This window comes from Bradyrhizobium sp. Y36 (assembly GCF_002531575.1).
In the GTDB taxonomy this organism is placed as follows: Bacteria; Pseudomonadota; Alphaproteobacteria; order Rhizobiales; family Xanthobacteraceae; genus Bradyrhizobium.
This window is the reverse complement of record NZ_NWTI01000027.1, coordinates 1-54,666: the sequence shown is the minus strand read 5'-3', so window position 1 is coordinate 54,666 and position 54,666 is coordinate 1. Positions and strand designations below refer to the sequence as shown.

General features: G+C 65.7%; 56 protein-coding genes and 1 pseudogene (1 of these 57 only partly in view). 31 read left to right on the top strand and 26 right to left on the bottom strand.

Translation table 11 applies throughout. The features are described from left to right. The 4 genes from CO669_RS31540 to CO669_RS31525 all read left to right on the top strand — a co-directional run. Nucleotides 1-772, top strand: the 3' portion of a protein-coding gene (locus CO669_RS31540) for a branched-chain amino acid ABC transporter permease (protein WP_097665989.1). 92 nt of this gene lie to the left of the window's left edge; 772 of the gene's 864 nt are visible here — the last part of the coding sequence; its start codon lies off the left edge, out of view; it ends in the stop codon at nucleotides 770-772. Between the two features lies 1 nt (nucleotide 773). Next, entirely contained in the window at nucleotides 774-1,742 is a 969-nt protein-coding gene (locus CO669_RS31535; protein WP_097665987.1) for a branched-chain amino acid ABC transporter permease, read from the top strand. Nucleotides 1,743-1,898: 156 nt separating this feature from the next. Then, nucleotides 1,899-2,543, top strand: a complete 645-nt coding sequence (locus CO669_RS31530) for a DUF47 domain-containing protein (protein ID WP_097665985.1) — start codon at nucleotides 1,899-1,901, stop codon at nucleotides 2,541-2,543. Between the two features lie 12 nt (nucleotides 2,544-2,555). Further along, nucleotides 2,556-3,563 carry an inorganic phosphate transporter gene (locus tag CO669_RS31525; RefSeq protein ID WP_097665983.1) on the top strand — a complete coding sequence of 336 codons (1,008 nt, stop codon included), beginning with the start codon at nucleotides 2,556-2,558 and terminating at the stop codon, nucleotides 3,561-3,563. Here the strand turns inward: CO669_RS31525 and sugE are convergent. Further along, complete coding sequence (gene sugE / locus CO669_RS31520) at nucleotides 3,556-3,870, bottom strand: quaternary ammonium compound efflux SMR transporter SugE (protein ID WP_097665981.1); 315 nt, start codon at nucleotides 3,868-3,870, stop codon at nucleotides 3,556-3,558. The two genes, CO669_RS31525 and sugE, sit on opposite strands and share 8 nt — an antisense overlap. A 157-nt stretch (nucleotides 3,871-4,027) precedes the next feature. Between sugE and CO669_RS31515 the strand changes: the two genes are divergently transcribed. The 8 genes from CO669_RS31515 (at nucleotide 4,028) to CO669_RS31480 (ending at nucleotide 13,007) form a co-directional block, all read left to right on the top strand. Then, the gene (locus tag CO669_RS31515; RefSeq protein ID WP_097665979.1) at nucleotides 4,028-5,650 is read left to right on the top strand and encodes a peptide chain release factor 3; all 1,623 of its coding nucleotides are present in this window, start codon (nucleotides 4,028-4,030) and stop codon (nucleotides 5,648-5,650) included. A 235-nt stretch (nucleotides 5,651-5,885) separates the two neighbouring features. Next, on the top strand, nucleotides 5,886-6,458 hold the full coding sequence (locus CO669_RS31510; protein ID WP_198964360.1) for a UCP034077 family protein: 573 nt from the start codon (nucleotides 5,886-5,888) through the stop codon (nucleotides 6,456-6,458). Between the two features lie 190 nt (nucleotides 6,459-6,648). Then, nucleotides 6,649-7,233 carry an NnrU family protein gene (locus tag CO669_RS31505; RefSeq protein ID WP_097665975.1) on the top strand — a complete coding sequence of 195 codons (585 nt, stop codon included), beginning with the start codon at nucleotides 6,649-6,651 and terminating at the stop codon, nucleotides 7,231-7,233. Nucleotides 7,234-7,306: 73 nt separating this feature from the next. Continuing rightward, complete coding sequence (locus tag CO669_RS31500) at nucleotides 7,307-8,899, top strand: class I adenylate-forming enzyme family protein (protein WP_097665973.1); 1,593 nt, start codon at nucleotides 7,307-7,309, stop codon at nucleotides 8,897-8,899. A gap of 165 nt (nucleotides 8,900-9,064) precedes the next feature. Continuing rightward, entirely contained in the window at nucleotides 9,065-9,724 is a 660-nt protein-coding gene (locus CO669_RS31495) for a tetratricopeptide repeat protein (RefSeq protein ID WP_097665971.1), read from the top strand. Nucleotides 9,725-9,769: 45 nt separating this feature from the next. After that, nucleotides 9,770-10,321, top strand: a complete 552-nt coding sequence (locus CO669_RS31490; protein WP_097665969.1) for a hypothetical protein — start codon at nucleotides 9,770-9,772, stop codon at nucleotides 10,319-10,321. Nucleotides 10,322-10,371: 50 nt separating this feature from the next. Continuing rightward, nucleotides 10,372-11,757, top strand: a complete 1,386-nt coding sequence (gene der, locus CO669_RS31485; protein WP_097665967.1) for a ribosome biogenesis GTPase Der — start codon at nucleotides 10,372-10,374, stop codon at nucleotides 11,755-11,757. Then, nucleotides 11,754-13,007 (top strand): TCR/Tet family MFS transporter, encoded by a 1,254-nt coding sequence (locus CO669_RS31480; RefSeq protein ID WP_097665965.1) that lies wholly within the window; start codon nucleotides 11,754-11,756, stop codon nucleotides 13,005-13,007. The genes der and CO669_RS31480 overlap by 4 nt, the downstream gene beginning before the upstream one ends. Nucleotides 13,008-13,162: 155 nt before the next feature. Here the strand turns inward: CO669_RS31480 and CO669_RS31475 are convergent, their stop codons facing one another. The 6 genes from CO669_RS31475 to radA all read right to left on the bottom strand — a co-directional run bounded on the left by CO669_RS31475 (nucleotide 13,163) and on the right by radA (nucleotide 20,488). Further along, complete coding sequence (locus CO669_RS31475) at nucleotides 13,163-14,389, bottom strand: ABC transporter substrate-binding protein (RefSeq protein ID WP_097665963.1); 1,227 nt, start codon at nucleotides 14,387-14,389, stop codon at nucleotides 13,163-13,165. A gap of 167 nt (nucleotides 14,390-14,556) precedes the next feature. Beyond that, entirely contained in the window at nucleotides 14,557-15,705 is a 1,149-nt protein-coding gene (locus CO669_RS31470; protein ID WP_097665961.1) for an NHL repeat-containing protein, read from the bottom strand. A 90-nt stretch (nucleotides 15,706-15,795) separates the two neighbouring features. Beyond that, nucleotides 15,796-16,536 carry an SDR family NAD(P)-dependent oxidoreductase gene (locus CO669_RS31465; protein WP_097665960.1) on the bottom strand — a complete coding sequence of 247 codons (741 nt, stop codon included), beginning with the start codon at nucleotides 16,534-16,536 and terminating at the stop codon, nucleotides 15,796-15,798. A gap of 157 nt (nucleotides 16,537-16,693) precedes the next feature. Beyond that, on the bottom strand, nucleotides 16,694-18,217 hold the full coding sequence (purF, locus tag CO669_RS31460; RefSeq protein ID WP_097665958.1) for an amidophosphoribosyltransferase: 1,524 nt from the start codon (nucleotides 18,215-18,217) through the stop codon (nucleotides 16,694-16,696). A gap of 27 nt (nucleotides 18,218-18,244) precedes the next feature. Further along, a complete protein-coding gene (locus CO669_RS31455) occupies nucleotides 18,245-18,874 on the bottom strand; it encodes a CvpA family protein (protein WP_097665957.1) in 630 nt (209 codons plus the stop codon). Between the two features lie 168 nt (nucleotides 18,875-19,042). Further along, the gene (gene radA, locus CO669_RS31450) at nucleotides 19,043-20,488 is read right to left on the bottom strand and encodes a DNA repair protein RadA (protein ID WP_097665955.1); all 1,446 of its coding nucleotides are present in this window, start codon (nucleotides 20,486-20,488) and stop codon (nucleotides 19,043-19,045) included. A gap of 192 nt (nucleotides 20,489-20,680) precedes the next feature. On the opposite strand from radA, the gene CO669_RS31445 reads away from it, so the two are divergent. Continuing rightward, nucleotides 20,681-21,829 carry an ABC transporter substrate-binding protein gene (locus CO669_RS31445; RefSeq protein ID WP_097665953.1) on the top strand — a complete coding sequence of 383 codons (1,149 nt, stop codon included), beginning with the start codon at nucleotides 20,681-20,683 and terminating at the stop codon, nucleotides 21,827-21,829. Between the two features lie 17 nt (nucleotides 21,830-21,846). Further along, the gene (locus tag CO669_RS31440) at nucleotides 21,847-23,898 is read left to right on the top strand and encodes a putative bifunctional diguanylate cyclase/phosphodiesterase (protein ID WP_245444601.1); all 2,052 of its coding nucleotides are present in this window, start codon (nucleotides 21,847-21,849) and stop codon (nucleotides 23,896-23,898) included. Between the two features lie 10 nt (nucleotides 23,899-23,908). Here the strand turns inward: CO669_RS31440 and CO669_RS31435 are convergent, their stop codons facing one another. The 8 genes from CO669_RS31435 to CO669_RS31400 form a co-directional block, all read right to left on the bottom strand. Next, entirely contained in the window at nucleotides 23,909-24,634 is a 726-nt protein-coding gene (locus CO669_RS31435) for a sulfite exporter TauE/SafE family protein (protein ID WP_097665949.1), read from the bottom strand. 142 nt (nucleotides 24,635-24,776) lie between these two features. Further along, nucleotides 24,777-25,223 carry a ribose 5-phosphate isomerase B gene (gene rpiB / locus CO669_RS31430; protein ID WP_097665947.1) on the bottom strand — a complete coding sequence of 149 codons (447 nt, stop codon included), beginning with the start codon at nucleotides 25,221-25,223 and terminating at the stop codon, nucleotides 24,777-24,779. 68 nt (nucleotides 25,224-25,291) lie between these two features. Continuing rightward, nucleotides 25,292-26,086 carry a transporter substrate-binding domain-containing protein gene (locus tag CO669_RS31425; protein WP_097665945.1) on the bottom strand — a complete coding sequence of 265 codons (795 nt, stop codon included), beginning with the start codon at nucleotides 26,084-26,086 and terminating at the stop codon, nucleotides 25,292-25,294. Between the two features lie 20 nt (nucleotides 26,087-26,106). Next, the gene (locus CO669_RS31420) at nucleotides 26,107-26,865 is read right to left on the bottom strand and encodes an amino acid ABC transporter ATP-binding protein (RefSeq protein WP_097665943.1); all 759 of its coding nucleotides are present in this window, start codon (nucleotides 26,863-26,865) and stop codon (nucleotides 26,107-26,109) included. A 1-nt stretch (nucleotide 26,866) separates the two neighbouring features. Next, nucleotides 26,867-27,535 carry an amino acid ABC transporter permease gene (locus tag CO669_RS31415; protein ID WP_198964359.1) on the bottom strand — a complete coding sequence of 223 codons (669 nt, stop codon included), beginning with the start codon at nucleotides 27,533-27,535 and terminating at the stop codon, nucleotides 26,867-26,869. Between the two features lie 7 nt (nucleotides 27,536-27,542). Further along, nucleotides 27,543-28,226: an amino acid ABC transporter permease gene (locus CO669_RS31410; RefSeq protein ID WP_097665939.1), complete on the bottom strand. Its 684-nt coding sequence runs from the start codon at nucleotides 28,224-28,226 to the stop codon at nucleotides 27,543-27,545. A 10-nt stretch (nucleotides 28,227-28,236) separates the two neighbouring features. Continuing rightward, complete coding sequence (locus tag CO669_RS31405) at nucleotides 28,237-29,136, bottom strand: NAD(P)-dependent oxidoreductase (protein WP_097665937.1); 900 nt, start codon at nucleotides 29,134-29,136, stop codon at nucleotides 28,237-28,239. Nucleotides 29,137-29,190: 54 nt separating this feature from the next. After that, nucleotides 29,191-29,931: a FadR/GntR family transcriptional regulator gene (locus tag CO669_RS31400; protein WP_097665935.1), complete on the bottom strand. Its 741-nt coding sequence runs from the start codon at nucleotides 29,929-29,931 to the stop codon at nucleotides 29,191-29,193. A 178-nt stretch (nucleotides 29,932-30,109) separates the two neighbouring features. Here CO669_RS31400 and CO669_RS31395 point away from each other — a divergent pair, with 178 nt between their 5' ends. The 3 genes from CO669_RS31395 (at nucleotide 30,110) to CO669_RS31385 (ending at nucleotide 31,782) form a co-directional block, all read left to right on the top strand. Continuing rightward, complete coding sequence (locus CO669_RS31395) at nucleotides 30,110-30,427, top strand: hypothetical protein (protein WP_097665933.1); 318 nt, start codon at nucleotides 30,110-30,112, stop codon at nucleotides 30,425-30,427. Nucleotides 30,428-30,501: 74 nt separating this feature from the next. Continuing rightward, nucleotides 30,502-30,870: a GFA family protein gene (locus tag CO669_RS31390; protein ID WP_097665931.1), complete on the top strand. Its 369-nt coding sequence runs from the start codon at nucleotides 30,502-30,504 to the stop codon at nucleotides 30,868-30,870. A 96-nt stretch (nucleotides 30,871-30,966) separates the two neighbouring features. Continuing rightward, a complete protein-coding gene (locus CO669_RS31385) occupies nucleotides 30,967-31,782 on the top strand; it encodes an SGNH/GDSL hydrolase family protein (protein ID WP_097665929.1) in 816 nt (271 codons plus the stop codon). A 94-nt stretch (nucleotides 31,783-31,876) separates the two neighbouring features. On the opposite strand, the gene CO669_RS31380 is transcribed toward CO669_RS31385, so the two are convergent. Further along, nucleotides 31,877-32,647 (bottom strand): exodeoxyribonuclease III, encoded by a 771-nt coding sequence (locus tag CO669_RS31380; protein ID WP_097665927.1) that lies wholly within the window; start codon nucleotides 32,645-32,647, stop codon nucleotides 31,877-31,879. 40 nt (nucleotides 32,648-32,687) lie between these two features. Here CO669_RS31380 and CO669_RS31375 point away from each other — a divergent pair, with 40 nt between their 5' ends. Continuing rightward, nucleotides 32,688-32,909, top strand: coding sequence for a cysteine rich repeat-containing protein (locus CO669_RS31375; RefSeq protein ID WP_097665925.1), 222 nt, complete (start codon nucleotides 32,688-32,690; stop codon nucleotides 32,907-32,909). Between the two features lie 142 nt (nucleotides 32,910-33,051). Here the strand turns inward: CO669_RS31375 and alr are convergent, their stop codons facing one another. Beyond that, nucleotides 33,052-34,329: an alanine racemase gene (alr, locus tag CO669_RS31370; RefSeq protein WP_198964367.1), complete on the bottom strand. Its 1,278-nt coding sequence runs from the start codon at nucleotides 34,327-34,329 to the stop codon at nucleotides 33,052-33,054. Between the two features lie 46 nt (nucleotides 34,330-34,375). Next, nucleotides 34,376-35,884 (bottom strand): replicative DNA helicase, encoded by a 1,509-nt coding sequence (locus tag CO669_RS31365; RefSeq protein WP_097665921.1) that lies wholly within the window; start codon nucleotides 35,882-35,884, stop codon nucleotides 34,376-34,378. 550 nt (nucleotides 35,885-36,434) lie between these two features. Here CO669_RS31365 and CO669_RS31360 point away from each other — a divergent pair. Next, on the top strand, nucleotides 36,435-36,641 hold the full coding sequence (locus CO669_RS31360) for a transcriptional regulator (RefSeq protein WP_097665919.1): 207 nt from the start codon (nucleotides 36,435-36,437) through the stop codon (nucleotides 36,639-36,641). On the opposite strand, the pseudogene CO669_RS31355 reads toward CO669_RS31360, so the two are convergent. Continuing rightward, a pseudogene (locus CO669_RS31355) lies at nucleotides 36,638-37,018 on the bottom strand (class I SAM-dependent methyltransferase); the annotation flags it as partial. The gene CO669_RS31360 and the pseudogene CO669_RS31355 sit on opposite strands and share 4 nt — an antisense overlap. 464 nt (nucleotides 37,019-37,482) lie before the next feature. Between CO669_RS31355 and CO669_RS31350 the strand changes: the two are divergent. From CO669_RS31350 to CO669_RS31340, 3 genes are all read left to right on the top strand, one after another. Then, nucleotides 37,483-38,421: a hypothetical protein gene (locus CO669_RS31350; RefSeq protein WP_198964358.1), complete on the top strand. Its 939-nt coding sequence runs from the start codon at nucleotides 37,483-37,485 to the stop codon at nucleotides 38,419-38,421. Between the two features lie 109 nt (nucleotides 38,422-38,530). Next, nucleotides 38,531-39,127: a TetR/AcrR family transcriptional regulator gene (locus tag CO669_RS31345; RefSeq protein ID WP_097665915.1), complete on the top strand. Its 597-nt coding sequence runs from the start codon at nucleotides 38,531-38,533 to the stop codon at nucleotides 39,125-39,127. Between the two features lie 11 nt (nucleotides 39,128-39,138). Then, nucleotides 39,139-39,606, top strand: a complete 468-nt coding sequence (locus CO669_RS31340; protein ID WP_097665913.1) for a PaaI family thioesterase — start codon at nucleotides 39,139-39,141, stop codon at nucleotides 39,604-39,606. Nucleotides 39,607-39,664: 58 nt separating this feature from the next. On the opposite strand, the gene rplI is transcribed toward CO669_RS31340, so the two are convergent. The 4 genes from rplI to rpsF all read right to left on the bottom strand — a co-directional run bounded on the left by rplI (nucleotide 39,665) and on the right by rpsF (nucleotide 42,119). Next, the gene (gene rplI / locus CO669_RS31335; protein ID WP_097665911.1) at nucleotides 39,665-40,264 is read right to left on the bottom strand and encodes a 50S ribosomal protein L9; all 600 of its coding nucleotides are present in this window, start codon (nucleotides 40,262-40,264) and stop codon (nucleotides 39,665-39,667) included. Between the two features lie 49 nt (nucleotides 40,265-40,313). Beyond that, on the bottom strand, nucleotides 40,314-41,279 hold the full coding sequence (locus tag CO669_RS31330) for a hypothetical protein (RefSeq protein WP_097665909.1): 966 nt from the start codon (nucleotides 41,277-41,279) through the stop codon (nucleotides 40,314-40,316). Between the two features lie 127 nt (nucleotides 41,280-41,406). Next, nucleotides 41,407-41,646: a 30S ribosomal protein S18 gene (rpsR, locus tag CO669_RS31325; protein ID WP_007592020.1), complete on the bottom strand. Its 240-nt coding sequence runs from the start codon at nucleotides 41,644-41,646 to the stop codon at nucleotides 41,407-41,409. Between the two features lie 5 nt (nucleotides 41,647-41,651). Further along, the gene (gene rpsF, locus CO669_RS31320) at nucleotides 41,652-42,119 is read right to left on the bottom strand and encodes a 30S ribosomal protein S6 (protein ID WP_097665907.1); all 468 of its coding nucleotides are present in this window, start codon (nucleotides 42,117-42,119) and stop codon (nucleotides 41,652-41,654) included. A gap of 342 nt (nucleotides 42,120-42,461) precedes the next feature. Here rpsF and CO669_RS31315 point away from each other — a divergent pair, with 342 nt between their 5' ends. The 9 genes from CO669_RS31315 to gmk all read left to right on the top strand — a co-directional run bounded on the left by CO669_RS31315 (nucleotide 42,462) and on the right by gmk (nucleotide 51,076). Then, a complete protein-coding gene (locus tag CO669_RS31315; RefSeq protein ID WP_097665905.1) occupies nucleotides 42,462-43,154 on the top strand; it encodes a TetR/AcrR family transcriptional regulator C-terminal domain-containing protein in 693 nt (230 codons plus the stop codon). A gap of 3 nt (nucleotides 43,155-43,157) precedes the next feature. Beyond that, nucleotides 43,158-44,183, top strand: a complete 1,026-nt coding sequence (locus CO669_RS31310) for a fatty acid desaturase family protein (protein WP_097665903.1) — start codon at nucleotides 43,158-43,160, stop codon at nucleotides 44,181-44,183. Between the two features lie 188 nt (nucleotides 44,184-44,371). Further along, nucleotides 44,372-45,331: an ACP S-malonyltransferase gene (gene fabD, locus CO669_RS31305; RefSeq protein ID WP_097665901.1), complete on the top strand. Its 960-nt coding sequence runs from the start codon at nucleotides 44,372-44,374 to the stop codon at nucleotides 45,329-45,331. 11 nt (nucleotides 45,332-45,342) lie between these two features. Then, on the top strand, nucleotides 45,343-46,080 hold the full coding sequence (gene fabG / locus CO669_RS31300; protein WP_097665899.1) for a 3-oxoacyl-[acyl-carrier-protein] reductase: 738 nt from the start codon (nucleotides 45,343-45,345) through the stop codon (nucleotides 46,078-46,080). Nucleotides 46,081-46,395: 315 nt separating this feature from the next. After that, entirely contained in the window at nucleotides 46,396-46,635 is a 240-nt protein-coding gene (locus tag CO669_RS31295; protein ID WP_008130699.1) for an acyl carrier protein, read from the top strand. A gap of 108 nt (nucleotides 46,636-46,743) precedes the next feature. Continuing rightward, nucleotides 46,744-48,009, top strand: a complete 1,266-nt coding sequence (gene fabF, locus CO669_RS31290; RefSeq protein ID WP_097665897.1) for a beta-ketoacyl-ACP synthase II — start codon at nucleotides 46,744-46,746, stop codon at nucleotides 48,007-48,009. Nucleotides 48,010-48,134: 125 nt separating this feature from the next. Beyond that, nucleotides 48,135-49,409: an endolytic transglycosylase MltG gene (gene mltG / locus CO669_RS31285; RefSeq protein WP_097665896.1), complete on the top strand. Its 1,275-nt coding sequence runs from the start codon at nucleotides 48,135-48,137 to the stop codon at nucleotides 49,407-49,409. Nucleotides 49,410-49,525: 116 nt separating this feature from the next. Further along, complete coding sequence (locus CO669_RS31280; RefSeq protein ID WP_097665894.1) at nucleotides 49,526-50,413, top strand: YicC/YloC family endoribonuclease; 888 nt, start codon at nucleotides 49,526-49,528, stop codon at nucleotides 50,411-50,413. A gap of 3 nt (nucleotides 50,414-50,416) precedes the next feature. Further along, nucleotides 50,417-51,076 (top strand): guanylate kinase, encoded by a 660-nt coding sequence (gene gmk / locus CO669_RS31275; RefSeq protein ID WP_097665892.1) that lies wholly within the window; start codon nucleotides 50,417-50,419, stop codon nucleotides 51,074-51,076. Here the strand turns inward: gmk and CO669_RS31270 are convergent. The 3 genes from CO669_RS31270 to CO669_RS31260 form a co-directional block, all read right to left on the bottom strand. Next, on the bottom strand, nucleotides 51,009-52,220 hold the full coding sequence (locus tag CO669_RS31270) for a hypothetical protein (protein ID WP_198964357.1): 1,212 nt from the start codon (nucleotides 52,218-52,220) through the stop codon (nucleotides 51,009-51,011). The two genes, gmk and CO669_RS31270, sit on opposite strands and share 68 nt — an antisense overlap. Before the next feature lie 146 nt (nucleotides 52,221-52,366). Further along, a complete protein-coding gene (locus tag CO669_RS31265) occupies nucleotides 52,367-52,882 on the bottom strand; it encodes a hypothetical protein (protein ID WP_097665888.1) in 516 nt (171 codons plus the stop codon). 24 nt (nucleotides 52,883-52,906) lie between these two features. After that, nucleotides 52,907-54,241 carry a caspase family protein gene (locus tag CO669_RS31260; protein WP_097665886.1) on the bottom strand — a complete coding sequence of 445 codons (1,335 nt, stop codon included), beginning with the start codon at nucleotides 54,239-54,241 and terminating at the stop codon, nucleotides 52,907-52,909. Nucleotides 54,242-54,666: the final 425 nt, after the last annotated feature.

Genomic DNA, 54,666 nt, shown 5'->3' with positions numbered 1-54,666 from the left:
GCTCAACATCATCAATTTCGCCCATGGCGCGCTCTACATGATGGGCGCCTTCGTCGCCTATTTCCTCCTGAACCTTGGCGGCATCAACTACTGGTGGGCGCTGCTGTTTGCGCCCATTATCGTCGGCATCTTCGGCATGATCCTCGAGCGGACCATGCTGCAATGGCTGACTGGGCTGGATCACCTCTACGGCCTGCTCCTGACCTTCGGCATCGCGCTGATCGTGCAGGGCGTGTTCCAGAACTATTTCGGCTCCTCCGGCCTGCCTTACGCGATTCCGGACCAGCTCAAGGGCGGCATGAATCTCGGCTTCATGTTCCTGCCGATCTATCGCGGCTGGGTCGTCGTGTTCTCGCTGGTCGTGTGTCTGGCGACCTGGTTCCTGATCGAGAAGACGCAGCTCGGCGCCTACCTGCGCGCCGCCACCGAAAACCCGACGCTGGTGCGCGCCTTCGGTATCAACGTGCCGCGCATGATCACGCTCACCTATGGCCTCGGCGTCGGCCTTGCCGCGCTGGCCGGCGTGCTTTCGGCGCCGATCAACCAGGTCCGGCCCCTGATGGGCGCCGACCTCATCATCGTCGTGTTCGCGGTGGTCGTGATCGGCGGCATGGGTTCGATCATGGGCTCCATCATCACCGGCTTCGCGCTCGGTGTGATCGAGGGCCTGACCAAGTATTTCTACCCTGAGGCCTCCAACACCGTCGTGTTCGTGCTGATGGTGCTGGTGCTCTTGGTGAAGCCAACGGGACTGACGGGAAGGGCGGCCTGATATGACAACCCTGACGGACGATACGCTGCCGGCAACCCCGCGGGCGATGCGCGACGAGATGATCGTTTTCGTGGTGATGGCGCTGCTGCTGGCCTCGGTGCCATTCACGGGCGTCTACCCGTTCTTCGTGATGCAGGCGCTGTGCTTCGCGCTGCTCGCCTGCGCCTTCAACCTCTTGATCGGCTATGGCGGCCTGCTGTCGTTCGGTCACGCGATGTTCTTGGGAACCGCCGGCTATTGCAGCGCGCATGCGCTGAAGGTGTGGGCGCTGCCGCCAGAGCTCGGCATCCTCGTCGGCATCGCCGCAGCGTTCGTGCTCTCGATCATCACCGGCTACATCTCGATCCGTCGCCAGGGCATCTATTTCTCGATGATCACGCTGGCGCTGTCGCAGCTGCTGTACTTCATCTACCTCCAGGCTCCGTTCACCCACGGTGAGGACGGCATCCAGGGCATCCCGCAGGGACACATGTTCGGCGTGTTCGATCTGTCCAAGCCGACGGTGCTCTACTACGTCGTGCTGGTCGGGTTCCTCGCCGGCTTCCTCTTGATCTTCCGCATCATCAACTCGCCGTTCGGCGAGGTGCTGAAGGCGATCCGTGAGAACGAGCCGCGCGCGATTTCGCTCGGCTATCGGACCGACCAGTACAAGTTCCTGGCGTTCGTCCTGTCCGGCACGCTGGCCGGTTTTGCCGGTGCGCTGAAGGTGTTCGTGGCGCAAAACGCCTCGCTCACCGACGTGCATTGGTCGATGTCCGGTGAAGTCGTGCTGATGACGCTGGTCGGCGGCCTCGGCACCATCTTCGGGCCCGTCGTCGGCGCCTTCGTGATCATCGCCATGCAGCAATACCTCGCCGGCTTCGGCCAGTGGGTGACGGTGATCCAGGGCTCGATCTTCGTGATCTGCGTGCTCACCTTCCGACGCGGCGTCATCGGCGAAATCGCCCATTACTTCCGGCGATCGCTATAAGTAATTGATGTCGCTGCTTTTTTGACGGAACGACAATCCGGTGGATGATCCGGCTCCGCGGGCGTGAGATGTCACGCACGCGGATCGAAAATGGTCTATGACAGTTTCATGACGGCCCATTCGGGCCGGGCCATTTCCAACCGGTAGCCACTCCCCATGATGCGATGGTTTCGCGCGTTCCTGCCCAAGGAAGAACGGTTCTTCGACCTGTTCGACCGCCATGCCCAGACGGTGATTCAGGGCTCGATCGCGCTGCAGGGCATGCTGAACGGGGGCGAGGAGACGCCGGTCTATTGCCAGCGCGTCAACCAGTTCGAGAACGACGCTGACAACATCACCCGTGAAGTGCTGACGGCGGTGCGCCGCACCTTCATCACCCCGTTCGACCGTGGCGATATCAAGAACCTCATCACGTCGATGGACGACGCCATCGACCAGATGCAGCAGACGGCCAAGGCCGTGATGCTGTTCGAGGTCCGCAGCTTCGAGCCGCCGATGCGTGAGATCGGCGGACTTCTGATCGAATGCGCCAATCTGGTCGGCCGTGCGCTGCCGCTGATGCAGTCGATCGGCCCCAACGTGGCCATGCTGACCGCCATCACGGAAGAGCTCGGCAAGCTGGAGGGCCGCGTCGACGATCTCCATGACATCGGGCTGAAGGAGCTGTTTCTCAAGCATCGCGATGGTAGCGCGATGGACTTCATCGTCGGCGTCGAGATCTACGACCACCTCGAGAAGGTGGCCGATCGCTTCGACGACGTCGCGAACGAGATCAACAGTATCGTCATCGAACAGGTTTAGGGCGGGGTTGCCGTGGATGCCGCGTTGGGTCTTCCCGTCCTGGTCGGCTTGATCGCCGTCGCGCTGCTGTTCGACTTCCTGAACGGCCTGCACGACGCCGCCAATTCGATCGCGACCATCGTCTCGACCCGGGTGCTGCGGCCGCAATTCGCGGTGTTCTGGGCTGCGTTCTTCAATTTCGTCGCCTTCATGGTGTTCGGGCTGCACGTCGCCCAGACCATCGGCACCGGCATCATCGATCCCGCGATCGTCGATGCCCAGGTGATTTTCGCGGCGCTGGTCGGCGCCATCGTCTGGAACCTCGTGACCTGGGCGCTGGGCATCCCGTCCTCGTCGTCGCATGCGCTGATCGGCGGCCTCGTCGGCGGCGGCATGGCAAAGGCCGGGATCTCCGCGGCGGTATGGGGCGGATTGACCAAGACGGTGCTGGCGATCGTGCTGTCGCCGCTGGTCGGCTTTTTGCTCGCAATGATGCTGGTGGCGATCGTGTCATGGGCCTCGGTGCGCTCGACGCCGTTTGCGGTCGATCGCGCCTTTCGCATCCTGCAATTTGCCTCCGCCTCGCTTTATTCGCTCGGCCATGGCGGCAACGACGCGCAGAAGACCATGGGTATCATCGCGGTGCTGCTGTATTCACAGGGCCATCTCGGCAGCGACTTTTCGGTGCCGTTCTGGGTGGTGCTGTCCTGTCAGGCGGCGATGGCGCTGGGCACGCTGATGGGCGGCTGGCGCATCGTCCGCACCATGGGCCTGCGCATCACGAAATTGACGCCGATGCAGGGCTTTTGCGCCGAGACCGGCGGCGCCGCGACCTTGTTCATGGCGACCTATCTCGGGGTTCCCGTCTCGACCACGCACACCATTACCGGCGCAATCGTCGGCGTCGGCGCCGCCCGCCGCGTCTCGGCGGTGCGCTGGAACGTGGCCAGCTCGATCGTCTATGCCTGGGTGATCACGATCCCGGCCTCGGCCATCGTCGCGGCGCTGACCTGGTGGGCGGTCCAGCTCTTCGTCAGGTAACGAGCTTCAGCCCGACGATCCCGGCGACGATCAGGCCGATGCTGGCAAGACGGAGGGCCGTGGCCGGCTCGCCGAACAGGATGATGCCCAGCGTCGCGGTACCGACCGCGCCGATGCCGGTCCAGACCGCATAGGCGGTTCCCACGGGCAGCGATTTGAGGGCAAGGCCGAGCAGGATGACGCTGCCGGCCATGGCCGCGAGCGTGACGACGGAGGGAACGAGCCGCGAGAAGCCCTCGGTATATTTCAGGCCGATGGCCCAGGTGATTTCGAGGAGGCCGGCGACGAACAGGATGCTCCAGGCCATGACGACCCTCCGTTCAAGGCAGGGTCGTCCCCGCGGTGTTATGCTGGTGAGCAGGAAGGGCGTCCTCCCTCCCGCGCCATATGGGGCTGGCCGGAGGGCTCCGCAATCACCAGATCAGGCTTGATCAGGCCCATTTTCCCTGCCAAACGCTCCGGCCATGTCCGACATCGCCACCACCACTGCCGAATCGCCGGCCCGTTCCCCGCTTGCCGCCGAAGTGGCGCGGCGGCGGACCTTTGCGATCATCTCCCATCCTGACGCCGGCAAGACCACCCTGACCGAGAAGCTGCTGCTGTTCGGCGGCGCCATCAATCTCGCCGGCCAGGTCAAGGCCAAGGGCGAGCGGCGCAACACGCGCTCGGACTGGATGAAGATCGAGCGCGAGCGCGGCATCTCGGTCGTGACCTCGGTGATGACCTTCGAGTTCGAAGGCCTCGTGTTCAACCTGTTGGACACGCCGGGCCACGAGGACTTTTCGGAAGACACCTATCGCACCCTCACGGCGGTCGATTCCGCCGTGATGGTGATCGACGCCGCCAAGGGCATCGAGGCGCGCACCCGAAAGCTGTTCGAGGTGTGCCGTCTTCGGGACATCCCGATCATCACCTTCATCAACAAGATGGACCGCGAGAGCCGCGACGTGTTCGAGCTGCTCGACGAGATCGAGAAGACGCTGGCGCTCGACACCACGCCGATGACCTGGCCGGTCGGCCGCGGCCGCGACTTCCTCGGCACCTATGACGTCGTCAATGGCGGCGTGCGCCTGCTCGAAGGCGGCGGCGCCAAGACGGGCGCGGCGCAGCAGATCGCGATCGAGGAGCTGACGAAGCTCAATGCCAATCTCGACGTCTCCGCGGTGAAGGACGAGCTCGAGCTCGTCACCGAGGCTTCAAAGCCGTTCGAGCTCGAGGCGTTCCGCGAGGGCCATCTGACGCCGGTCTATTTCGGCAGCGCGCTGCGCAACTTCGGCGTCGGCGATTTGCTGGAAGGTCTCGGCAAGTTCGCGCCCGAGCCGCGCGCGCAGGACAGCGACCAGCGCAAGGTCGAGGCGACCGATCCACGCATGAGCGCCTTCGTGTTCAAGATCCAGGCCAACATGGATCCGAACCACCGCGACCGCATCGCATTTGCGCGCCTCTGCTCGGGCAAGCTCAGCCGCGGCATGAAGGCCAAGCTGGTGCGCACCGGCAAGAGCATGCCGCTGTCGAGCCCGCAATTCTTCTTCGCCCAGGACCGCTCGGTCGCGGACGAAGCCTTCGCCGGCGACGTCGTCGGCATTCCCAATCACGGCACGCTGCGCATCGGCGACACCTTGACCGAGGGTGAGGATTTCAACTTCGTGGGCGTGCCGAGCTTTGCGCCGGAAATCGTTCGCCGCGTCCGTCTCACCGACGCGATGAAGGCGAAAAAGCTGAAGGAAGCGCTGCAGCAGATGTCGGAAGAGGGCGTGGTGCAGGTGTTCCGTCCACGCGACGGCGCCCCGGCGCTGGTCGGCGTGGTCGGCGCGCTGCAGCTCGACGTTCTGAAGGCGCGGCTGGAGGCGGAATATTCGCTGCCGGTCGAGTTCGAGGTCAGCGAGTTCCAGCTGGCGCGCTGGGTCTCCTCGGAGGACCGCAAGAAGCTCGACACCTTCATCGCCGCCAACACCTCCAGCATCGCCGACGACGTCGACGGTGATCCCGTCTATCTCGCCAGGAACGAGTTCTATCTCGGCTACACCAAGGAGCGCGCCGAGGGCATCGAGTTCACCAACGTCAAGGACGTCAAGAAGAAGGGGTAGGCGGGCGCTGCTCTGCGCTCGTAGCCACACCACTGCTGTCATGCCCCGGCTCGACCGGGGCATCCAGTACGCCGCGCTCCATCGGCATGCTCACTGCCGTCTCTGGAATACTAGGTCGTCCGGTCAAGCCGGACGACGACAATGTGCCCGAAACGCAAGCACGTGAACGGCGATAACCTTGACGTTGTCGGAGACAATGCCACCTTCAAATCGTGTGATCTTGCGAGTTCACTCCATGTGGCGCGGCATTCTCGTTCTTCTGGCGATCTCGACGACCACGGCCGACGCGCGGCCGCGGCAGATCAATCCGATCCCGTTCGCGCACGAGCCTTGCAGCGTGCTCGATGGCCGGCCTTGCACGCCGTCCTATTGCAGCCCGCTCGAACCCGGCCCCTGCATTCCCGAGATCGATTATCCCATCGGCCAGAACCTCCAGCTCACCATCCAGAGCATTCCATCCGAGGCCGATCGCGCCAAATACCTGAAGCCTGATCACGATCTCGACACCATCGGCGATCTCTTTGCGGAATTGCGCGGCTGCTGGTCGCCGCCATCGGACAATGCGCGCGCCGGCATGCAGATGTCGGTGCGCTTCAGCTTCAACAGGGATGGTGGCCTGGTCGGCCCGCCGCGTCTGACATATGCAACCGCAGGCGTTCCCGCGGAAACCCGAACCACTTACCTCAACGCCATCAATTCATCGCTGAAGGCCTGCCTGCCGCTGAAATTCACCAGCGGGCTCGGCGGAGCGCTGGCAGGACGCCCGATCGCGATCCGCTATGTCGATAATCGCGAGCTGGGAAAATAGCTCCAGCTCCCCATCCTGAGGAGCGCGTTTGCGCGGGTCGCGAGGATGAATGGCCCTGCTGCTGCAACGGCCGGGCCTGCATGGCTCGAGACGGCGCTTCGCGCCTCCTCACCATGAGGGGTGAGAGTTGCGACCGCCGGGCAATCGATGATACGCCATTGGCGGGGGCTGCTTTTGCGGGGAGGATGTCGTGGGTCTGCTGGTCATGATCCTGGGGCTGGTGCTGTTCTTTGCCACCCATGTTTTCACAACGAAACGAGACGCGCGCGCGCAGGCGATCGCGAAGCTGGGCGAGGGGACTTACAAGATCCTCTACGCGCTGGTCTCGTTCGCGGGGCTCGCGCTGATCATCTGGGGCTTTGCGCACTATCGTGCGACGGGGTGGATCGACGTCTGGTATCCGCCGAAAGCGATGAAGCACATCACGGTCGCCTTGATGCTGCCCGCGGTGATCATGGTGGTCGCTTCCTATTTGCGCGGCCGCATCTACGCAACGCTGAAGCATCCGATGCTGGCCGGTATCAAGCTGTGGGCGGCGGCGCATCTTTTGGCCAACGGCGATCTCGGCTCCATCATCCTGTTCGGCTCGTTCCTGGGCTGGGCGGTGTATGACCGCATTTCGCTGAAGCATCGCACCGACCCCGGCGGCCCGCCGATTCCGGTCGGTGGCGTCAGCAACGACCTGATCGCCGTCGCAGTCGGCATCGTCGCCTATCTCGCGCTGGCGTTCGCGTTCCATCCGGTCGTGATTGGCGTTCCCGTGATCGGCGTCTAGCCGGTCGGCACAAGACGTGATCGGGATCTACGTGCGCGGAAGGTGACGAGACTACAAGCCGAGGGCATTTCAGATGGACTGGTCGCAATCTCAGATCCCGCCGATGCGGCTCGAGGCGCGGTTCGGCGATCGAATGGTGCCGGCCTTTTGCGACCGGCCGGCGAGCCTGTGGGCGATGATCGCGGACGCCTGCGTCGGCAATGGCGACGGCGAGGCTTTGATCGCGGGCCATGTCCGGTTGAGCTGGCGGCAGGCCGGGGAGCAGGCAAGGCGGATCGCCTCGGGCTTTCGCAAGCTGGGCTTGCAGCGCGGCGATCGCGTCGCGATCCTGCTCGGCAACCGCATCGAATTTCCGCTGCTGCTGTTTGCCGCCGCGCATGAAGGGCTGGTCACGGTGCTGCTCAGCACGCGCCAGCAGAAGCCGGAGATCGCCTATGTGCTCGCCGATTGCGGCGCCAAGATCCTGATCCACGAGGCATCGCTGGCTGAGCGGCTGCCCGATGCGCAGGACGTGCCCGATCTGATCCACCGTATCGCCGTCGACGACGATCCGGTCCGCTCGCGCGTCGCCGCGCTCGCCGACCACGCCCCGGCGCAGGCGCCGGTCGAGGTCAGCGAGGAGGACACCGCGATGATCCTCTACACCTCGGGCACCACGGGCAAGCCGAAGGGCGCCATGCTGGCCCATTGCAACATCGTCCATTCCTCGATGGTGTTCGTGTCCTGCCTGCAATTGACGCAAGCGGATCGCTCGATCGCCGCGGTGCCGCTCGGCCACGTCACCGGCGTCGTTGCCAACATCACGACCATGATTCGCAGCGGCGGCGCGCTGATCATCATGCCGGAGTTCAAGGCGGCCGATTATCTCAAGCTCGCCGCGCGCGAGCGCGTCACCTACACGGTGATGGTGCCGGCGATGTACAATCTCTGCCTGCTCCAGCCGGATTTCGACGGCTACGATCTGTCGAGCTGGCGCATCGGCGGCTTTGGCGGCGCGCCGATGCCGGTCGCCACCATCGAGAAGCTCAAGGCGAAGATTCCGGGTCTGAAGCTGATGAACTGCTATGGCGCGACCGAGACGACGTCACCCTCGACGATCATGCCGGGCGAGCTGACCGAGAGCCATATCGACAGCGTCGGACTGCCGTGCCCCGGCGCGTGCATCGTTGCGATGGATCGCGATGGCCGCGAGCTGCCGCGCGGCGAGATCGGCGAGCTCTGGATCCAGAGCGCCTCCGTCATCAAGGGCTATTGGAACAACCCGAAGGCCACAGCCGAGAGCTTTACCGCGGGCTTCTGGCACTCGGGCGACCTCGGCTCGGTCGATGCGGACGGGTTCGTCCGCGTGTTCGACCGGCAGAAGGACATGATCAATCGCGGCGGCCTGAAGATCTATTCGGCCGAAGTCGAATCCGTGCTGGCCGGCCATCCCGCCGTGGTCGAGAGCGCGATCATCGCCAAGGCCTGCCCGGTGCTGGGCGAACGCGTCCACGCCGTAGTGGTGACGCGCCAGCCGGTCGCCGGCGAGGCGCTGCGGGCCTGGTGCGCGGAGCGGCTGTCCGACTACAAGGTTCCCGAGACCATGGCGATCACCGCAGACCCGCTGCCGCGTAACGCCAACGGCAAGGTGCTGAAACGGCAATTGCGGGAGCTCCTGGGCGCTTGAGCCGGGCAGGGCATCCGGGCTCTCCCGGGTGGTTAACGCCTTGATTGGGCTCGCTTTGCCTTGCCAGCGCCATATCGTTAGGGTACCTCGCCGCGACGTGGGGGACGGGATTCCTGACGCGGACGCTTCGGCGCGCGCACCCGGACGGGCATGGGATTAGCATAAGTGTCTGAATTATTTGACGAAGTCGACGAGGAAGTACGTCGCGAGCAGCTCAAGAAGCTGTGGGACAAGTATTCGATCTACTTCATCGCCCTGATGGTGCTGATCGTGGCCGCTGTCGGTGGCTGGCGCGGTTACCAATATCTGGAGGCCAAGAAGGCCGCCGAGGCCGGTGCCGTGTTCGAGAAGGCCGCCGAGCTGTCCGAGCAGGGCAAGCACGCCGAGGCGGAAGCTGCCTTCACCGAGCTCGCCGCCAAGGCGCCTTCGGGCTATCGCACCCTGGCGCGGCTGCGCGCCGCGGCCGAGGCTGCACCCCGCGACGCCAAGGCTGCCGCGAAAATGTATGACGACATCGCTGCCGACCGCGGCGTGGGCGGTGAGTGGCAGGATCTGGCGAAGATCCGCGCCGCCGGCCTGCTGCTCGACAGCGCGCCTTATGCCGACATGCAGCAGCGGCTGGAGCCCTCTGCAGCGCCCAAGTCCAACTCCACCTTCCGCCACAGCGCCCGCGAGATGCTGGCGCTGTCGGCCTGGCGCAACAACGACACGACCGCGGCCCGCAAATGGCTCGACGCGATCGCCGAGGACGGCGAAACACCGCCCGGCCTGCGTTCGCGCGCCGAGGCGCTCCAGGCCCTGCTTCCGCCCGTCGCCAAGAGCTGAGCTAGAACAGCTGACGACGGTTCTCTGACGTAAACGAGACACACGATGCGCCGCACGCCACGCTTGATCGCAGCCGCTGTCCTGATCGCCTTCACGGGCGTCCTGGGCGGCTGCTCCAGCTTCGATCCAAGCGACATGCTCGACTTCCTCGACACCAAGAAGAAGCTGCCGGGCGACCGCAAGCCGGTGTTCCCGGAGGGGGTGCCGGGCCTCGAGCAGGGCGTCCCGAAGGAGATGTACAAGGGCGCGCAGCAGCAGCAGCCCGATCCGAACGCACCTGCTGTCGCGGCTTTGCCCGCCGAGCCGCCGCCCGAGGCCAAGCCGGCGAAGGGAGCCAAGGCGAAGCACACAAGGCAGCCGGCCGCTGCAGCCGTCGCGCCGGCTGAAGCGCCCGCCGGCGAAGTCGACGGCGAGGCCCAGCCGGAGGCGGCGCCGCCCACGGCCGCTCCGCCGCCCAAGCACAAGATCGTCCGCAAGCGCACCACCGCGCCGCCGCCGGATCAGCCGGTCCAGCAGGCGCAACCGACCCAGACCACGCAGCAGCAGACGCAGGGCGGCTTCCCGGCGCCGCTGCCGAGCGGCAGCTTCTCGCGCTAATAATTTCACCTGCATTGACAGGCGCAGCCCCGGCAGCGCACGAATGACCGATGTCCTTCACGATTGCCATTATCGGCCGGCCCAATGTCGGCAAATCGACGCTGTTCAACCGCCTGGTCGGACAGAAGCTCGCGCTTGTCGACGACCTGCCGGGCGTCACCCGCGACCGCCGCGAGGGTGAGGCGAGGCTCGGCGATCTCGAGTTCACCATCATCGATACCGCGGGCCTCGACGAGGGCGCCAAGGGCTCGCTGACCGCGCGCATGCAGGAGCAGACCGAGGCCGCGATCGCGCACGCCGACGCGCTGTTCTTCGTCATCGATGCCCGCGTTGGCCTCACGCCCACCGACCGCGCTTTTGCCGATTTCGCCCGCAAGGCCAACAAGCCGGTGCTGCTGGTCGCCAACAAGAGCGAGGGCAAGCACGGCGATGCCGGCGCGATGGAATCATTCGCGCTTGGCCTCGGCGATCCCATCCAGATCTCCGCCGAGCATGGCGAGGGCATGGGCGAGCTCTACGATGCGCTCGCCAAGCTGATGCCGGAGCCCGTCGACGAGGATGAGGACCATGACGAGGGCGTGCCGCTCACGGAGGAGGAGGCCGCGACGCGCCCGATCCGTGTTGCCATCGTCGGCCGGCCCAACGCCGGCAAGTCGACGCTGATCAACCATCTGCTCGGCGAGGAGCGCCTGCTCACGAGCCCGGAAGCGGGCACCACGCGCGATTCCATCGCGGTCGAGATCAACTGGAAGGGGCGCGATTTCCGCGTTTTCGACACTGCCGGTCTCCGCCGGCGCTCGCGCATCGAGGAGAAGCTGGAGAAGCTCTCGGTTGCGGACGCGCTGCGCGCGGTGCGCTTCGCCGAGGTCGTCGTGCTGATGATGGACTCGCAGAACCGCTTCGAGGAGCAGGATCTGCGCATCGCCGATCTGATCGAGCGCGAGGGCCGGGCGGTCGTGCTGGCCGTCAACAAATGGGACCTGATGGAGACCAAGGGCGGCGGTGCCATCTCGGGCCTCCGCCGCGACGCCGATCACTGGCTGCCGCAGGTCAAGGGCGTGCCGATCGTCGCCGTCTCCGGCCTGATGGGCGAGGGCATCGACCGCCTGATGCAGGCGATCCAGGATGCCTACGCGGTCTGGAACAGGCGCGTGCCGACCTCGGCGCTCAATCGCTGGTTCGAGCAGGCGGTCCAGGCCAATCCGCCGCCCGCGGTGTCGGGCCGCCGGCTGAAGCTGAACTACATCACGCAGAACAAGGCGCGGCCGCCGAGCTTCGTGCTGTTCTGCTCGCGCGCCGACGCGGTGCCGCAATCCTATTTGCGCTACCTCACCAATTCCATGCGCGAGACCTTCGAGCTGCCGGGCACGCCGGTGCGCATTACCCTGCGCGAGAAGGCCAATCCCTTCGCGCACAAGCGCAAGCGCCCGTCGTGAACGAGGGCGCCGGCGAGGCGACGGCGCAAGGTGCTGTGCCGGCGCGGCGCGGCGCGGTCGCCTTCATCTTCGTCACCATCCTCTTGGACATGCTCGCGCTCGGCGTGATCATGCCGATCCTGCCGAAGCTGATCGAGGGCTTCGTCGACAACGACACCGCGCATGCGGCCCGCATTTTCGGCCTGTTCGGCACCGCCTGGGCCTTGATGCAGTTCGTGTTCTCGCCGCTGTTAGGGGCGCTGTCGGATCGTTTCGGGCGGCGGCCGGTGGTGCTGCTGTCGAATTTCGGGCTCGCGGCCGACTACGTGCTGATGGCGCTGGCGCCGTCCCTGGTGTGGCTGTTCGTCGGCCGCGTCATTTCCGGCATTACCTCGGCGAGCATCTCGACGGCCTTTGCCTATATCGCCGACATCACGCCGCCGGAGCGGCGCGCGGCGGTGTTCGGCCGGATTGGAGCTGCGTTCGGCGCCGGCTTCATCCTGGGGCCAGCACTGGGCGGCCTGCTCGGCGATATCGATCCGCGCCTGCCGTTCTGGGCGTCGGCGGCCCTCAGCTTCGCCAACGCGCTCTACGGGCTGTTCGTCCTGCCGGAATCTCTCGCGCCCGACAAGCGCTCGCCGTTCCGCTGGAGGAGCGCCAGTCCGGTCGGTGCGCTCCGCCTGCTGCGCTCCAATGCGATGCTTGCCGCGTTGTCAGTCGTCAATTTCATCGCGCAGGTCGCGCATGTCGTGCTGCCCTCGACCTTCGTGCTCTACGCGACCTATCGCTACGGCTGGGATTCCAAGACGGTCGGGTTGACGCTGGCGATGGTCGGCATCTGCGCCATGGTGGTGCAAGGGCTTGCGATCGGCCCCATCGTGCGCGTGCTCGGTGAACGCAACGCGCTGCTGCTCGGCCTGTGTTGTGGCGCGCTCGGCTTCATGGTCCTCGGCGCTGCGCCGACCGGGCCGCTGTCCTGGATCGGCATTCCCATTCTGGCGCTGTGGGGCATCTCGGGCGCCGCCTCGCAAGCGCTGATGACGCGGCTGGTCACGCCCGATCAGCAGGGCCAGCTCCAGGGCGCGACCGCGAGCGTGCAGAGCGTGTCGCAGCTCGTCGGCCCGTTCCTGTTCACGCTGACCTTTTCCTATTTCATCGGCGTCAGCGCGCCGCTGCATCTGCCCGGCGCGCCGTTCCTGCTGGCGGCAGTGCTGATGGTGGTGTGCGTGGTGATCGCAATGCGGACGCTGGGAACGAAGACCGTTTCGTAGGGTGGGCAAAGGCGCGCAGCGCCGTGCCCACCAGCGGTTCATGGAAGCAAGAAGTCGTGGGCACGCTTCGCTTTGCCCACCCTACGGCAGCGGAGAATGCCGCGCGAGATCCCGGGTTCGATGCTTCGCATCGCCCCGGGATGACCGCTACGCGGTTACTTCTTCACCAGCGGGCAATCGCTGTCCTTGAGCGGCTTGGCCGCGTCTTCCGCCGAGATCGTGGCGATCTGCTTGTAATAGTCCCACGGTCCCTTCGACTCCTCGGGCTTCTTCACCTCGAACAGGTAAGCGGGGATGAGACGGCGCCCGTCCTGCCGCAGCGGGCCGTTGCCGAACAGCGGGTCATCAGTCGGCAGCTCCTTCATCTTGGCGACGACCTTGGCGCCATCGTGCGGATTGCCGCCGAGCGCGTCCATCGCCTTCAGATAATGCAGCACCATCGCGTAATTGCCGGCCTGCGTCATCGACGGCATCGCGTTCTTGCTGGCGAGCGCCGAGAAGCGCTTGGACCATTCCCGGGTCTTGTCGTTCATGTCCCAGTAGAACGACTCGGTGAAGGTCAGGCCCTGGGCGGTCTTCAGGCCCAGCGAATGCACGTCGTTGATGAACAGCAGCAGCGCCGCGAGCTTCTGGCCGGCAGAAACGATGCCGAATTCGGCCGCCTGCTTGATCGAGTTCGTGGTGTCGCCGCCGGCATTGGCAAGGCCCACGACCTTGGCCTTGGACGACTGCGCCTGAAGCAGGAAGGACGAGAAGTCCGCGGTGTTGATCGGATGCTTGACGCTGCCGAGCACCTTGCCGCCGTTGGCGGTCACGACCGCCGTGGTGTCGCGTTCGAGCGCGTGGCCGAAGGCGTAATCCGCGGTCAGGAAGAACCAGCTGTCGCCGCCGGCCTTGGTCAGCGCCTTGCCGGTGCCGTTGGCCAGCATGTAGGTGTCATAGGTGTAGGAGACCGTGTTCGGCGTGCAGGCCTTGCCGGTGAGGTCGGCGGAGGCGGCGCCGGAATTCAGCAGCACCGCGTTCTTTTCCTTGACGAGGTTGCTGACCGCGAGCGCGACGCCGGAGTTCGGCGTGTCCGCGATCGCATCGACCTTCTCGTTGTCGATCCACTGCCGGGCGATGTTGACGCCGACGTCGGGCTTGTTCTGATGGTCGCCGCTGATGACGTCGATCTTCCAGCCCTTCTTGAGCAGGCCGGAATCCTCAACCGCCATCTTGATCGCGACCACGGAGTTCGGGCCGCCGATGTCGGCATAGAGGCTCGACATGTCGTTGAGCACGCCGATCTTGACGGTCTTGTCCTGTGCGTAAGCGGATGTTGCAAAACCGAAAGCGGCACAGGCCAGAAGAGCCGCGGAGCGGCGCGCGAACGTCGTCGTCATAAAAGGTTTCCTCCCTTGTCAAATATGCGGACGGCTCTCTTGCGGAGTCTTGGTCCGGCTGATGGCTCTAGCCTGTCCCAGGGCCGGCGGCAATGCGCCTAAAGCCGGATGACGCTGCGTCGTAGCGTCATCCGTCGGTTAACTTTTGGGCAAAATGCGTTGAGACGCTATTTGAGCGCGTCCGAGGTCAGCTTGAATTTCTGGATGCGCTTTCCGGTGTCGACCTCGGCGGTATAGACATTACCCTTCGCGTCGATCGCCATGGCGTGCACCCAGTGGAATTGCCCGGCATTGCGGCCGCTATGCCCGAAGCTGCCGACCACGCTGCCGTCCTCGCGCCTGACCACCCTGATCTCGTTGTTCTCGCCGTCGGCGCTGAGCAGCCAGGTCTGCTTCGGATCGGGCCAGATCGCGATGTCCCACACCGCGCCGTTGCCGAGCGTGCTCTTCTCGAAGAAGAACTCCTTCACGAAGCTGCCGTCCTTCTTGAACACCTGGATGCGGTTGTTGATGCGGTCGCACACATAGACGAGGCCGTCATTGGCGAGCTTCACGCAATGGACGGGATTGCCGAATTGCTGCGCGACCGGCGCCTTGGGATCGTAGGCGGCCTGCTTGGCGTCATCGGGCTTGTTGCCATAGGCGCCCCAGTGCCGCTTGTAGGCGAGCGTTGTTGCGTCGAACACGATGACGCGGCGATTGCCATAGCCGTCGGCGACGTAGATCTCGTTGGCGTCCTTGTCGATCGCGGTCTCGGCGGGCTTGCCGAGCTGCGTCGTGTCGTTGCTGCCGAGGCTCGGCGCGATCTTGCCGATCTGGGCGACGAACTTGCCGTCGAGCGTGAACTTCAAAATGGCGTTGTCGTTGTCGGCATTGCCGCCGACCCAGACGAAGCCACGCTCGTCGACTTCGATGCCGTGCTCGCGGCCGACCCATTCATAGCCCTGGCTCGGACCGCCCCAGGATCGCAGCAGATTGCCGTCGACGTCGAATTCGAGCACGGGCGGCGCCGACACGCAGCATTTCGAGCGCGGGGGATTGAGGCTTGCGCCTTTCTCGTCGTCGGTGAGCGAGCGCGGGCGATGGATCACCCAGATATGGCCCTGCCAGTCGACGGTGATGCCGCCGACCTGGCCGAGGATCCAGTTGTTCGGCAGTTGCTTCGGCCAGGAGGCGTCGACCGCGAAGGTCGGAACATCGCCGGCTCGTGCTGGGTCCGGAAGCACGATAGCCATGGCGGCGATCAGGATGGGGACGGCGCGAGAGACATTTGCGAGCGCACGCGCAAAGCCTGCGCGACCATGCCATGGCGCCATGGCGACCTCCCTTTTTGGCTCGCGGCTTGCTGCCGCCTGAGCGCGGGCAGTCAATCGCGGGGAGGCATGCGAGTCAATCAGGCAAGTCGATCACGCAGGAGCGCGGAAGCTCATCAGGGTGCGGGTCTTGTAGTCGTAGAACTTGCCGGTCTCGATCCAGTCGGGAGCGCACATCGGCACGATGAATTCTGCGACCTGCTCGGCGGTGTCGAGCGTCGCCGGGTCTTCGCCCGGCATCAGCGTGGCGCGCATGCGGGTGCGGACCGGGCCGGGGTTGAACAGGTTGACGCGCAGCTTCGTGTTCACGGTCTCCTGCGCCCAGGCGCGCGCCAGCGTCTCCAGCGCGGCCTTGGAGGCCGCGTAGGGGCTGACATAGGCGGTCGCCTTGCTGGCGGCGCCCGAGGTGATGAACACGGCGCGGCCTGCATCCGACTGCTTCAGCAGCGGCTCCATGCAGCGGATCAGCTGGAAGTTGGCGGAGACGTTGACGGCCATCACGTCGGTGAAGCTCTTCAGCTCGATATGGCCGATCGGCGAGGAGGGGCCGAGCACGCCGGCATTGCCGACGAGGATGTCGAGCTTGCCGTAGCGTTCGTGCAGGCCGGCGCCGAGGCGCGCGATGCCGTCGGAATCGGTGAGGTTGAGCGGCACCAGGGTGGTGCTGCCGCCGATCTTCCGGATCTCGTCGTCGAGCTCTTCGAGCCCGCCTTGGGTGCGCGCGGTGGCAACGATATGCGCGCCGGCTTTAGCGAGCGCAATGGCGGTGGCATAGCCGATGCCGCGCGAGGCGCCGGTGACGAGAGCGATACGGTCAGCGAGAGGTTTGGTCATGGCGGGGTTTTACAGGCGTGGATGGCCGGGACAAGCCCCATCACGCCGCCATTCCGGGGCGATGCGCAGCATCGAACCCGGAATCCAGAGGTTGCAAGACAATGTCGAGATCCCGGGTTCGGTCCTTACGGACCGCCCCGGGATGGCGGCTACGCTGTCAGCTCGCTTCCGCCAGCAGCGACAGCTGCCGCGGCTGCTGCTCGGTCTGGGTCTGGTCGGTGAGGTGGGTCGGATACGCCCCGGTAAAGCAATGATCCGAGAATTTTGGATTGGCGGGATCGCGGCCGGGCTCGCCCATCGCGCGGTACATGCCGTCGATCGACAGGAACGCGAGCGAGTCGGCGCCGATGATCTCGCGCATCTCCTCCAGCGAATGCGTTGCGGCCAGGAGGCCGCCGCGATCGGGCAGGTCGATGCCGTAATAATCGGGATAGAGGATCGGCGGCGAGGCGAGGCGGAAGTGCACTTCCTTGGCGCCGGCATCGCGCATCATGCGCACGATCTTCTTGGAAGTAGTGCCGCGCACCAGGGAGTCGTCGATCAGGATGATGCGCTTGCCTTCGATCGCGGCGCGATTGGCCGAGTGCTTCATGCGCACGCCGGACTCGCGGATCGCCTGCGTCGGCTGGATGAAGGTGCGACCGACATAATGGTTGCGGATGATGCCGAGCTCAAACGGCACGCCGGAATGCTGGCTGTAGCCGACCGCGGCGGGCACGCCGGAATCCGGCACCGGCACCACGACGTCGATCGGCACGTGGCTCTCGCGCGCGAGTTGGGCGCCGAAGGCCTTGCGAACCTCGTAGACCGAGCGTCCGTGCACGACGGAATCGGGGCGGGCGAAATAGATGTATTCGAAGATGCAGGGGCGCGGCGCCATCGGCGGGAACGGCTTGTGGATGTCCTGGCCGTGCTCGTCGAACACGATGACTTCACCGGGCTCGATGTCGCGGATGAAGCGCGCGCCGATGATGTCGAGGGCGCAGGTCTCCGACGTCAGGATCGGGCAGCCATCGAGCTCGCCGAGCACGAGGGGACGGATGCCGCGCGGATCGCGCGCGCCGACCAGCTTCTTGTTGGTCAGCGAGACCAGGGCATAGGCGCCCTCGATCTCACGCAGCGCGTCGATATAGCGCTCGATGAAGCGGCTGCGCCGGGAGCGCGCGACCAGATGCAGGATCACCTCGGTGTCGGTGGTCGACTGCATCATCGCACCGCTCTTCACGAGCTCGCGGCGCAGCGTCAGTCCGTTGGTGAGGTTGCCGTTGTGGGCGACCGCGAGGCCGCCGGCATTGAGCTCGGCGAACAGTGGCTGCACGTTGCGCAGGATCGTCGCGCCAGTGGTGGAATAGCGGACATGGCCGACGGCCATGTTGCCGGGCAGGCGATCGATCACCTCGCGGCGGGAGAAGGTGTCACCGACGAGGCCGAGCCGGCGTTCCGAGTGGAATCGGCTGCCGTCGTAGGAGACGATGCCGGCGGCTTCCTGACCGCGGTGTTGAAGGGCGTGCAGACCGAGCGCGGTGATGGCGGCGGCGTCGGGATGGCCGTAGATGCCGAAGACGCCGCATTCCTCGCGCAGCGTATCTCCCTCCAGATCGTCCTGAACCTCTAGCGCGGCCGGACCTGGGCCGGCGTTTGGATCGAGATCAAGTTGGGCGTCCTGGTCAGGGTGTCGCATCTCGTCCGCGCCTCTCTTTAAGGGCAATCAACGCGCCGCAGGTTTCTCGATCAGTTTCTTCAAACTGTCACGAGCAGGTTTACTGTATCCGTCGCCACTGCCCGAAGGCTGCTGCTCGGAATCAGCTTGATCATCATCTGGTTTGTTTTTCTTGAATCTCTTCAAGATGGTGTTCTCGGGGTCGTCAGGCAAGAGGGCCATCAGCCAATCCCCGGTTCCCTGGAGCACGACGCGGGACTTGGCCCCCGTGACCCAGTCCGGGCGCTGCTTGTCCGGCACCAGCCAGGTGAAGAACAGGAAGGCGACCACGACGATCAAAAGCCCGCGAGCGAGGCCAAACAGGAACCCCAAGGTGCGGTCCAGCGCGCCGATGCGCGAATCCAGGATCATGTCGGAGATCCGGACCGTGATCACCGAAACCACGACCAGGGTGCCGACGAACACGCCCGCGACCACGACGACGCTCGCCACCGTGTCGTTGTTGAAATAGGTCTTCGCGGTCGGCAGCAGTTTCGAGAAGGAGTACAGCGTCACGATCGCTGCTGCGCCCCAGGCCGCGATCGAGAGGATTTCGCGCATGAAGCCGCGGACCATGGCGAGCAGGCCCGAGATCAGCATCACACCGAGCAGGATCAGGTCGAGGATGGTTACTGGCATCGGCTGGTCTGGTCCGCTCGTACTTCGAAGGTGCTCTAGCCGAATCGGTGTTTGGCCGCTGCCCTAAAAGAGGGGCAGACGGCGTTCCCGGCAAGGCCGCAACCACGCAATCCCATGCTGCTTTTGTGACGGCTGTATAGTGGAGAGGGCCTTCGGCGTCACCTCCGCCTAGCCCTCTCCGCGGCGGAATCTTGCCGGTGTGGCATTTTTCTCGGCCGGCGCGTTCGATTCACCCCGGCGGGAGCCGCGGGCGGCGATCTCGGCCACCAAGGTGGTCAGGCTGTTGACCGCGTTCAGCGACAATCCTGCGTCGCCGCCGGTCTCGCCTCGGGCCGATTCGGGCAACATGGCGCGCTGGAAGCCGAGTTTTGCCGCTTCCTTCAGCCGGGCCGGGGTCTGTGCCACCGGCCGTACCACGCCGGACAGCGAGATCTCGCCGAAATAGACGGCGTCGGTTGGCAATTGCGCATTAACCAAGGATGACACCAGGGCCGCCGCTGCAGCGAGGTCGGCCGCCGGCTCGTGGATGCGCAAGCCGCCGGCGACGTTCAGATAGACGTCGTGACCGGACAGCTTGACCCCGCAATGGGCCTCCAGCACCGCCAGCACCATCGAGAGCCGGCTCGGGTCCCAGCCGACCACCGCGCGCCGCGGCGTGCCGAGCGAGGTCGGCGCCACCAGCGCCTGCAATTCGACCAGAACGGGCCGCGTGCCCTCGATACCCGCAAAGACTGCGGTGCCGGGCGTGCCGAGATCGCGCTCGGACAGGAACAGCTCGGAAGGGTTGGTGACCTCGCGCAAGCCGAGGCCCGTCATCTCGAACACGCCGATCTCGTCGGTCGGGCCAAAGCGGTTCTTCACGGCGCGCAGGATGCGGAATTGCTGCGAGCCTTCGCCCTCGAACGACAGCACCGCGTCGACCATGTGCTCGACGACGCGGGGGCCAGCGATCTGGCCGTCCTTGGTGACGTGGCCGACCAGAATGATGGCCGCGCCGGTCTTCTTGGCAAAACGAATGAGCGCCTGCGCCGAGGCACGCACTTGCGTGACCGTGCCGGGGGCGGATTCCACGGTGTCGGTCCACATGGTCTGGATCGAGTCGATCACGATGAGGCGCGGGACGGCGCCTTCCGACAGCGTCGAGACGATGTCCTCGACCGAGGTCTCGGCCGCAAGCTGCACCGGCGCATCCGACAGGCCGAGCCGCTCGGCGCGCAGCCGCACCTGCGCGATGGCTTCTTCGCCGGAGATGTAGACGATGCGGTGGCCCGCGCGTGCCATCAGGCTGGTCGCCTGTGTCAGCAGCGTCGATTTGCCGATGCCGGGATCGCCGCCGACCAGCAGCACCGAGCCGCGGACAAAGCCGCCGCCGGTGACGCGGTCGAGCTCGGCCATGCCAGAGGAGAAGCGCGGCGCATCCGGGCTCTTGCCGGCAAGGCTCTCCAGCGCAAACGTCCGTCCCTTGCGCTTGGACCGGATCGAGACCGGCACGCTGCCGCTGGTGTCTTCCTCGGCGAGCGTATTCCACTCGCCGCAGGACTCGCACTTGCCCTGCCAGCGGTTATAGGCCGCGCCGCAGTTCTGGCAGACGAAGGAAAGCGTGTTCTTGGCCATGGGACGGATGAGTCGCGGTTTCAGCTTGCTGATAGCACGGAACGACCGGGGTGATCGCCGCCGCTTCGAATACCTTAATTCGGCGCGACAGATATACCTTTCATTAGCTCTACGCCGCTGTGGCCGGGTGGATTTTGCGAAGTGTTAGCGGACGCGGGTCCAACCTTGGAACCATCGGGGGCGGCGAAAGAAATGACGAGATTCCTGCGAATATGGCTCGCTGCGGGCATGGCCTGCGGCGTCTTCGCGTCCGCCGGCCCGAGCCTTGCCAAGCCCCTCGACATCGTCTTCGTCAATCCCGGCAAGACCGGCGAGGTCTTTTGGGACATGGTCGCGCAGACCATGCAGGCCGCCGGCCGCAAGCTCGACGCCCATGTCGAGGTGCTGACCAGCGAACGCAATTATCGCACCATGCAGGAGCTCGGCCTCGGCGTGGTGGCGCGTCATGACAAGCCCGACTTCCTCATCCTGTCGAACGAGGAATCCGCGGCCGTCCCGATCCTTGAGGCGGCCGAGGCTGCGGGCGTCAAGACGCTGCTGCTCTCGAACACGCTGATCGGCGAGGATGCGGTACGTCTCGGACCGCCGCGCCAGAAGCTCAAGACCTGGCTCGGCGACATCACGACCGATCTTCAGACCGCGGGCGCGCGGATGGCCAATGCCTTGATCCGAACTGCGCGTGACGAGAAATGGCAGAGCCCGGATGGCAAGATCCACCTTCTCGGCATCGGCGGCGACGAGATCACGCCCGCCTCGATCGCGCGCAATGCCGGCCTCAAGCTGGCGGTGGATGCCGCGCCTGACGTCGTGGTGGACCGGCTCCTGTTCGCCAACTGGACGCAATCGGAGGCCGAGCAGGTCACCACGAATTATCTGGGCTGGGCCTCGCGCAAGCAGATTCGCCCTGCCGGCATCTGGGCCGGAAACGATCCGATGGCGCTCGGCGCGCTGCGCGCGGTGGTCGCCGCCGGCCTCGCGCCCGGCCGCGACATCCAGCTGGTCGGCCTCAACTGGTCGGAGGACGCGCTGCGCGAGATCAGGGCAGGTCGCCTGCTGCTGACCGATGGCGGGCATTTTCTGCTCGGTGGCTGGTCGATCGTCCTGCTGCGCGACTATGCCGATGGCTGCGATTTCGCGGCGGCCTCGCCCCACGTCGAAGTCAAGACGTCGGCGATCACCCGCCAGAATCTCGGTTCGGTCGGCGACCTCATCAAGACACGTGCGTTCGACCGGATCGACTTTGCGCGATTCAGGGCGAGGGCTGGCCGCTGCGGTCACTATGACTTTTCCCTCGACGCGCTGATTTCGTCCCTGCCGGTTCCCGAAGGCGCCGCCGACTGATGCGCAAGGATGAGGCGATGAGCGACCCTGAAAGCAACGAGCCGGCTACACCGCCGCGCCTGCGACCGGTCGTTCGCGCCATGATATGGGCGACCGTACCCGTTCTGCTGCTGGTGCAATTGCTTGCCTCCGCCGGCGTCGAGGCTTCGAGCTTCTGGTCGCAGATCAGGCAGCTCGACGCCCGCATGGTCCGCGTCGCCGAGAGCCGGGCCGAGCTGATCGCCGAGCCGCTCTGGAAGATGCGCTACGACCAGGTCACGGGTGTGCTCAACGAGATCATGCACGACGAGACCATCGCGGCCGCGGCCGTCTATGACGACACGGGCGCCGTGATCGCCCGCGTGGTGGCGCGCTCGGAGAGTCCGTCGATCGCAGAGGTCTCGCGTCCGATCCACTATAGCAACGGCAACATGGCCGCCGTTCAGGCCGGCCGCATCGCGATCGCCTATTCCCACGCGGCGCTCTATGCGGACGCGGGCAGCCGGCTGGTGCTGCTGCTGGTGGTCGGCTTGCTTGCAACGTTCGCGACCCTGATCGCCATGCGGATCTCGGCCAACATCTTCATCGGCAGGCCGCTCGCGGTGATGATGTCGGCGATCCAGCGCAGCAAGCAGGACGGCCGGGCCTACCCCGCGGAGGTCACGTCCTCGAACGAGTTCGGCCAGCTCGCGCGCGCCTTCAATGCCATGCAATACACGACGTCGGGCGCGCTCGACCGGCTCGGGCACATGGCCGCGCATGACCCGCTCACCGGGCTGCCGAACCGGCGTTCCCTGACCGAACGCCTGGCCGTGGCGAGCCGCGACGGGGGCAGGCCCGACGCGCTGGTTGCGTTCTGCTTCATCGATCTCGACGACTTCAAGGGCATCAACGACACGTTCGGTCACGAGGCCGGCGATGAGTTCCTGGTCCAGATTTCCCAGCGTCTTCGGACCTCCGTCGAAGCGGAGGATTGGGTCGCCCGGCTCGGCGGCGACGAATTCGTCGTCATCCGCCCCGAGGTGAGCAACGAAGCGTCGGCGCACGCCTTCGCACAACAGGTGCTCGCCGCCATTTCGGAGCCGATCCGGCTTCATGACAAGCAGGTCGTGCCGCGTGCCAGCATCGGCCTGGCCGTGCGCCGCGCCGACGATCCGGAGCTGTCGCATCTGCCGACGCTCGCCGACATCGCGCTCTATCATGCCAAGAGCAAGGCGCCCGGCACGGTCGCCGTGCTGGATGAGGCGCTGCAGCGCGACTATCGCCGCCGCAGGGATCTCGAGCTCGCCATTCCCGCGGGCTTTGCCGAAGGACAGTTCGAGGTCTGGTACCAGAGCCAGGTCGATCTCGAAAGCCATGAGGTCGTCGGCCTGGAAGCGCTGATTCGCTGGCGTCATCCCGACCACGGCGTGATCGGCCCGGCCGAATTCCTGCCGCTGATCGAGCGCAGCGGTAACAATGCGCGGCTGACGCGCTACGTGCTGACCGATGCCTGCTGGGCGCTGCAACGCTTGGCGGCCGCCGGCCGGCCGCAGATCAGGATCGCGATCAATCTGCCGCCCTCCGAGCTCGCCGACCATTCGCTCGCCGCCGAGCTGCGCGCGACCTGTGCGCGCTTCGATGTGCCCGCATCGCTGCTGGAGCTCGAGATCACCGAGGGCTCGCTGATCAACAACATCGCCAGCGCCTCCGCGACGCTGCATCGCCTGCGGCGCCTGGGCGCCACGATCGCGCTCGACGATTTCGGCACCGGCTACAGCTCGCTGGCGCATCTCCGGCGCTTCCCGCTGGACAAGGTCAAGATCGACAAGGCGTTCATCAGCGAGATTCCAGGCAGTGCGGAAGACAAGGCCATCGTCGGCGTGATCGCATCGCTCGCCGGCACGCTCGGGCTCACGCTGGTTGCCGAGGGCATCGAGCGCGCCGAGCAGGCCACGGCCATGCGCGAGATGGGCGTGAGGTTCGGGCAGGGCTATTTCTATCAGCGGCCGCAGCCGCTCGATGCCGTGCTGCAATGGCTCGAGAGGCGGCCGGTGGCCGAGAGCCGCATCCTCGCCGACAGCCCGCCGATCGCACCCGAATTCGCCTGATCGCGGCGGCTCATGGCTGCGTCGCGTTCCACAGCATCGAGAGCCCGGCTGCAATCATGATCGCGTCCATCAGCAGGCGGAACACGTCCGGCTTCAGGTGCAGCACGAAGCGTTTTGCGATGAAGGCGCCCGACATCAGCGAGACGCCCGCGATCAGGCCCTTCATGAAGACCTCGCCGGTCAATGCGCCGAAACGCTCGAAGGTGACGGACTTCGCGAAATAGAGGCCGAGCGAGGCGGCGGCTTCGGTGGCGAGGAAGGCTCCCTTCGACAGACCGTAGAACAGGAACAGCGGCACGCTGAGCGGGCCGGTCGAGACCACGATGCCGGTGAGATAGCCGATCACGGCGCCGCCGATGGCCAGATGCCAGAGATTGGCCTTGAGATCGTGCCGCGCCAGCCAGTGCCGCACCGGCACCATCGCGATCAGGAAGACGCCGATGGCGAGATCGACCGCATGCGAGGGCAGCGCCAGCAGCGTACGCGCGCCCAGCACCGCGGCCGGAATCCCCGTGATCGAATAGGCCGCGCAGGCCCGCCAGTCGACCTCGCGCCACCAGGCCAGGATGCGCGAGAAATTCGCCATCACGGACGCCACCGCCATGATCGGCACGGCTTCCTTCGGCCCATAGGCATAGACCAGCACCGGCATCAGCATGATCGACGAGCCGGTGCCGACGATGCCTGAGATGGTGCCGGCGACGAGGCCGACGGCGAGGACGAAGAGGAAGGCCAACGGGACGCTCCGGGAATCGGAGCAGTCTAGCACCGTCATTGCGAGCGCGGCGAAGCGATCCAGAGATTCTCCGCAGATGCATTTCTGGATTGCTTCGACGCTTCGCTCCTCGCAGTGACGGAAGATGAGCAGCCGTGCGCCGTCAGCCTTGCTCGTCCATGACGCGCAGTTTCTCCACCCGGCGGCGGAAGTCTTCGTCGGTGGAAAATTCGGCGGAGAGATATGAGGACACGAGATCGACGGCGAGCCAGGCGCCGACGATCTGCGCGCCGATGCACATGACGTTGACGTCGTCATGCTCGACGCTCTGATGGGCCGAATGAACGTCGTGACAGACAGCGGCCCGGATGCCCTTCATCTTGTTGGCGGCGATCGAGGCGCCGACGCCGGTGCCGCAGACCATGATGCCGCGTGCCGCTTCACCCGACGTCACCTTCTGGGCCACCGCCCGGGCGATGTCGGGAAAGTCTACCGGCCTGTCGTCATAGGAGCCGACATCGACGACGTCGTGGCCGAGCTTGCGGATGTGGTCGATGACGGTCTGCTTGAGCGGCCAGCCGGCGTGGTCGGATCCGATGACGAGACGCATGTAATGTCCTTCTTGATCTTGCATTGACCGTGACAGCCGCGCACGGCTGTCACGGCTTCATTTTCGGTTCAGCCGCGCATATCGGACGGCAGCTCCACTCCGTGGAACTTCTTGTAGATGGCGTTTAGCTTGCCGTTCTTGACGTTCTCGGTGATCCAGGCGTTGAGCTTGTCCATCAGTCGCGGCTCGTCCTTCTTGAGGCCGATGGCGAGATCGAACGTCGCCAGCGGAATCTTGGACTCGAAGATGCGGGCCGGATTCTTGACGCCGATCTGGTTGATGATCGTGGCCGACGTGCCGACGCAATCGACCTGGCCGGAGACGGCCGCCGTGACTTCCGTGGCGTCGTCGTCATAGCGGGCGATCTTCAGCTCCTTGTCCTTCATGTTGGACAGGGTGGTATCCTGTGTGGTGCCGCGCGAGACGCCGATCGCCTTGTCCTTGAGGTCGGGCCAGTCCTTCACGTTCAGCGACTTCAGGCATCCGATGTCGGATTGCAGCGTCGCATAGCGCTTGGTGAAGTCGATCACCTTGGCGCGATCGGGCGTCACAGACAGGGTCGAGATGATGATGTCGGCCTTGCCGGTCAGGACGTTCGGGATGCGCGTTGCGCCGGTGGTCTGGATGAATTCGAGCTCGAGGCCCCAGTCCTTGGCGAGCAGCTGAGCGACCTCGACGTCGGAGCCGGTCGGCTTCATGCTGCTGTCCATCATGCCCGACGGCGGGATGGCAAGGTCGGTCGAGATGCGGATCTTCTTCGCCTTCATGATGTCGTCGAGCAGGTCGGCCGACGCGGGCGTTGCCGCCATCATGATGAGGCCGCACAACGCGGCTGCAGTGCCCAGTACTATCTTCTTGGTCATCCCTGGTACTCCTCTCCCTGTTATGATTTTAGGTTTCCAGTGCCGACGAATTGCGTGAGTTCGGGGGTCGTCGGCGACGTCAGGATCGAGGCAGGTCCGGTCTCGTGGACCTTGCCGCGATGCATGAACACGATTCGGTCGGCGATGCCTTTGGCGAAGCCCATCTCGTGCGTGACCATCACCATGGTCATGCCGTCTGCCGCCAATTGCTCGATCACCTTCAGCACCTCGGCGGTGAGCTCGGGATCGAGCGCGGAGGTGACCTCGTCGAACAGCATCACCTTCGGTTGCATCGCCAGCGAGCGGGCGATCGCCGCGCGCTGCTGCTGGCCGCCCGAGAGCTGCTCGGGATAGGCGTGCAGCTTCTCCTCGAGCCCGACCTGCGCCAGCACTTTTCGCGCGAGATCCTTTGCCTGGGCTGTCGCCACGCCCTTCACCGCGCAAGGTGCGAGCGTGATGTTCTGCTCGATCGTGAGGTGCGGAAACAGATTGTAGCTCTGGAACACGATGCCGACGTCCTGGCGTAGCGCGCGCAAGTTCACGTCGGGACGGTCGACACGATGTCCGCAGACGACGATCTCGCCGCCGTCGACCTTCTCGAAGCGGTCGATGCAGCGCAACGCCGTGCTCTTGCCGGAGCCGGAACGGCCGATCAGGGCCAGCACCTCGCCGCGCTGAACGGCAAAGGAGACGCCGTCGAGCACAAGGAGCGAGCCAAAGCTCTTCTTCACGTCGCGGAGCGACACGATCGGTTCGGAGGCGGCGGGGATTTGCTGCATGTCAGGCTGGCGCGAGGTTGGACCTGCCACGCCCCATCCGCTGCTCCAGCCTCTGGCTGAACAGGGAGAGGGGATAGCACATGGCGAAATAGGTGACGGCGATGATGGCGTAGATCGCGAACGGCTCGAACAGCGAGTTGTTGACGATCTGGCCCGAGCGCATCAGCTCGACGAAGCCGACGACGGAGGCGAGCGAAGTGTTCTTGATGATCTGCACCATGAAGCCGACGGTCGGCGGCGTCGCGATGCGGATCGCCTGCGGCAGGATCACCTTCGTCATGCGCTGGGTCCGGCTCAGCGCCAGGCCCTCGGCGGCTTCCCATTGCGGCTTCGGCACCGACTGGATGCAGCCGCGCCAGATCTCGCCGAGATAGGCGGCGACATAGAGCGTCAGCGAGGCGCCGGCGGCCGCAAGCGGCGAGACCTTGAGGCCGATGGCGGCGAGGCCGAAATAGCCGAGGAACAGGATGACGAGCAGCGGCGTGCCCTGGATGAGTTGGACATAGACGGCGCTGGCGATCCGCACCGATTTCAGCGGCGAGATCCGCGCCAGCGCGATCACGAACCCGACGATGCCGCCGCCGATCAGCGCGACCAGCGACAGGCCAATGGTCCAGAGCGCGCCTTGTCCGAGGAACATGAGATGGTTGATGTTGAGATGTCCGCCCATGCTCATCTCACAGCGGCGTGCCGAGCCGGCGCCGGCGCGGGAACAGCACGAGGCCGAGGCCCCAGAAGCCTGCGCGCATCACCAGCGACAGGATGACGTAGAGCACGGCGACGATGATGTAGGTCTCGAAGGCGCGGTAGGTGTCCGACTGGATGTAGTTGGCGACGGCGGTGAGCTCCTCGGCCGAGATCTGCGAGCAGACCGAGGAGGCCAGCATCAACAGCACGAACTGGCTGGTGAGCGCCGGATAGACCTTCTCGATCGCGGGCAGCAGGATGATGTGCCAGTAGATCTGCAACCGCGACAGCGCCAGGCCCTCGGCGGCCTCGATCTGTCCGCGCGGGATCGCCTCGAAGCCGGCGCGCATGATCTCGGCAGTGTAGGCGCCCACATTGATCGTCAGCGCCGCCACGGCCACGGTGAAGGCGGAGAATTTCAGACCCAGACTGGCAAGGCCGAAATAGACCAGGAAGATCTGCACCAGCAGCGGTGTGTTGCGGATGGTCTCGACATAGGCTTTGCAGGCGCCCGCAATCAGCGCGTTGTGCGCGCCGCGCCCGACCGCCGCGAGCGTGCCGAGCAGGGCGCCGAGCACCGTCGCGAAGGCGGCCAGCTCCAGCGTGAGGACGGCGCCGGCGACAAAGCTCGGCCAACGCTCCAGCACTGCGGGAAAGTCGAGTTGAAGGCTCATTGTATCAGGTTCAGCCGGTTACCTGGTTGGTCATGCGGTCGTAGACGCGGAACAGCGCCTGGTTGCCGTTGCTGCCTTCGCCATGGGCGCGCGCATCGATATATTGGCTGGTGACGAGCGCGGTACCGGGGAGCGGCACGCTCAGCGCCTGCGCGTGCTCCTGCACCAAGCGAAGGTCCTTCAGCTGCAGATCGATGCGGAAGCCGGCGGAGACGTCGCCCGCGATCATCGCGGGGCCGAGCTTGTCGAGCATCCAGGAGGCGGCGGAGCCGCCGAGCAGCACCCGGCGCAGCAGATTGAGATCGAGGCCCGAGGCGCGTCCCAGCGCGAGCGCCTCGCAGATCGCCTGAATGTTGATACCGCAGATCAGCTGGTTGCAGAGCTTGACCGTCTGCCCGGCGCCGGCGGCGCCGACATGGGTGATGGTCGTGCCCATCGCGCGGAAGAACGGCTCGGCTTTGGCAAAGGCGTCGGCATCGCCGCCGGCCATGATCGAGAGCGCGGCGTTCTTGGCGCCCACCGGACCGCCGGAGACCGGCGCATCGATGAAGCTGACGCCGTCCTTTTGCAGATCGGCATGGATGCGGCGGACAGCGACCGGCGAGATCGTGCTCATGTCGACGATGAGCTTGCCGGGTGGAGGGGACTTCAGCAGGCCCTGCTCGCCGTAAATGGTCGCCTCGACATGGGGCGTGTCGGGCAGCATGGTGATGACGATGTCGGCGCCTTGCGCGGCATCGGCGGGGGTTCTGGCGCGCGTTGCGCCTGCGGCGAGACTATCGGCGAGCGCGGTCTCGTTCAGATCGAAGACGCGAACCGCGTGGCCGGCTGCCAGGAGGTTGCGCACCATCTCGCGGCCCATCGTGCCGACGCCGATGAAGCCGACATTGCCCTTGTCGTTCCGTCCCATGTCATCAGTCCGTTTCTTGGTTGATTGGCTTCTTGGTTGACCGCGTTGCCGCGATCATCCTGAAGCGCTGGTCTTGTCGATGTCGCCGACGACGGCGCGCCTGCGATATTCGTCGCCGATGGCAAAATGCTTGCGCAGCGTCGCATCCGCGCGCTCCGGGTCGCGCGCGATGACGGCTTCGAAGATGCGGCGATGGTCGTCGATCAGATAGGTCTTCATCGACGGGAAGGCCTGCACCAGTTCGCGGCGGCTGCGGTGCGAATGCGTCAGCAGGCCCGCCATCGAAGAGTGCAGCACCGTCAGCGTCTCCGAGTGCGAGGCGACGACGATGGCGCGATGGAAGTCGAAATCGGCCATGCCGCCGGCATCGGCCTCGTCGATCGTCTCGCCGATCTTCGCGAGCGCGCGCTGCAGGCGCTCGAAATCGGCGATGTTGGCGCGCTCGCAGGCGAGGCGGATGGCCTGGCATTCGATCGCGACGCGCGCCTGCATGACGTCGTCGAGCATGTCGGCCTGCTGGGCCAGCGCGAAGGTGAAGAAGTCGTTCAGGACCGAGACGTCCGGCCGCGTCACGACGGTGCCGATGCGGTCGCGGATCTCGACGATGCCGAGCACGGTGAGGGCGCGCAGCGCCTCGCGGACGATCGGCCGGCTGACGCCGAGCAGGCTTGCCAGCTCTCGCTCGGAGATCAGGCGGTCGCCGGGCTTCAGCGATCCCGCAAGCAGGCGCTCGCGCAGGAAGGCGAACACCTTCTCGAAGCCTTTTTCGCCTTCGGCGCTCCGCTTGAGTTCCATCTCGAGCTCTTTGGTCTGATCGTGGTAAGACCAGTATGATAACCAGATTGGCTGCGTCAAGGGCCTTGGTTAACGGCCGATTTTGCAGGGGTGCCCAATCCAACCGGTTCCCCGGCCAGATCCTTAGAATTTGACGCGTATTGATCGGAGCGCTCGCTCAAAGAATTTGAGGCTCGCGATGCCCGACCACCATTCATTCTCCGCCCTCGACCGCCATGCGGTGCTCAGCGGGTCCGACAACGGCTTTCCCTGGGTTGCCGGCACAATGCTGGCGCTGGAGGCGGGCGAGGTGGTGCGGCTGCGCTGCGAGAAGCTCAGCCATGGCGACGAAGCGGCCGGCCGGGAAGCCGTGCTGATGGTCAGCGAAAAGATCGCCGCGGCGTTCGAGGCAACCGTGAGCCTGCTAGCCGGGGCAACGCCGGCAGCCATCGTCCAGCGTTATCGCGAGCACGTCGCCGCCAATGCCAAGCGGCTCTCCGCGAACGAGGTTCCCTAGCGTTGCGCTGCTGACAGCATGTTGGCAGCAGCGGGCGGCTACCACCATCTCCTGACAAACGGGGGAAGCGGGTCATGCCGATCGAGGCAAGCTGTCATTGCGGTGAGACGGTGTTCGAGGTGACGGAGGCGCCTGCGAGCGTGACACGCTGCACCTGTTCGCTCTGCGCCAAGCGGGGCGCGTTGTGGGCCTATTACACGCCGGCGCAGTTTCGCCTGCTGTCGCCGCCCGAGAACGTCGCGACCTATCTCTGGGGCAGCCGCACGGTCAAACACCATTTCTGCGCGAGCTGCGGCTGCGGCACCTACTCGGAGTCGCCGGACTGGTCGACCGGCAAACCCGATTTCGACAATCCCAAGGTCGCTGTGAACGCGCGCCTGTTCGACGAATTCGATCTGGAGGCCGTGCCCGTGAACGTGATCGACGGGAAGAATTTGTGGTGAGCATGCAGACGCGCGCATCTCCGCTGCACGTTCGTGCACTTGAGACCATTTCGAAAAGCTGATTTGGTTTCGGCCCTGAAAAAAGGGGAGGAAGCCATGACGCGTCTTATTACGCGAGTGATGCTCGCAATGTGTCTGGCCGTTGCAGCCGGCTTTAATGCACAGGCGCAGACCAAGCCGAAAGTGACGTCGCTCGGCCCGGACTTCCCCAAGGCCGCGCTGTTCGTCGGCAACAGCTTCTTCTACTACAACAACGGCATGCCCGGGCATCTCACCTTCCTGGAGCGGGCCGCCGATCCCGCCAATAGGGCGGCCTATCGCAACACCATGGCGACGATCGGCGGCTCCGGCCTCGATTGGCACGACATGGACAATCTGCTGCGGCCGGGCGGCCTCGGTGCTTACTCCTTCGACGAGCAGAACAACGTCATCTTCAACAAGCCGGGCCGGCAGTACGACGCCGTCGTGATGATGGATTGCAGCCAGTGCCCGATCCATCCGCAGTTGAAGGACGCATTCGTCACGTTCGCCGGGAAGGACAGCGAGATCGTTCGTGCCCACGGCATGCGGCCGGTGCTGTTCATGTCCTGGGCCTATGCCGACAAGCCCGAGATGACGGAGCAATTGGCCGAGGCCTATACGATCGCAGGCAATGCCAACGACGCGCTGGTCATTCCCGCAGGGCTCGCCTTCGCGAAGGTGCGCAAGCTGCAGCCGGAGCTCAATCTTTACGCGCCGGACAAGCGGCATCCGAGTCCGGTGGGCACGTATCTGGCGGCCTGCGTGACATTCGCGGCCATGACGGGCCGCTCGCCGGTCGGCAATTCCTACACGATGGGCCTCGATGCGCCGACGGTGGAGCTGTTGCAGAAGGCGGCATGGGACACGGTGCAGGAGTATTACGGGCGGTGATCTTGTAGGATGGGTAGAGCGAAGCGAAACCCATCATCACACGCGCGAACAGCGATGGGTTTCGCTTCGCTCTACCCATCCTACGGCACCTCGCTTATTTCAACACCACCCAAGCCGGCGCGTGATCGCTCGCCCCGTCCTCGCCTCGAACCTTCTTGTCGACCCCCGCCTTTGCCAGCCGCGAGACGAGGGCGGGACTCAACAGCAAATGATCGAGCCTCAAGCCGGCATCGCGCGGCCAGCGATTCCGCTTGTAGTCCCAGAACGTGTAGATCCGCTTGTCGGTATGAAGCTCGCGGATCGCGTCGCACCAACCCTGTTCAAGAAGCGAGGCATAGGCCGCGCGGCTCTTCGGCTGGATCAGCGCATCCTTGTCCCATGAGCGTGTCGGATAGATGTCGATCTCCGTTGGCGCCACGTTGTAGTCGCCGGCGAGCACGACGGGCAGATCCTGCTTGATGAAGGTCCTGGCGTGGCGCCTGAGGCGCGCGAACCAGTCGAGCTTGTAGTCGAATTTCGGGCCCGGCCGCGGATTGCCGTTGGGCAGATAGATGCTGGTGACGATAATGCCGCGCACGGCGGCCTCGATGTAGCGGGCTTCGTGATCGCCGGGGCGTCCCGGCAAGCGGTCGCGGGTCAGAATGGGCTCGGCTTTGCGAGCGAGGATGGCGACCCCGTTCCAGGTCCTTTGCCCGTGCCACACCGCGCCATAGCCGGCCTTTTCGATCGCTGCCGCCGGAAATTCGCCATCACTTGCCTTCAACTCCTGAAGCGCGACGACATCGGGCTTTGCCGCGCGCAGCCATGCCAAGAGATTGGGCAGGCGGCGGTTGATGTTGTTGATGTTGAATGTCGCGATCTTCATGTAGAGCTACCGGCTTCTGCCGCCCCATACCGGAGATATCATGTCCAAGTTGAACTTTGCCGCCATCGTCGTCGCCGTCGCGCTCTCCGGGCTCGCGTCGGCACAGTCATCCGACCCGCGCGGCGCCTGCAAGGCAGACTATGACAAATTCTGCGCCGGCATTGCGCCGGGCGGCGGCCGCATCGTCGCCTGCCTCAGCGCGAAGCGCGACCAGCTCAGCGACACCTGCAAGGCGGCGCTGGACAACAGGAAGAAGAAGTAAGCGCGCCTCTCGTGTCCCGGACGCGCGCAGCGCGAGCCGGGACCCGGAAAGCAACACGGTACATCGTTGAGATAATGGGCCCCGGCTCAGCAGCGCAGCGCTGAAGGAGCGCTGCGCTGCGTCCGGGGCACGAGAGTGCCGTTCAAGACGGCAGCGGTGGCGGGGCCGTGGGCTGTTCGATCGGCGGCGGAGAGGGCGGCTGCGCGGCGTCCTGCGCCGGCTCTGGCTTGGCCAGCGGCTCCTCGACATTGCCGCCCTTGTAGATGCGGGCGTAGCGGTGACCGAGGCTGGTCAGCACCTCATAGCCGATGGTGCCGAAATGATGCGCGAGCTCGTCGACGGTGATGCCGTCGCCGAGCAGCGTCACCATATGACCGCGCCGCACCGCATTCGGCGGCAGGTCGGTGATATCGATCGCGATCAGATCCATGGAGACGCGACCCGCGACAGGGCAACGCTTGCCGGCGACGATCACCTCGGCGCCGCGGGTGCCGTCATTGGAGCTGGCGGCGCGGAAATAGCCGTCGGCATAGCCGACCGCGATGATGGCGAGCTTGGTCGGCCGCCGCGCAGTCCAGGTGCCGCCGTAACCCACGCTCTCGCCGCGCTCGACATTGCGGATCTGCACGATGCGCGCCTTGAGGTCCACGACCGGCTGCATCGGATTGTCGGCCTCCGGCGTCGGATTGACGCCGTAGAGCGCAGCCCCCGGCCGCACCAGATCGAACTGGAACGGGGCGCCCAGGAAGATACCGGAGGAATTGGCGAGCGCCGCCGGCACGCCAGAGAACTCGCTGGCGATGCTGCGGAAGGCCGCGAGCTGCTTGGCATTGACCGGGCTGTTGAGCTGCTCGGCCGAGACCAGATGGCTCATCACCAGCGTGATGCCGTGATCGCCGGCGTTGATGCGGGGAATGATGGCCTGCGCCTCCGACAGCGTGAGACCCAGCCGGTTCATGCCGGTGTCGATGTGGACAGCCGCGCCTCCGGTCCAGCCGGTGCGGCGGCAGAACACGTCCCATTCGGCGAGCTCGTTGAGGTCGCCGATGACAGGACGGCAATTGATCTGGGCGTAGTGCTCGCCGGTGTTCTGGAAATAGCCGCCGAGCACGTAGATCGTGGGCTCCGGGACGGCCGCGCGCACCTTGCGCGCTTCCTCGATGGTGGCGACGAAGAAGGTCTTGCAGCCGGCCTTGCTCAGGGCACGCGCGACCTGCTCGGCGCCGCAGCCATAGGCGTCGGCCTTGATCACCGCCGAGCACTCGGCCGGCACCGCCGTCTTCTCGAGCTTGCGCCAGTTGGCGATGATGGCGTCGAGATCGACGGTCAGCACGCCGCCGAAGGCTGCGAGCGCGGCAGCCTGATTGGCTTCCGCGGAGAGAAGGCCGGATTGCGAGATCGTTTTCGGGTCGGACGCCAATGTCATGGCGTCGTTTTACGCAAGAGGCAGGCCCGGTTCAAGGAACTCAGTAGTCGTTGCCGCTGCGAGCCGGCAGCTGAGCGTCAGGCGCGAGGTCGCCGAACCGCGTGACCGAGGCTTCGAACGCCAGATCGACGGTGCCGGTCGGGCCGTGGCGCTGCTTGCCGATGATGACCTCGGCCTTTCCGTGCGCAAGGCTCATGTCGAGCTGCCACTTCTCGTGTTCGGGCGTGCCGGGGCGTGGCTCCTTCATCGCGAGATAATATTCCTCGCGATACACGAACAGCACGACGTCGGCGTCCTGCTCGATCGATCCGGATTCACGCAAGTCGGAGAGCTGCGGCCGCTTGTCGTCGCGGGATTCGACCTGGCGCGAGAGCTGCGACAGCGCGATCACGGGAACGTTGAGTTCCTTCGCCAGCGCCTTCAGGCTGGTCGTGATCTCCGTGATTTCCTGCACGCGATTATCGCTTCGCTTGCCCGAGCCCGAGAGCAGCTGGATGTAGTCGATCACCAGCAGGTCGAGTCCCTTCTGGCGCTTGAGCCGGCGCGCGCGTGCCATCAACTGCGCGATCGACAGGCCACCAGTGGCGTCGACATAGAAGGGCAGGGATTGCAGCTCGATCGAGACCTCCCGGATCTTGTCGAAATCGGCTTCCGAGATGCCGCCGCGGCGGATGTGGGAGGAGGGAACGCCGGTGCGCTCGGCCACGATACGGGTGGCGAGCTGGTCGGCCGACATTTCGCAGGAGAAGAAGCCGATCACGCCGCCATTGGCGGCCCTCGTGGTGCCGTCGGCCTGCAGCTCCGGAACGTAGGCGCGGGCGACATTGTAGGCGATGTTGGTCGCAAGCGAGGTCTTGCCCATGCCGGGACGGCCCGCGACGATGATGAGGTCGGAGTGCTGCAGGCCGCCCATCTTGGTGTCGAGGTCGCGCATGCCCGTCGAGATGCCGGACAGCTTTCCGTCGCGCTGGAACGCCTTGGCCGCGAGATCGACCGCGACCGCCAGCGCCTGCGAGAATTTCTGGAAGCCGCCGTCATAGCGGCCGGACTCGGCGAGCTCGTAAAGCTTTCGCTCGGCGTCCTCGATCTGCGCCCGCGGCTGGAAGTCGACCGGCGCGTCGTAGGCGACGTTGACCATGTCCTCGCCGATGCCGATCAGGTCGCGCCGCAGCGACAGGTCGTAGACGGTGCGGCCGTAGTCCTGGGCGTTGATGATGGTGGTCGCTTCGGCGGCGAGCCGCGCAAGATATTGCCCGATGGTCATGCCGCCGACATCGGTATCGGCGGGCAGGAACGTCTTCAGCGTCACCGGCGTCGCGACCTTGCCCATCCGGATCAGGCTGCCGGCGGTCTCGAAGATGGTCTGGTGCAGCGGCTCGAAGAAATGCTTCGCCTCGAGGAAGTCGGAGACGCGGTAAAAGGCATCGTTGTTGACCAGAATCGCGCCCAGGAGGCTCTGCTCCGCCTCGATGTTATGCGGAGCGCTCCGATAGGCGGGAGTTCCTGCGTCGGGCGCGAGTTTGAGGACGTTCGAATCAGTCAGGGCCATGGTCGGACGTGCTTAGCAATTTTCTTGGGCGGATGCGGGGCCGGGATAAAGCGCCGCCGCAGACCAAAGCGGAAGCAAAAGCTGGCCGCTATCAACCGATCTTAAAAGCGGTGGATGATTAGCAGCCGCAGCACGCGCCGCGCTTGACGGATTTTTGCGGAACCTGCGCGGCCCTAAAGCGGCCGCGACCACGCCACGGAAATATCCTGAAACCGTGAACCTAATGAATGAGCGCGCATACGTATCGAAGAGCGCGCCAAAAGGCACGCGCCGGGAGCTTTCGGCTCGCTTCAGACCAGCAGGAGATAGACCAGCGCCACCAGAGCCGCCCCGACGCCGGTGACGATCAGGGCATAATCGGTGCGGAGGTCGTCCTGCACGTCAAATGAGGTTTGGGTCTCTTTGCGCATGGCGACGGTCTATGACAGGTCCGACCAGACTTATGTGAAGTGGATCACATCTTCCCGGATTCTTTCGGGGGTATGAGCGGAACGGGCGGCCGTGCCGGGGATTGTCTCCCGCGGTCCGCCAACAGGGAACGAGGCAAGCGATGCGGCCAGAACGGCAGCACCAGGTGTGGCGAAGTGCGGCAGGCAGCCGGCTTTGGCTGTCGGGGCTGATTGCGGCCATGGAGCACGCTGAGCGGCCCGAAGTGCGTCGCCAGCCCGTCGCGCCGGAAATCCTGGTGGAAATGCGGGCGCAACTGGCGTTAACGGCTCATTTCCGTTCCTCCCCCATGTCGACCCTGCGCCACTAGGATCTATTCACCCGCCATTTCAGTCTCGGTCCGGTCGCCGCCTCGCGGGCGCGCAGCCGGGCTTCTTCGCGCGGCATGTAGTCGCGGGTGATCGGCACCACACCCTGCCGTCGGGTCAGCTGGATCTGGAAGTCCATCATGGCCTGCTTGCGGAACGTCATCTCGCAGGCCGCCAGATAGAATTCCCACATCAGCGCGAACCGCTCGTCGTAGAGCTGCACCGCCTCCTCACGCCGCGCCATGAAACGCTCCCGTCAGGCTCTCAGCGTTTCCGCGTGGTGGAGGCGCGAGATCTCGATGTCGCAGACAAGGAGGCCGGCACGCTCGATCGCCGGCAGCACTTCCGACAGGACCGGGATGTAGCCGCCGGGAAAGAGCTTCGCAGAGCCCGAGTTCGGGATTGATGAGGATTTTCCGTTCCGCTTCTGCGGTGACGAAGCGCACCGCGACCGGCTCGCCGGTCCCATCGCCGGCGGTGAACTTCGAGTCACCGGAGCCAGTCACCCTCATGGACCCGCGGCGGATGAATCGAGACAGGAATCTACGCAGCAATCGGTCTATCGACACCTTCCTCTCGAGCGAACCCGAAGAGATGCGACTAACCCGGCTTTCACATCCGACGCTCAGGTCCCGTTCTGGATCCTATGCGTTTGCATCCAAATCTGGGGACGACCGCCCGGACCCGCTATTGCGCTGTGATCGCAGCGGATATTCCAAGAGCGCTTAATCACATCCTTGCGCGCGGAGGCTGCTTCCATTCGCGGCTCAATCCGCTAAAAGGTGACCCGCCGCCGCGCTGCATGCCGGCTGCACCCCTCGGAATTCAACGGAGATGATGGGAATGTCGAGCCGAGCGCTCAGCCTCGCGACGATACTGCTTCTGATCGGCTTCGGCGCGACCGACACCGTTCTTGCGCAGGCGACGAACCTCGAGGCCGGCAAAACCCCGTCCCAGCTTTTCGCGCAGACCTGCAATGCGTGCCACAAGAGCCCGCGCGGACTTCTCAAATCCGTCGCACCGGGTTCGCTGCCGGGCTTCCTGCGCCAGCACTACACAACGAGCTCGGACATGGCAGGCATCCTCGCCTCCTATCTCGTCTCCAACGGTGCCACCGACACCCGCTACCAGGCCAAGGACGGCAAGAAGGACGGCGCCAAGGAGAAGGACGCGAGCACCAGTCCTGAGCATCACGGCCGCCGCCCGCGCGGGCAGGACGCCGCCAAGCCGGATGGCGAGGCTGCCGCTCCCGCTACGGAAAATTCGCGCCAGAAGCGCGCAGCACGGCCGGCCGAGGAGGGCGCGAAACCCGAGGGCCAGGCTGCGCCCGAGGGGCGCAAGGGCAAGCGTCGCGCCAAGCCCGGAGCCGAGGAAGCGCCGAAGGTGGATGCCGCAGCGCCGGCGAGCGAAGACAAAAAGAGCGAACCGAAGACCGAGGCCGCAAAGCCCGAGAGCACGAAGGCCGAGCCCGACAGCGGCAAGGCCTCCGAGAAGCCTGCTGAAGCCAAGCCCGACAGCAGCGCCAAGGTCGAGCCGCGCAGCAGCGACGCACCGGCACTGCGGCCCGATCCGGTCCCGCAGGTGACGCCGGCAGCTCCGGCCGCCGCCAGGCCCGTAGAGCCGGCCGCGCCCAAGCCGGCGGAAGAGGCGGCTCCCAAACCCGCCGCCAGCTCCGAGCCGGCCCCGGCGCCCAAGCCGCAGGAGCAGGCCCCGCCCGCGACCGCGGCGGCCCCGCCGCCGGCCGCATCCTCCGGGCCTCCGACGCCGCCGATCTCGCGCTAAGCCAACCCAAATCTTTCAACCGACCTCCCGAGGCCGCGTCGATCGCGGCCTCCTCTCGTCTTGACCGCTATTAGAGCAATACTCTAGAGTAACGCTCTAGGAGGCGTCGATGACGGCGAGCGTGCGCGACGATTTGCTGGCGGCCGGACTTGTCGTGTTCGACCGCGTCGGCTTCGAAGCTGCGACGGTCGCCGCGATCCGCACCCGGGCGCGCGCCTCCAACGGCAGCTTCTTTCACGCCTTCGGCTCGAAGAAGGAGCTCGCGGGCGCGCTATTCCTGGAGGTGCTCAGGCACTACCACGCCGCGGTGCTGGCGGCGCTCGATCCTGTGCCCGGTGCCGAGCAGGGCATCGATCGGCTGATCCGGGCTCATCTCGACTGGGTTGTGACCAGCCGGCGCGAAGCGCGCTATCTCTTCGAGATCTCCCGCAGCGAGTGGGGCGAGGAGGTACGCGACGCCCAACGAGCGCAGAATGCGCGGCTTGCCGAAGGCATCGAGCGCTGGCGCGCGCCGCTGGTTGCGAGCGGCGAACTGTTGCCGATGACGCCGGGGATGTTCGTCAGCCAGCTCATCGGGCCGGCGCAAATCTTCTGCCGCGCTTTCCTGTCGGGACGCGACCGCGCCGATCCGCGCGCCGAGGCCGACACGCTGACCGCCTGCGCCATCCGCGCGCTGCGGCCGTTCGATCGCATCAACAAGCAATAGGGAGAGACCGCATGCGAGCCGAAGCTGATCCGGACTTTGCACCGATCGCCGAGCACATCCACGCCAATGTCGGCCGGCAGGGCTTCATGAACCTGGTCGGCGCCGAGCTGTCGGAATTGACGCGCGGCACCTGCACGATTGCGGTGGACCGCCGGCCGGAGCTGATGCAGCAGCACGGCTTCTTCCACGGCGGCGTCACCGCCTTCCTGGTCGACAACGCCACGACGATCGCGGCGGCGACGTCGCGCGGCCAGCCGGCGCTGACGGCGGAATACAAGCTCAATCTGTTGTCGCCCGCGGTCGGCGAGAAGCTGATCTGCCGTGCCCGCGTGATCAAGCCGGGCCGTCAGGTGTCGGTGGTTGCGGCCGACGTGTTCTGCGTCCGCGACGGTGTCGAGAAGCACACGGCAACGGCGCTGGCCTCGATTGCGATGCTGAGCGAGGACGTCGCCGCCAAAACGAAAAGCCCGGCCGCCTGAGGCGACCGGGCTTGGGATGCGCGGGTCAAGCCCGCGCATGACGAGATGTACTGTAGGCTTACTTCTCTTCCGCAGCCGGGGCCGGCTCGACCTCGTCGGGCTGGGCTTCCGGATCGAAGAACTCGCCGGCGGCGGCGATCGCCTCGGCAGCCGCGTCGCGATCCTCGTTGCGGGTCGAGATGTCCTCGCCGCGGTTGACGCGCTCGGCCTCGTCCTGGCTGCGTGCGACGGTCACGGTGATCTCGACCTCGACCTCGGGGTGAACGGCAACGGTGATCGAGCGCTTGCCGATGGTCTTGATCGGCGCGTCGAGCTGGACCTGCGGACGGGCCAGCGAGATGCCGTCAGCTTCGAACGCCATGACGATGTCACGCACATTGACCGAGCCGAACAGCTGGCCGGCTTCGGAGGCCTGGCGGATCACGATGATGTTCTTGCCGGCGATCTTCTCGGCGACCTTGGACGCTTCGCCCTTCGAGGCGAGGTTGCGGGCCTCGAGCTCGGCCTTCATGCCGTCGTACTTGGCCTTGTTGTCGGCGGTGGCGCGCAGCGCCTTGCCGCGCTTGAGCAGGAAATTGCGGGCATAGCCGTCGCGAACCTTCACGACTTCGCCCATCTGGCCGAGCTTGTTGACGCGTTCCAGCAAAATGACTTCCATATTCGTTCTCCTTTTGAAGTGCTCTGTGGGTTTCGGTTTCGGTATGAACTCAAGGGGTCGGCAGCGGCGGCGGTTGCCGGCTGCGCAGGAAGCGCTCGCGGAAGCCGAACACGGCATCCGCCAGGCCGAGGATCACCATCGCGATCACGGGCCATCCGAACACGACCACGACGGCGTAGGTCGAGCCGAGCCAGAACGTGCGGCTCTTCAGCGCCAGCGTCAGCGTATGCAGCACGGCGAAGCCGGTGAGCGCATAGCCCATCATCAACGCCGCGGCGGTGATCTGTGCGGCGATCGCCAGCAGCCCGCCGGTGAAGCAGAAGGCGAGCGCGACGCAGAGCGCCACCAGCGTCATCGGCGGCAGCTCCGCCGTCATCATGTCCGGCCACGGGCGCCGCAGCCGGCCCGACGTCGCCGTGATCTTGGCGCTGAGCCAGAGGTTGAGGGTCAGCGTCATCATCGCGATGACGGTGGCGCCTGCGGGTGCGATGCGCACCAGCGCGTCGACGAACTGACCGACTTCGCCGGAGCTTTGCGGGTCGGTGGCGCGCAGAAGGCGCATCAGGCCGCGCCGCAGCGTGCCCATGATGGTGTCGGCGTCGGTGCCGAGCGTGAGCAGGGCGGCGATCGTGGTCAGAGTGGCGAAGCCCGCGAGCCACAGCAGGATGCGGCCGACCGGATACCATTCGAGATCAGGCTCGGCGGACGCCTCAGGCGCGGCAGATGCCACGGGACGGCTGAGCAGGACGAGGTGACCGAGCCACCATGCGGGCAGGGCGACCGTGACGGCGAAGGCGATGCAATAGGGCAGGCCGAACAGGGCGCCGAGGCCGATCGCAGCCGCGATGCCGCCAACGCTTGCGCACAGCGGTCCCCAGCCGATCGCGGCGACCATCAGGGGAAGCGGAGCGAGATAGAACAGGACGAGCGAGATGAGCGCGCCCGAAATGATCGAGGCGAACATCAGGGCCGACGCAGCGCCGGCGACCAGGGCTATCAGCACAAATGGCATCATCAGCTGTCCCGCTCCCTTCGAGCGGTTAGAGGCGGCTTGCCCCAACCATCGGCGACCGGACGACCCGGAAGCCTTATGAAGTTAAAGAGTGCAGCCGGCGGCGATGTCGCCGCCGACTGAATTCGTCTTAGCGAATGACGTAGGGCAGCAGGCCCAGGAACCGCGCGCGCTTGATGGCGCGGGCGAGCTCACGCTGCTTCTTCGCGGACACCGCGGTGATGCGGCTCGGCACGATCTTGCCGCGCTCGGAGACGTAACGCATCAACAGCTTGGAGTCCTTGTAGTCGATCTTGGGAGCATTGGCGCCCGTGAACGGGCAGCTCTTGCGACGACGGAAAAACGGACGGCGTGCACCAGCTTCAGCCATGTTTCTTACTCCGCATCCGTGGTTTCAGCTTCGTCGCGCGGACGGCGCGGGCCGCGATCGCCGCGGAAACCGCCTTCGCGGTCGCCACGGAAGCCGCCTTCGCGCTCGCCGCGGAAGCCGCCGCCACGATCGTCACGCTCGCGGTCGCGATCGGCCTTGCGCATCATCGCGGACGGGCCTTCCTCCAGCTCCTCGACGCGGACGCTGAGATAGCGGATCACGTCTTCGCTGATGCGCTCCTGGCGCTCGATCTCGGCGATCGCCGCGGACGGCGCGTCGATGTTGAGCAGCACGAAGTGCGCCTTGCGGTTCTTGTTCATGCGGTAGGTGAGGGAGCGTACGCCCCAATTTTCGGTCTTGGTGACCTTGCCGCCGAGACCCTCGACGATGCCGGTCATTTGCGCAGTCAGTTCTTCGACCTGCTGCGTGCTCGCGTCCTGACGCGCGAGAAAGACATGCTCATAAAGAGCCATGATGGTCCTTTCCTCGTGTTGGCGCGTCGCCCGGCGTCAAGCCCTTGAGAGGCCTTCGGAAAGGACTCTGGGATGAAGCTCAGAAGGCGGAAACACGGGACGACGGGCCGACTGGCCCTGCCACACCAAAATCACGAATGATTTGCTGAGACCGTCCGTTCAGCTCCCGGCCGGGGTCTGCGGATGCGCGCCTTATACGGATTTTGACCGGCTTTGCAAGGTTGGACGGCCAGGTTTCGGCCTCGGCTGCCCGGCCATCGGCGCCCGCGCGCATCCTCCAATACCGTACCACCTTGATTTATTTGTTTGTATATCATACAAATAATTGATGGGAGGCCTTCGATGGCGGAAAAGTCGGTCCATGCAGCGGTTGAGGCTGGCGATCCCAAGCACGCCGCGCGGGCGACGCGCCCGGCCGGCCGCAAGATGCGCTCGCTGCTCCTCGATGCGGCAAGCCCGCTGTTCCGCGAGCGCGGGCTGTCGGGCACGGCGATCGCCGACATCGCCGCTGCCGCGAACGCCTTCCCGAGCCAGATCACCTACTATTTCCGCACCAAGGAGGCGCTGTTCGTCGAATGCGCCTGCCGCGACCTCCTGTATCTGGCGCGTGCGACCGAGCAGGCGGCGCTGAAGGCGCGCACGCCGCGGGACTACACGCACGCGCTGGCGCAGACCGTGACGGCGAGCGATTCCGTCGCCTTCTTCGCGGAAGCGCTGACATTGACGCGCCGCCGCCAGGATCTGGCGCCGCTGGTCGAGCGCACGATCGAGCGTCTGCACAGTGAGGGCGCGCGCGCCTATGCGAGCCAGGTGGCGCGGCACGGCTGGCGCTCGCTGCGGGCGCCCGACGAGAGCTCGCGCCGTTTCTGGGCCGTCGCCATCGGAATCATTCTCGAAGGCCATGCGATGGGCCGTTCGCCCGAGGCGCTGTGCGCCGAGATGCTGCGCGTGCTCGGCGAGCAGGCGAAATCTAGCGGCGACACGGCGCGCTTACGCCTCGTCGACGATGCGTCCCATTCGAATGAAGAGGGGTAGGCCATGACCGCGCTTCGCATGCGGGCCCGCGACTTCCTGACCGACGACCAGCTCGCCGACGTGCGCCGGCGCGTGACGTGGAAGGGCGCCGCCCTGATCGCGCACGCTTGGGCGCTGATCATCGGCGCCGTTGCGCTGGTCGCGTGGTGGCCCAATCCGGTCACCTATGTGCTCGCCGTCGCCATCATCGGCTCGCGCCAGCTGGGCCTTGCGATCCTGATGCATGACGGCGCGCATGGCTGCCTGTCCGCCGACGAGAAAGCCAATCTGGCCCTGAGTCAGTGGCTGTGCGCCTATCCATTGTTTGCGGAGACGCGCAGCTACCGGCGTTATCACCTGCAGCACCATGCGCGCACGCAGCAGGAGGATGATCCCGATCTCGTGCTGTCGGCGCCGTTTCCGATCACGAAGCTGAGCTACCGCCGCAAGTTCATTCGCGACATCACCGGACAGACCGGCTACCAGCAGCGCAAGGCGCAGCTGCTCAACGCGCTCGGCTCGAAGGACTGGCCGTGGCGCCGGCGCGCCGCGCATTTCTGGGAGCAGCTCGGGCCGCAATGTCTCGTCAATGCCGTGATGTTTGCGGCGTGCGTGGCCGCCGGCGTGTGGTGGGCCTATCCGCTGCTCTGGCTGGTGCCGCTGCTGACCTGGATGATGGTCATCACCCGCATCCGCAATATCGCAGAGCACGCCGTCGTCCCCGACAGCAGCGATCCCCTGCGCAACACCCGCACCACGCATGCCAACTTTCTCGAGCGCCTCTTCATCGCGCCGTACTACGTGAACTACCACCTCGAGCATCATCTGCTGTTCTATGTGCCGTGCTACAATTTGCCGAAGGTCCATCGGCTGCTGAGCGCGAGCCGCCATGCCGGCCGCATGGAGGTGCAGCCGGGCTATGCGGCGGTGCTGCGGCTGGCGACGGCAAAGCCCGACCGGGATGACCGGCCGGGCCAGTTGGTGAACAGCGCGCGTCGCGCGCAGGCGGGCGTGAAGGTCGATGCCAACCAGACCGCCGGCGGCTTTTGAAGGGGCGTATCCCCAGTTGAATGCCGGCCGGCGTTCCCATCGCGGCTTGACAGTCCGGCCCCGGACAGTGTCTACGGCCCCCTTTGGAGCGTGATCCGGAACCATGGCCCAAGGAACCAGGCCCCAAGGCCGCGCGTAATCGGCTGCCGGTTCTCGTAGGGATCGTGCCCGACAGACAGGGAGCGCCGATGACGGCAGCATTCACATTTCCGGGGCAGGGGTCCCAGGCCGTTGGCATGGGCAAGGCCCTGGCCGACGCCTTTCCGGTCGCGCGCGCCGTGTTCGACGAGGTCGATGCCGCGCTTTCCGAGAAGCTGACGGCCATCATCTGGGATGGTCCGGCCGAAACCCTCCAGCTCACAGAGAACGCCCAGCCGGCGCTGATGGCGGTGTCTGTCGCCACCCTGCGCGTACTGGAGGCCGAGGCTGGTTTTTCCGTGGGGCGGGACGCCGCCTTCGTGGCCGGGCACTCGCTCGGTGAATATTCGGCGCTGGCTGCGGCCGGCAGCCTGACGGTCTCGGATACCGCCCGTCTGCTGCGCACCCGCGGTCTCGCAATGCAAAAGGCGGTGCCGGTTGGTGCCGGCGCGATGGCCGCGCTGCTCGGCCTCGATTACGAGGCTGCCATGGAGGTCGCCAATGAGGCGGCGCAGGGGCAGGTCTGCCAGGCCGCCAACGACAATGGTGGCGGGCAGGTGGTCGTCTCCGGCGACAAGGCCGCGGTCGATCGCGCCGTCGAGATCGCCAAGACCAAGGGTGCCAAGCGTGCGATGCTGCTGCCGGTGTCCGCGCCGTTCCACTGCAAGCTGATGCAGCCCGCCGCCGACGCGATGGCGGAGGCGCTGTCGAAGGTCGCGATCAAGGCGCCCGCTGCGCCGCTGGTGTCGAACGTGCTGGCGAGCGCCATCACCGATCCCGACGAGATCCGCCGCCGCCTGGTCGAGCAGGTCACGGGCACGGTGCGCTGGCGCGAGTCGGTTGCCTATATGGCAGGGCAGGGCGTCACCCGCTTCTTCGAGATCGGCGCGGGCAAGGTGCTGACCGGGCTCGTCAAGCGCATCGCTGACGGTGCCGTCGGCGTTGCGGTCGGTGGACCGAACGATATTGCCGCCGCCAAGGACGCATTGGCCGCTGCGAAGCAGGCCTAGGGGAGTATTCGATGTTCGATCTGACTGGCAAAAAGGCGCTCGTCACCGGCGCGACCGGCGGCATCGGCAACGCGATCGCGCAGGCGCTGCACGCGCAGGGCGCGACCGTGGCGATATCAGGGACGCGCAAGGACGTGCTGGATGAGCTGGCCGGCAAGCTCGGCGAGCGCGCTCACGTGCTGCCCTGCAATCTCTCCAAGGCCGACGAGGTCGAGGCGCTGGTGCCCGCTGCGGAAGCTGCAATGGGCCAGGTCGACATCCTCGTCGCCAATGCCGGCATCACCCGCGACAATCTCTTCGTCCAGCTCCGCGACGAGGACTGGGAGGAGGTCATCAACATCAATCTGACCTCGACCTTCCGCCTGGCGCGCGCCGCGACCAAATTGATGATGCGCAAGCGCTTCGGCCGCATCATCGCCATCACCTCGATCGTCGGCGTCACCGGCAATCCCGGGCAGGGCAATTACACCGCGTCGAAAGCCGGCCTGATCGGCATGATCAAGACGCTGGGCGCCGAATACGCCAAGCGCGGCGTGACCGCGAACTGCATCGCGCCGGGTTTCATCAAGACGCCGATGACCGACGCGCTCAACGACAAGCAGCGCGAAACGATCCTGGCCAAGGTTCCGGCCGCCCGCCTGGGCACGCCCGAGGACATCGCGGCCGCCGCGGTCTATCTGAGCTCGAACGAAGCAGCCTACGTCACCGGCCAGACCATCCATGTCAACGGCGGCATGGCCATGATCTGAAGCCTGCGTTCCGCACCGCCCACATGTGGCGGCGCCGGATGCGGCAAACGGCCGTTTTCGGAGGGAAATGAGGCTTGTAGTCAAGGCAATTGAAGTATGATAACCGGACCTTCAACGGATGGGCAAAGAACGCCATTGCAGGTTTTTGAAACCCTGTATATTGGCGATGCGGAGCCTTGGCCGTCGTTCGCCGGGCCCTGTATCGGTTAAGATGGGGCCAAATCAAAGTTCGTAAGCGAAGGCAAGTAACACGACCACGACGGCTCGTATCGTCCCGGGGGGTCGGGTCTACAGGGAACAACACGAGGTTAAGCAATGAGTGACATTGGCGAGCGGGTTAAGAAGATCGTGGTCGAACACCTTGGTGTTGAACCCGAGAAGGTTGTCGACGCTGCGAGCTTCATCGACGACCTCGGCGCCGACAGTCTGGACACCGTCGAGCTGGTGATGGCGTTCGAAGAGGAATTCGGTTGCGAGATTCCGGACGACGCCGCGGAAACGATTCTCACCGTCGGCGACGCGACGAAGTTTCTCGAGAAGAACGCGAAGAGCTAAGGCTCTTCATTTTCGCGGGGACAACATTGAAACCGGACGGGCCGCTTCGCAGCGGTCAGCCGGTTTCTTGTTATTGGCCGTGAATCTTTCGATGCGGAGTTTTCGGATATGAGGCGGGTTGTCGTCACGGGTCTCGGCATGGTCTCGCCACTCGGCTGCGGCGTCGAGCCGACCTGGAAGCGCATTCTCAACGGCGAAAGCGGTGCGCGGCCGATCGAGAGCTTCGACGTCTCCGATCTTCAGACCAAATACGCCTGCACGGTGGTGCGCGGCGACGGCACCAACGACACTTTCAATCCCGACAGGTGGATGGAGCCGAAGGACCAGCGCAAGGTCGACGACTTCATCATCTTCGGCATGGCCGCAGCCGGCCAGGCGCTCGACGACGCCAACTGGCACCCCGAGAGCGAAGAGGACAAGTGCGCGACCGGAACCATGATCGGATCCGGCATCGGCGGCCTCAACGGCATCGCCGACACCGCGATCCTCCTGAAGGAGCGCGGGCCCCGTAAGGTCTCGCCGTTCTTCATTCCGGGCCGCCTGATCAATCTCGCCTCGGGATATGTGTCGATCAAGCACGGGCTGAAGGGACCGAACCATTCCGTGGTCACGGCCTGCTCGACCGGCGCACACGCCGTCGGCGATGCCGCCCGCCTGATCGCGCTCGGCGATGCCGACGTGATGGTCGCAGGCGGTGCCGAGTCGCCGATCAGCCGCATCGGCATTGCCGGCTTCAATGCTGCGCGCGCGCTGTCGACCGGTTTCAACGAGACGCCCGAGAAGGCCTCGCGTCCCTACGACAAGGACCGTGACGGCTTTGTGATGGGCGAGGGCGCCGGCGTCCTGGTGCTGGAAGAGCTCGAACATGCAAGGCGCCGCGGCGCCAGGATCTACGCCGAGGTGATCGGCTACGGCCTGTCGGGTGATGCCTATCACATTACCTCGCCGTCGCCCGACGGCGATGGCGGCTTCCGCAGCATGTCGGCGGCGCTCAAGCGCGCCGGCCTCACCGCATCCGATCTCGATTATATCAACGCGCACGGGACCTCGACGCCGCTCGGCGACGAGATCGAGCTCGGTGCGGTCGAGCGTCTGCTCGGCAATGCCGCCTCCAAGGTCGCGATGTCCTCGACCAAGTCGTCGACCGGCCATCTGCTCGGTGCGGCCGGCGCGATCGAGGCGATCTTCGCTATTCTTGCGATTCGCGATAATGTCGTGCCGCCGACGATCAACCTCGACAATCCGTCGGTGGAGACTGCGATCGACCTCGTGCCGCACACGGCGAAGAAGCGCGAGGTGAATGTCGCCTTGTCGAACTCTTTTGGTTTTGGCGGTACCAATGCGTCGGTGATCGTCCGGCGTCTGGCCGATTAGTTTGCGTTTGAGACGAATCCACCGTTTTGCCGTATTCGGCGATAGTCATGGAAGTGGGCGCGTGCATTTGGCTCGGCAAGCGATTGCCAGGCCGCTATTGAACCGGCAGGATTCAGGTTGTTTCGATGAGTGAAAGGCCGCCCATTTCGCCCCGGAGTCCGCGGGCAGCGCTGGAGCCCGAGCAGCTCCCGCCGCCGCCGAAGCGATCGGACCGCGCCCGCAATCCGTTCGTGGTCGTCGGCAACGCCATCATCACCCTCCTGCTGATCGCCATGCTGGGCGCCGGCGGCGTCTATTATTACGGCCGGCAGGTGCTGGAAGCCCCCGGGCCGCTCAAGGACGACAAGATCGTCAACATCCCGCAGCGCGCCGGCAAGCGCGACATCGCCGAGACGCTGAACCGGGAAGGCGTGACGGACATCAATCCCTGGGTGTTCATCGCCAGCGTCGCCGCGTTGAAGGCGAGCTCGGACCTCAAGCCGGGTGAATATGCGTTCCAGAAGAACGCCTCGCTCCGCGACGTCATCGCCACCATCGTCGAGGGCAAGGTGGTGCAGCATGCCGTCACGATTCCGGAAGGGCTCACCTCCGAGCAGATCGTGGCGCGCCTGTCCGACAACGACATCTTCACCGGCAGCGTGCGCGAGCTGCCGCGCGAGGGCACGCTGTTGCCCGAGACCTACAAGTTCCCGCGCGGGACCCCGCGTGATCAGGTGATCCAACGCATGCAGCAGGCGCACAAGCGCGTGCTCGCCGAGATCTGGGAACGCCGCAATCAGGACATTCCGGTCAAATCGCCGGAGCAGCTGGTGACGCTGGCCTCGATCGTCGAGAAGGAGACCGGCAAGCCCGATGAGCGCAGCCGCGTCGCCGCGGTGTTCGTCAATCGCCTGAAGCAGCGCATCAAGCTGCAGTCCGATCCGACCATCATCTACGGCCTCGTCGGCGGCAAGGGCACGCTGGGACGTCCGATCAAGCGCAGCGAGATCACGCAGCCCTCGCCCTACAACACCTACGTCATCGAAGGTCTGCCGCCCGGTCCGATCTCCAATCCCGGGCGCGCTTCGCTCGAGGCCGCCGCCAATCCGGCCCGCACCCGCGACCTCTATTTCGTCGCCGACGGCACCGGCGGGCACGCCTTCACCGAGACGTACGACGCGCATCAGAAGAACGTCGCCAAGCTCCGCGCGATGGAAAAGCAGATCCAGAACGACACGGTCGAGCCGGCCGAGGACGCGCCGCCGCCCGCCGCGGCCGCGCCCGGGGCGGCCGATGCGCCGACGGCGACCACGCCGGCCCGGCCCAACCAGCAGAAAAAGCCGCCGGCGGCTCGTCCCGCTGGTCCAGCACCGGCGCGGCAGGGCGCGGTGCAGCCCTCGCCGCCGGTGGTCCAGCGCTAGGCGCGGTACAGACCTGCTTGCGGGACTTTGCGGATTCCACTTTCCTGCAAAATAGTCTTAAGTTTCGCGTGGCTTGATGCCGCGCGAATCCCTTGGTTTCTGGAGAATTTGACCTGATGGCGCTGTCGTCCATGACCGGCTTTGCGCGAAGCCACGGCGCAAGCGGGCCGTACACGTTCGAGTGGGAATTGAAGTCGGTCAACGCCAAGGGCTTCGACCTCAGGGTCCGGCTGCCGCAGGGGTTCGACGAGCTCGAGGCCCATGCCAAGAAGCGCGCCGGCGAGCTTCTGTCGCGCGGCACGGTCTATGCCAATCTCAACGTCAAGCGCACCAACGCGGCCACCACGGTCCGCGTCAACGAGGACGTGCTCAACGCCGTCCTGAAGGCCGCCGCGCTGATTGCCGGCAAGGTCGACGCGGTGGCGCCGAGCGTCGATGGCCTGCTCGCCATCAAGGGCGTCGTCGAAGTCGCCGAGCCCGAGGGCGACGAGGAGGAGGACAAGGCTGCGCGCGCCGCGGTCGCCGCGGCCTTCGACAAGGCGCTCGACGAGCTCGTGGCGATGCGCAAGCGCGAGGGCACCTCGCTCGGGCAGATCCTGACCCAGCGGGTGGACGAGATCGAGCAGCTCGCGAAGAAAGCGGAAGGCGCGCCCGGCCGCAAGCCGGAAGCGATCAAGGCGAGGCTCGCCGAGCAGATCGCCGCGCTGCTGGACACCTCCGATCGTTTCGATTCCGACCGCCTGATGCAGGAGGCGATCCTGATCGCCACCAAGGCCGACATCCGCGAGGAGCTCGACCGCATCGCCTCGCACGTCGCGCAGGCGCGCGAACTGATCGGCAAGGGTGGCCCGATCGGTCGCAAGCTCGATTTCCTGGCGCAAGAGTTTCACCGTGAGGTCAACACCTGCTGCTCGAAGTCGAACGACATCGAGCTGACCAATACGGGCCTCGCCATGAAGAACGTGGTCGAGCAGTTCCGCGAGCAGGTCCAGAATCTGGAGTGATCGATGACATCAGGCGGTCACGGAACTGACGGTGTCGAGCGGCGCGGCCTGATGTTCGTGCTGTCCTCGCCCTCGGGCGCGGGCAAGACGACGCTGTCGCGGATGCTGCTCCAGCGGGAGCCCGGCCTCAAGATGTCAGTGTCGGCGACCACGCGCCAGAAGCGTCCCGGAGAGGTCGAGGGGCGCGACTATTTCTTCGTCGGCAAGCCCGAATTCGAGAGAATGGTGGAGCAGGGCGAACTGCTCGAATGGGCCACCGTGTTCGACAATCTCTATGGGACGCCGCGGGCTCCCGTGGAGGCGGCACTGTCGGCCGGACAGGATGTGCTGTTTGACATTGACTGGCAGGGCACGCAGCAACTGCACCAGAAAGCAAGCGTCGACGTCGTCCGCGTCTTCATCCTGCCGCCCTCGGCGGCGGATCTCGAAAAGCGGCTGCATTCGCGCGCGCAGGATTCCGACGAGGTGATCCGCAAGCGCATGAGCCGCGCCAGCCACGAGATGAGCCATTGGGCCGAGTACGACTACATCGTGATCAACCACGACGTCGACGAGGCCTTCGCCGAGGTGCAGTCGATCCTGAAGGCCGAGCGCCTCAAGCGCGAGCGGCGGATTGGCCTCGTTGGCTTCGTGCGAGGTTTGCAAGGGCAGCTCCAGGGCTAGGCTGCGGCAACTGCGGCCCTTGCTTCGCCAGCCGTTCCAGCATCGCGGTGATCACGTCGACATCGACGTTGTCATCGATCTGCAAATCCTCGTCGCGATGGTCATCCTCGCGGGCGGCGACCGGCTTGTCGGCGTCTGTCTCCTTGGCCGCGAGGCGGGGCGGCGCTGCCTCGATCTCGAACGCGCCGTTGAAGATGTCGGCCTCGTCCAGCTCAGCGTCCTCGCTGCGAACGGAGGCGGATTGAGCCGCGAGCCGGCTGATCTCCCGGGTGAACGCAGCGAGCTGCGCGGTCTGCGGCGGCCGGACCTCGTCGAAGTCGACCGGGCCGCGTTGCGCGTTTGGCGCGAGCGCTGGCTCGTGCCAGGGGGCGCGGCTGCCCTCATGGTCCTGCGGGGTCCAGTCGTCCCAATGCCCGCGACGGTCGGCGGCCTGGATGCGGACGCGTCCGCCGGCGAAGCGATAGATGACGCTGGCGAGGATGCCTGCGAGCGCCAGCGCGCCGCCGATCACGAGCAGCAATAGCTGCACCCCTGGCTTGTCGGTCGCGCCCTCCGTTGCGGCGGGCGGGAGCGGGGCGGGGGATTTTGACGGCTTTGCGTTCGGCTGCGCCGCTGCCACGGCGATGGCCGGTGCGGGCTGCGGTGCTGGTGACGCCGCGGACACATCGGGCCACGCCGGTGGGGCGGGAGTTTGCGGCGCGCTGTTATCGGCCTGGTTGGCAGGTTGTTGTGGTGGCGTCGGGTTTGCCGGTACAGCCTGCGTGATCGCGTTCGGCGCCTTGGGGGCTGCACTGCTCCGCGGAGTGAGATATTCGGCGCGCGCGTCCTGCACGGTCTGCTGCGGCGGCGGCGCTGGTGAATCCGATGATGTGTCGACCGTGGCCTGCGCGGTCTGCGCGACCTTCGCGCTGTCCTTGTCGCCGGCGGCGCGCAGATACCAGCATTGCCGCTTGGTCGTGCGGTCGAGGCGGTAGTACCAGTGCTGTCCCTGCGGCGCGGTGCCCTTCGGCGAGGCGAGGCAGTCGGCGGCCTGGCTGGCCGTGCTTGTTCCCGCCGGCGCGTTCTGCGACACGGCCGCCAGCGGCGCGCCGGCAATGAGACTGCCGATGAGGGCAGAGACGAATTTCGCGGTTCGGTTGCCCATCCTGGTCTCCCGGTTACGCATGCAACTCTACAGCCCCCTTTGTCATCAAAGACTTGGGTGGCAATGAGCCGCAAATCCGGAGAGGATGTGGCTTGAATCGGGCCTGCGGGATGTTTGTTCCGCAGCGAAACAGGGCCCTTTCGCCGTTACTGTTTCGCCGAACTCCAGGTTCCGCCGCAGCCGTCGGAACGGCGCCAGGTTCCGGAACCGCTGCGCGCACCGAGCCTTCCGGAGCCGGTGAAGGTCACGCCGCCGTCGCCATGACCGAACGTGCTGACGGCGCCGCTCGAACTGACCGTGCCGCTGACGCCCTGGCCGATGACCTTGCCCGAGGAGACCACGACCGCACCGGACGTGGTGCCGCCGCAGCCGACGCTGGTGACCATCCAGGCGCCGTCGAAGCTGCCGCCGCCACCTCCGCCTCCGCCACCTCGCCGCGACGACGAGCGCGGCTCCTCGGCGGCCGGCTTGCTCCGGCGCGCCGAGGGTGCGGGCTCGGCCGAACGGTCCGACCGTGAGCCCGACAGCGACTTCTCGTCATTGCCGATCGAGCCGCCGGCACTCCCCGATTGCGCCAGGAGTGGCGACAGGGCGGACGATGAAGCGAGGATGGCGGTGAGGAGGACGGCGAGGGCAACCGGACGGGTGACGGCATTGGGCATGAGCAAAATCCAAATTGAAAAAAATCAGCGGCCGGAGCCGTCAGCGCAGACGGCTCCGATAATGCGGCAAGCTTTGCCAGCCTTGCCGCACTCGTCAAGCGCGGCGTCCTTGGCTCGCTGTACGCCCTCGCGCTGCACCAGCGACCAGGATTTGTCGGAGATCGCAAACGCGCCGCAGCTTTTCCCGTAGAAGGAGAGCTCGATCGGGCATTTGGCGCCGGCGCAATTGCCGCGCGCATCCGCCACCGCCGCGCGTCGCGAGGCGTGGTTCCAGGAGATGCCCCATTTGCTGCCGTCAGGACCGTAGACGATCGAGCCCCACGGCTTGAGATCCTCCATCTTGCGCATCCGCAGCAACAGGCCTTCGGTGGCTTCGCCTGTTGGCGCCATCGAGATCCGTTGCTGCAGCTTCGTGATGGCGCGCGTCAGGCCGTCGGGCGTATCAGGATCGAAATTGAGTTCGTAGAGCCGCTCGCTGAGCTCGCTGAGCAGCGCGGCATCGCGCAAGGGGACGCGGTCGGGATCGGCGCGCAGACGCTCCGCCGGCAAGGGATCGGGCTGCATCGCCGCGACCTGCGGCGGCGCAGCTTGCGTCGGCGGCACGAAGAAGAACGTGCCGTCGATCGGCGAGGATGACACCCAGGGCTGCTGCGCGCCTGCGGTGGCGCGTTTCACGGCGAGGCCGACCTGGTTGAAGGTCTGGAACACGTCGAGACCCGCGACCCGGATCGTCGTCGCCAGCGCCTTGGTGTAGGGGCTGTGGCCGTCGGCGCCGTCCTGCGCGACGTTGCCGGGCTGTGTCGCATAGGAAATCAGCGTGCCCTCGGGCGCGCGCATCTGCGCAAGGCCGCCGTCCGAGGCGCGCAATCCCCGCGAGCCAAACGGGTTGTTGCGGCAGGCATCGAGGATCACGAGGTTGAGGCGCGTGCCCGAGCCCTGCATCTGGCGCAGCACGAGATTGACGTCGGTCATCTGGAAATCGACGTCGGCCTCGCGCGTCGGATTGGCGCCGACCGGCACGAGATAGTTGGAGCCGGCGACCTGCACGCCGTGGCCGGCATAATAGAACAGCGCGACGTCGGCGCCCTGCACCTGCCGCCCAAAACTCTGCACCGCGATGTCCATCGCGCCCTTGTCGAGATCGAGCTGGGCGCGTCCGCCGACCAGCGTGAAGCCGAGCGCACCGAGCGTCTCGGCCATCAGGCTCGCGTCCTTGGACGGATTGTCGAGCGGCGTGATGTTCTTGTAGGTGGAGTTGCCGACCACGAGCGCGATGCGTTTCTCGGCCGACGCCGGCGCGGCGATAAGCAGGGCCAGCGCCGCCAACCCCAGGACGCGATTGAAAATCCTCGCGTGCATCGAAATTCCCCAAAATAATGCCGTCAGTGTATCAGCCCGCCGCGCCGCCGAAAAGCGTCCGGGGAGGCGGGGGGCAGTTCACCAGCGTGTCCCGCTGCGCTCGCAATGATGGCGGATGAGGGGATATCTCGTTCTCCAGTAACACTGTCATTCCACGCGAAGGCGGGGAATCCAGTACGCCGCGGCTTCTCGGTTCAATCACAGCCGTCTCTGGAATACTGGTTCGCCCGCCCCAGTGCGCAAGTGCGCACAAGGCGGGCGATGACAGTGAGTGTGTGGTGACAGACGTGGGTTCGCAATCTCGCGGCGCGTTTCGCCCGAGCTTTGCAGGTCGTTCGCGCGCTTTTGAAGGCCAAAGGGCGCAGGGAAGGCCGGGCGCCGGCGGCACCCGAGATCCGTGCGCGACGAAAATGCACACGGGGTGG

What these genes read in the sequence shown, in the direction of transcription:
- rpsR (WP_007592020.1), bottom strand. Translation starts at nt 41,646, where the DNA reads ATGGCTGAAGCTGGTGCACGCCGTCCGTTTTTCCGTCGTCGCAAGAGC.
- CO669_RS31500 (WP_097665973.1), top strand. Translation starts at nt 7,307, where the DNA reads ATGGACTGGTCGCAATCTCAGATCCCGCCGATGCGGCTCGAGGCGCGG.
- CO669_RS31375 (WP_097665925.1), top strand. Translation starts at nt 32,688, where the DNA reads ATGTCCAAGTTGAACTTTGCCGCCATCGTCGTCGCCGTCGCGCTCTCC.
- CO669_RS31440 (WP_245444601.1), top strand. Translation starts at nt 21,847, where the DNA reads ATGAGCGACCCTGAAAGCAACGAGCCGGCTACACCGCCGCGCCTGCGA.
- mltG (WP_097665896.1), top strand. Translation starts at nt 48,135, where the DNA reads ATGAGTGAAAGGCCGCCCATTTCGCCCCGGAGTCCGCGGGCAGCGCTG.
- CO669_RS31535 (WP_097665987.1), top strand. Translation starts at nt 774, where the DNA reads ATGACAACCCTGACGGACGATACGCTGCCGGCAACCCCGCGGGCGATG.
- CO669_RS31270 (WP_198964357.1), bottom strand. Translation starts at nt 52,220, where the DNA reads ATGGGCAACCGAACCGCGAAATTCGTCTCTGCCCTCATCGGCAGTCTC.
- rpiB (WP_097665947.1), bottom strand. Translation starts at nt 25,223, where the DNA reads ATGCGTCTCGTCATCGGATCCGACCACGCCGGCTGGCCGCTCAAGCAG.
- fabF (WP_097665897.1), top strand. Translation starts at nt 46,744, where the DNA reads ATGAGGCGGGTTGTCGTCACGGGTCTCGGCATGGTCTCGCCACTCGGC.
- gmk (WP_097665892.1), top strand. Translation starts at nt 50,417, where the DNA reads ATGACATCAGGCGGTCACGGAACTGACGGTGTCGAGCGGCGCGGCCTG.
- CO669_RS31425 (WP_097665945.1), bottom strand. Translation starts at nt 26,086, where the DNA reads ATGACCAAGAAGATAGTACTGGGCACTGCAGCCGCGTTGTGCGGCCTC.
- CO669_RS31385 (WP_097665929.1), top strand. Translation starts at nt 30,967, where the DNA reads ATGACGCGTCTTATTACGCGAGTGATGCTCGCAATGTGTCTGGCCGTT.
- CO669_RS31420 (WP_097665943.1), bottom strand. Translation starts at nt 26,865, where the DNA reads ATGCAGCAAATCCCCGCCGCCTCCGAACCGATCGTGTCGCTCCGCGAC.
- CO669_RS31470 (WP_097665961.1), bottom strand. Translation starts at nt 15,705, where the DNA reads ATGGCGCCATGGCATGGTCGCGCAGGCTTTGCGCGTGCGCTCGCAAAT.
- CO669_RS31310 (WP_097665903.1), top strand. Translation starts at nt 43,158, where the DNA reads ATGACCGCGCTTCGCATGCGGGCCCGCGACTTCCTGACCGACGACCAG.
- CO669_RS31265 (WP_097665888.1), bottom strand. Translation starts at nt 52,882, where the DNA reads ATGCCCAATGCCGTCACCCGTCCGGTTGCCCTCGCCGTCCTCCTCACC.
- purF (WP_097665958.1), bottom strand. Translation starts at nt 18,217, where the DNA reads ATGCGACACCCTGACCAGGACGCCCAACTTGATCTCGATCCAAACGCC.
- sugE (WP_097665981.1), bottom strand. Translation starts at nt 3,870, where the DNA reads ATGGCCTGGAGCATCCTGTTCGTCGCCGGCCTCCTCGAAATCACCTGG.
- CO669_RS31365 (WP_097665921.1), bottom strand. Translation starts at nt 35,884, where the DNA reads ATGGCCCTGACTGATTCGAACGTCCTCAAACTCGCGCCCGACGCAGGA.
- fabG (WP_097665899.1), top strand. Translation starts at nt 45,343, where the DNA reads ATGTTCGATCTGACTGGCAAAAAGGCGCTCGTCACCGGCGCGACCGGC.
- CO669_RS31330 (WP_097665909.1), bottom strand. Translation starts at nt 41,279, where the DNA reads ATGATGCCATTTGTGCTGATAGCCCTGGTCGCCGGCGCTGCGTCGGCC.
- CO669_RS31400 (WP_097665935.1), bottom strand. Translation starts at nt 29,931, where the DNA reads ATGGAACTCAAGCGGAGCGCCGAAGGCGAAAAAGGCTTCGAGAAGGTG.
- CO669_RS31340 (WP_097665913.1), top strand. Translation starts at nt 39,139, where the DNA reads ATGCGAGCCGAAGCTGATCCGGACTTTGCACCGATCGCCGAGCACATC.
- CO669_RS31415 (WP_198964359.1), bottom strand. Translation starts at nt 27,535, where the DNA reads ATGGGCGGACATCTCAACATCAACCATCTCATGTTCCTCGGACAAGGC.
- CO669_RS31360 (WP_097665919.1), top strand. Translation starts at nt 36,435, where the DNA reads ATGCGGCCAGAACGGCAGCACCAGGTGTGGCGAAGTGCGGCAGGCAGC.
- CO669_RS31530 (WP_097665985.1), top strand. Translation starts at nt 1,899, where the DNA reads ATGATGCGATGGTTTCGCGCGTTCCTGCCCAAGGAAGAACGGTTCTTC.
- CO669_RS31490 (WP_097665969.1), top strand. Translation starts at nt 9,770, where the DNA reads ATGCGCCGCACGCCACGCTTGATCGCAGCCGCTGTCCTGATCGCCTTC.
- fabD (WP_097665901.1), top strand. Translation starts at nt 44,372, where the DNA reads ATGACGGCAGCATTCACATTTCCGGGGCAGGGGTCCCAGGCCGTTGGC.
- rpsF (WP_097665907.1), bottom strand. Translation starts at nt 42,119, where the DNA reads ATGGCTCTTTATGAGCATGTCTTTCTCGCGCGTCAGGACGCGAGCACG.
- CO669_RS31395 (WP_097665933.1), top strand. Translation starts at nt 30,110, where the DNA reads ATGCCCGACCACCATTCATTCTCCGCCCTCGACCGCCATGCGGTGCTC.
- CO669_RS31345 (WP_097665915.1), top strand. Translation starts at nt 38,531, where the DNA reads ATGACGGCGAGCGTGCGCGACGATTTGCTGGCGGCCGGACTTGTCGTG.
- CO669_RS31455 (WP_097665957.1), bottom strand. Translation starts at nt 18,874, where the DNA reads ATGCCAGTAACCATCCTCGACCTGATCCTGCTCGGTGTGATGCTGATC.
- CO669_RS31380 (WP_097665927.1), bottom strand. Translation starts at nt 32,647, where the DNA reads ATGAAGATCGCGACATTCAACATCAACAACATCAACCGCCGCCTGCCC.
- CO669_RS31315 (WP_097665905.1), top strand. Translation starts at nt 42,462, where the DNA reads ATGGCGGAAAAGTCGGTCCATGCAGCGGTTGAGGCTGGCGATCCCAAG.
- CO669_RS31510 (WP_198964360.1), top strand. Translation starts at nt 5,886, where the DNA reads ATGTGGCGCGGCATTCTCGTTCTTCTGGCGATCTCGACGACCACGGCC.
- CO669_RS31515 (WP_097665979.1), top strand. Translation starts at nt 4,028, where the DNA reads ATGTCCGACATCGCCACCACCACTGCCGAATCGCCGGCCCGTTCCCCG.
- CO669_RS31280 (WP_097665894.1), top strand. Translation starts at nt 49,526, where the DNA reads ATGGCGCTGTCGTCCATGACCGGCTTTGCGCGAAGCCACGGCGCAAGC.
- CO669_RS31410 (WP_097665939.1), bottom strand. Translation starts at nt 28,226, where the DNA reads ATGAGCCTTCAACTCGACTTTCCCGCAGTGCTGGAGCGTTGGCCGAGC.
- radA (WP_097665955.1), bottom strand. Translation starts at nt 20,488, where the DNA reads ATGGCCAAGAACACGCTTTCCTTCGTCTGCCAGAACTGCGGCGCGGCC.
- CO669_RS31465 (WP_097665960.1), bottom strand. Translation starts at nt 16,536, where the DNA reads ATGACCAAACCTCTCGCTGACCGTATCGCTCTCGTCACCGGCGCCTCG.
- rplI (WP_097665911.1), bottom strand. Translation starts at nt 40,264, where the DNA reads ATGGAAGTCATTTTGCTGGAACGCGTCAACAAGCTCGGCCAGATGGGC.
- CO669_RS31475 (WP_097665963.1), bottom strand. Translation starts at nt 14,389, where the DNA reads ATGACGACGACGTTCGCGCGCCGCTCCGCGGCTCTTCTGGCCTGTGCC.
- CO669_RS31390 (WP_097665931.1), top strand. Translation starts at nt 30,502, where the DNA reads ATGCCGATCGAGGCAAGCTGTCATTGCGGTGAGACGGTGTTCGAGGTG.
- CO669_RS31445 (WP_097665953.1), top strand. Translation starts at nt 20,681, where the DNA reads ATGACGAGATTCCTGCGAATATGGCTCGCTGCGGGCATGGCCTGCGGC.
- CO669_RS31350 (WP_198964358.1), top strand. Translation starts at nt 37,483, where the DNA reads ATGTCGAGCCGAGCGCTCAGCCTCGCGACGATACTGCTTCTGATCGGC.
- der (WP_097665967.1), top strand. Translation starts at nt 10,372, where the DNA reads ATGTCCTTCACGATTGCCATTATCGGCCGGCCCAATGTCGGCAAATCG.
- CO669_RS31260 (WP_097665886.1), bottom strand. Translation starts at nt 54,241, where the DNA reads ATGCACGCGAGGATTTTCAATCGCGTCCTGGGGTTGGCGGCGCTGGCC.
- CO669_RS31405 (WP_097665937.1), bottom strand. Translation starts at nt 29,136, where the DNA reads ATGGGACGGAACGACAAGGGCAATGTCGGCTTCATCGGCGTCGGCACG.
- CO669_RS31295 (WP_008130699.1), top strand. Translation starts at nt 46,396, where the DNA reads ATGAGTGACATTGGCGAGCGGGTTAAGAAGATCGTGGTCGAACACCTT.